49 protein-coding genes, 1 tRNA gene and 1 pseudogene (2 of these 51 only partly in view) are annotated in these 57,671 nt (G+C 63.6%); 29 read left to right on the top strand and 22 right to left on the bottom strand.

The window, feature by feature from the left end; translation table 11 throughout:
* Positions 1-1,257 carry the 3' portion of a polyribonucleotide nucleotidyltransferase gene (gene pnp, locus JQ575_RS04490; protein WP_192736266.1) on the top strand. Its footprint begins 903 nt before the window's first position, so the window shows 1,257 of its 2,160 coding nt (coding positions 904-2,160); the start codon falls outside the window, past its left edge; it ends in the stop codon at positions 1,255-1,257.
* 200 nt (positions 1,258-1,457) lie between these two features.
* The gene (locus tag JQ575_RS04485) at positions 1,458-2,210 is read left to right on the top strand and encodes a superoxide dismutase (RefSeq protein WP_212032048.1); all 753 of its coding nucleotides are present in this window, start codon (positions 1,458-1,460) and stop codon (positions 2,208-2,210) included.
* An 85-nt stretch (positions 2,211-2,295) separates the two neighbouring features.
* Here the strand turns inward: JQ575_RS04485 and katG are convergent, their stop codons facing one another.
* The gene (katG, locus tag JQ575_RS04480; RefSeq protein WP_212032047.1) at positions 2,296-4,434 is read right to left on the bottom strand and encodes a catalase/peroxidase HPI; all 2,139 of its coding nucleotides are present in this window, start codon (positions 4,432-4,434) and stop codon (positions 2,296-2,298) included.
* A gap of 102 nt (positions 4,435-4,536) precedes the next feature.
* Here katG and JQ575_RS04475 point away from each other — a divergent pair, with 102 nt between their 5' ends.
* On the top strand, positions 4,537-5,475 hold the full coding sequence (locus tag JQ575_RS04475; protein ID WP_212032046.1) for a LysR substrate-binding domain-containing protein: 939 nt from the start codon (positions 4,537-4,539) through the stop codon (positions 5,473-5,475).
* Between the two features lie 267 nt (positions 5,476-5,742).
* The gene (locus JQ575_RS04470; protein ID WP_212032045.1) at positions 5,743-6,339 is read left to right on the top strand and encodes a glutathione S-transferase family protein; all 597 of its coding nucleotides are present in this window, start codon (positions 5,743-5,745) and stop codon (positions 6,337-6,339) included.
* Positions 6,340-6,451: 112 nt separating this feature from the next.
* On the opposite strand, the gene fabB is transcribed toward JQ575_RS04470, so the two are convergent.
* Together fabB and fabA are read right to left on the bottom strand one after the other, a co-directional pair.
* Positions 6,452-7,675, bottom strand: coding sequence for a beta-ketoacyl-ACP synthase I (gene fabB / locus JQ575_RS04465; protein WP_212032044.1), 1,224 nt, complete (start codon positions 7,673-7,675; stop codon positions 6,452-6,454).
* Positions 7,676-7,754: 79 nt separating this feature from the next.
* Positions 7,755-8,282, bottom strand: coding sequence for a 3-hydroxyacyl-[acyl-carrier-protein] dehydratase FabA (gene fabA, locus JQ575_RS04460; protein ID WP_192736260.1), 528 nt, complete (start codon positions 8,280-8,282; stop codon positions 7,755-7,757).
* A gap of 333 nt (positions 8,283-8,615) precedes the next feature.
* Between fabA and irrA the strand changes: the two genes are divergently transcribed.
* Positions 8,616-9,122: an iron response transcriptional regulator IrrA gene (gene irrA / locus JQ575_RS04455; RefSeq protein ID WP_283842581.1), complete on the top strand. Its 507-nt coding sequence runs from the start codon at positions 8,616-8,618 to the stop codon at positions 9,120-9,122.
* 160 nt (positions 9,123-9,282) lie between these two features.
* Here irrA and JQ575_RS04450 read toward each other — a convergent pair whose 3' ends face one another.
* Positions 9,283-9,810, bottom strand: a complete 528-nt coding sequence (locus JQ575_RS04450; protein ID WP_192736259.1) for an SH3 domain-containing protein — start codon at positions 9,808-9,810, stop codon at positions 9,283-9,285.
* 445 nt (positions 9,811-10,255) lie between these two features.
* Between JQ575_RS04450 and JQ575_RS04445 the strand changes: the two genes are divergently transcribed.
* The 3 genes from JQ575_RS04445 to JQ575_RS04435 all read left to right on the top strand — a co-directional run bounded on the left by JQ575_RS04445 (position 10,256) and on the right by JQ575_RS04435 (position 12,232).
* Positions 10,256-11,257, top strand: a complete 1,002-nt coding sequence (locus tag JQ575_RS04445; protein ID WP_212032043.1) for a D-glycerate dehydrogenase — start codon at positions 10,256-10,258, stop codon at positions 11,255-11,257.
* A 19-nt stretch (positions 11,258-11,276) separates the two neighbouring features.
* The gene (locus JQ575_RS04440; RefSeq protein WP_212032042.1) at positions 11,277-11,948 is read left to right on the top strand and encodes a uridine kinase; all 672 of its coding nucleotides are present in this window, start codon (positions 11,277-11,279) and stop codon (positions 11,946-11,948) included.
* Positions 11,949-12,085: 137 nt separating this feature from the next.
* Positions 12,086-12,232 (top strand): bacteriocin, encoded by a 147-nt coding sequence (locus tag JQ575_RS04435; protein WP_212032041.1) that lies wholly within the window; start codon positions 12,086-12,088, stop codon positions 12,230-12,232.
* Positions 12,233-12,354: 122 nt separating this feature from the next.
* Here JQ575_RS04435 and JQ575_RS04430 read toward each other — a convergent pair whose 3' ends face one another.
* A complete protein-coding gene (locus JQ575_RS04430; protein WP_212032040.1) occupies positions 12,355-13,275 on the bottom strand; it encodes a LysR family transcriptional regulator in 921 nt (306 codons plus the stop codon).
* Between the two features lie 119 nt (positions 13,276-13,394).
* On the opposite strand from JQ575_RS04430, the pseudogene JQ575_RS04425 reads away from it, so the two are divergent.
* The 3 genes and pseudogenes from JQ575_RS04425 (at position 13,395) to JQ575_RS04415 (ending at position 15,307) form a co-directional block, all read left to right on the top strand.
* Positions 13,395-14,395: pseudogene (locus JQ575_RS04425) on the top strand (aldo/keto reductase).
* Positions 14,396-14,542: 147 nt separating this feature from the next.
* Positions 14,543-14,755 (top strand): hypothetical protein, encoded by a 213-nt coding sequence (locus tag JQ575_RS04420; RefSeq protein WP_212032039.1) that lies wholly within the window; start codon positions 14,543-14,545, stop codon positions 14,753-14,755.
* 117 nt (positions 14,756-14,872) lie between these two features.
* Entirely contained in the window at positions 14,873-15,307 is a 435-nt protein-coding gene (locus JQ575_RS04415) for a hypothetical protein (RefSeq protein ID WP_212032038.1), read from the top strand.
* A gap of 120 nt (positions 15,308-15,427) precedes the next feature.
* On the opposite strand, the gene JQ575_RS04410 is transcribed toward JQ575_RS04415, so the two are convergent.
* Positions 15,428-16,228, bottom strand: a complete 801-nt coding sequence (locus JQ575_RS04410; RefSeq protein WP_212032037.1) for a molybdopterin-synthase adenylyltransferase MoeB — start codon at positions 16,226-16,228, stop codon at positions 15,428-15,430.
* A 136-nt stretch (positions 16,229-16,364) separates the two neighbouring features.
* On the opposite strand from JQ575_RS04410, the gene JQ575_RS04405 reads away from it, so the two are divergent.
* On the top strand, positions 16,365-17,738 hold the full coding sequence (locus JQ575_RS04405; RefSeq protein WP_212032036.1) for a serine protease: 1,374 nt from the start codon (positions 16,365-16,367) through the stop codon (positions 17,736-17,738).
* Between the two features lie 187 nt (positions 17,739-17,925).
* Here the strand turns inward: JQ575_RS04405 and JQ575_RS44390 are convergent, their stop codons facing one another.
* The 4 genes from JQ575_RS44390 to mutM all read right to left on the bottom strand — a co-directional run bounded on the left by JQ575_RS44390 (position 17,926) and on the right by mutM (position 22,857).
* Positions 17,926-18,495 carry a methyl-accepting chemotaxis protein gene (locus JQ575_RS44390; RefSeq protein WP_312015880.1) on the bottom strand — a complete coding sequence of 190 codons (570 nt, stop codon included), beginning with the start codon at positions 18,493-18,495 and terminating at the stop codon, positions 17,926-17,928.
* Entirely contained in the window at positions 18,414-20,027 is a 1,614-nt protein-coding gene (locus JQ575_RS44385; protein WP_312015879.1) for a methyl-accepting chemotaxis protein, read from the bottom strand. The genes JQ575_RS44390 and JQ575_RS44385 overlap by 82 nt, the downstream gene beginning before the upstream one ends.
* Before the next feature lie 206 nt (positions 20,028-20,233).
* Entirely contained in the window at positions 20,234-21,913 is a 1,680-nt protein-coding gene (ggt, locus tag JQ575_RS04390; RefSeq protein WP_212032121.1) for a gamma-glutamyltransferase, read from the bottom strand.
* A 50-nt stretch (positions 21,914-21,963) separates the two neighbouring features.
* Complete coding sequence (gene mutM / locus JQ575_RS04385; protein WP_212032035.1) at positions 21,964-22,857, bottom strand: bifunctional DNA-formamidopyrimidine glycosylase/DNA-(apurinic or apyrimidinic site) lyase; 894 nt, start codon at positions 22,855-22,857, stop codon at positions 21,964-21,966.
* Between the two features lie 79 nt (positions 22,858-22,936).
* Here mutM and ubiE point away from each other — a divergent pair, with 79 nt between their 5' ends.
* The 12 genes from ubiE (at position 22,937) to trxA (ending at position 41,927) form a co-directional block, all read left to right on the top strand.
* The gene (gene ubiE, locus JQ575_RS04380) at positions 22,937-23,698 is read left to right on the top strand and encodes a bifunctional demethylmenaquinone methyltransferase/2-methoxy-6-polyprenyl-1,4-benzoquinol methylase UbiE (protein WP_212032034.1); all 762 of its coding nucleotides are present in this window, start codon (positions 22,937-22,939) and stop codon (positions 23,696-23,698) included.
* Positions 23,695-25,269, top strand: a complete 1,575-nt coding sequence (gene ubiB / locus JQ575_RS04375) for a 2-polyprenylphenol 6-hydroxylase (RefSeq protein ID WP_212032120.1) — start codon at positions 23,695-23,697, stop codon at positions 25,267-25,269. Before ubiE ends, ubiB begins: the two co-directional genes overlap by 4 nt.
* A gap of 55 nt (positions 25,270-25,324) precedes the next feature.
* On the top strand, positions 25,325-26,773 hold the full coding sequence (gene coaBC / locus JQ575_RS04370; protein WP_212032033.1) for a bifunctional phosphopantothenoylcysteine decarboxylase/phosphopantothenate--cysteine ligase CoaBC: 1,449 nt from the start codon (positions 25,325-25,327) through the stop codon (positions 26,771-26,773).
* Positions 26,770-27,228 carry a dUTP diphosphatase gene (gene dut, locus JQ575_RS04365; RefSeq protein ID WP_212032032.1) on the top strand — a complete coding sequence of 153 codons (459 nt, stop codon included), beginning with the start codon at positions 26,770-26,772 and terminating at the stop codon, positions 27,226-27,228. Before coaBC ends, dut begins: the two co-directional genes overlap by 4 nt.
* A 123-nt stretch (positions 27,229-27,351) precedes the next feature.
* A complete protein-coding gene (locus JQ575_RS04360; protein ID WP_212032031.1) occupies positions 27,352-29,151 on the top strand; it encodes an alkaline phosphatase family protein in 1,800 nt (599 codons plus the stop codon).
* A 194-nt stretch (positions 29,152-29,345) separates the two neighbouring features.
* Positions 29,346-31,865, top strand: coding sequence for a PAS domain-containing sensor histidine kinase (locus JQ575_RS04355; RefSeq protein WP_212032030.1), 2,520 nt, complete (start codon positions 29,346-29,348; stop codon positions 31,863-31,865).
* On the top strand, positions 31,862-33,379 hold the full coding sequence (tsaE, locus tag JQ575_RS04350; protein WP_212032029.1) for a tRNA (adenosine(37)-N6)-threonylcarbamoyltransferase complex ATPase subunit type 1 TsaE: 1,518 nt from the start codon (positions 31,862-31,864) through the stop codon (positions 33,377-33,379). The genes JQ575_RS04355 and tsaE overlap by 4 nt, the downstream gene beginning before the upstream one ends.
* Positions 33,380-33,468: 89 nt before the next feature.
* Positions 33,469-33,795, top strand: coding sequence for a PilZ domain-containing protein (locus JQ575_RS04345; RefSeq protein ID WP_212032028.1), 327 nt, complete (start codon positions 33,469-33,471; stop codon positions 33,793-33,795).
* Between the two features lie 138 nt (positions 33,796-33,933).
* Positions 33,934-34,656: a nucleotidyltransferase family protein gene (locus JQ575_RS04340; protein ID WP_212032027.1), complete on the top strand. Its 723-nt coding sequence runs from the start codon at positions 33,934-33,936 to the stop codon at positions 34,654-34,656.
* A gap of 215 nt (positions 34,657-34,871) precedes the next feature.
* Positions 34,872-38,018, top strand: a complete 3,147-nt coding sequence (addB, locus tag JQ575_RS04335) for a double-strand break repair protein AddB (RefSeq protein WP_212032026.1) — start codon at positions 34,872-34,874, stop codon at positions 38,016-38,018.
* Positions 38,012-41,539 carry a double-strand break repair helicase AddA gene (gene addA / locus JQ575_RS04330; protein ID WP_212032025.1) on the top strand — a complete coding sequence of 1,176 codons (3,528 nt, stop codon included), beginning with the start codon at positions 38,012-38,014 and terminating at the stop codon, positions 41,537-41,539. The genes addB and addA overlap by 7 nt, the downstream gene beginning before the upstream one ends.
* Before the next feature lie 67 nt (positions 41,540-41,606).
* On the top strand, positions 41,607-41,927 hold the full coding sequence (gene trxA / locus JQ575_RS04325) for a thioredoxin (RefSeq protein ID WP_192736238.1): 321 nt from the start codon (positions 41,607-41,609) through the stop codon (positions 41,925-41,927).
* 57 nt (positions 41,928-41,984) lie between these two features.
* On the opposite strand, the gene JQ575_RS04320 is transcribed toward trxA, so the two are convergent.
* From JQ575_RS04320 to rpsA, 10 genes are all read right to left on the bottom strand, one after another.
* Complete coding sequence (locus JQ575_RS04320; RefSeq protein ID WP_212032024.1) at positions 41,985-42,725, bottom strand: metallophosphoesterase; 741 nt, start codon at positions 42,723-42,725, stop codon at positions 41,985-41,987.
* Positions 42,726-42,787: 62 nt separating this feature from the next.
* Entirely contained in the window at positions 42,788-44,155 is a 1,368-nt protein-coding gene (locus JQ575_RS04315; RefSeq protein WP_212032023.1) for a folylpolyglutamate synthase/dihydrofolate synthase family protein, read from the bottom strand.
* Positions 44,152-45,093: an acetyl-CoA carboxylase, carboxyltransferase subunit beta gene (accD, locus tag JQ575_RS04310; protein WP_192736235.1), complete on the bottom strand. Its 942-nt coding sequence runs from the start codon at positions 45,091-45,093 to the stop codon at positions 44,152-44,154. The genes JQ575_RS04315 and accD overlap by 4 nt, the downstream gene beginning before the upstream one ends.
* A gap of 102 nt (positions 45,094-45,195) precedes the next feature.
* Entirely contained in the window at positions 45,196-46,032 is an 837-nt protein-coding gene (gene trpA / locus JQ575_RS04305) for a tryptophan synthase subunit alpha (RefSeq protein WP_212032022.1), read from the bottom strand.
* Positions 46,029-47,258, bottom strand: coding sequence for a tryptophan synthase subunit beta (gene trpB / locus JQ575_RS04300; protein ID WP_212032021.1), 1,230 nt, complete (start codon positions 47,256-47,258; stop codon positions 46,029-46,031). The genes trpA and trpB overlap by 4 nt, the downstream gene beginning before the upstream one ends.
* Positions 47,255-47,914, bottom strand: coding sequence for a phosphoribosylanthranilate isomerase (locus JQ575_RS04295; RefSeq protein ID WP_212032020.1), 660 nt, complete (start codon positions 47,912-47,914; stop codon positions 47,255-47,257). Before JQ575_RS04295 ends, trpB begins: the two co-directional genes overlap by 4 nt.
* A 63-nt stretch (positions 47,915-47,977) precedes the next feature.
* The gene (locus JQ575_RS04290; protein ID WP_212032019.1) at positions 47,978-48,370 is read right to left on the bottom strand and encodes a lipopolysaccharide assembly protein LapA domain-containing protein; all 393 of its coding nucleotides are present in this window, start codon (positions 48,368-48,370) and stop codon (positions 47,978-47,980) included.
* A gap of 154 nt (positions 48,371-48,524) precedes the next feature.
* On the bottom strand, positions 48,525-48,830 hold the full coding sequence (locus JQ575_RS04285; RefSeq protein ID WP_192736230.1) for an integration host factor subunit beta: 306 nt from the start codon (positions 48,828-48,830) through the stop codon (positions 48,525-48,527).
* Between the two features lie 172 nt (positions 48,831-49,002).
* Entirely contained in the window at positions 49,003-49,983 is a 981-nt protein-coding gene (gene sppA, locus JQ575_RS04280; protein ID WP_212032018.1) for a signal peptide peptidase SppA, read from the bottom strand.
* A gap of 323 nt (positions 49,984-50,306) precedes the next feature.
* Positions 50,307-52,007, bottom strand: a complete 1,701-nt coding sequence (gene rpsA / locus JQ575_RS04275) for a 30S ribosomal protein S1 (RefSeq protein ID WP_192736228.1) — start codon at positions 52,005-52,007, stop codon at positions 50,307-50,309.
* Positions 52,008-52,490: 483 nt separating this feature from the next.
* Here rpsA and JQ575_RS04270 point away from each other — a divergent pair, with 483 nt between their 5' ends.
* Positions 52,491-52,661 (top strand): hypothetical protein, encoded by a 171-nt coding sequence (locus tag JQ575_RS04270; RefSeq protein WP_212032017.1) that lies wholly within the window; start codon positions 52,491-52,493, stop codon positions 52,659-52,661.
* A 10-nt stretch (positions 52,662-52,671) separates the two neighbouring features.
* On the opposite strand, the gene cmk is transcribed toward JQ575_RS04270, so the two are convergent.
* Positions 52,672-53,301 (bottom strand): (d)CMP kinase, encoded by a 630-nt coding sequence (gene cmk, locus JQ575_RS04265; RefSeq protein WP_212032119.1) that lies wholly within the window; start codon positions 53,299-53,301, stop codon positions 52,672-52,674.
* Between the two features lie 252 nt (positions 53,302-53,553).
* On the opposite strand from cmk, the gene JQ575_RS04260 reads away from it, so the two are divergent.
* Positions 53,554-54,543 carry a tripartite tricarboxylate transporter substrate binding protein gene (locus JQ575_RS04260; RefSeq protein ID WP_212032016.1) on the top strand — a complete coding sequence of 330 codons (990 nt, stop codon included), beginning with the start codon at positions 53,554-53,556 and terminating at the stop codon, positions 54,541-54,543.
* Positions 54,544-54,561: 18 nt separating this feature from the next.
* Here JQ575_RS04260 and aroA read toward each other — a convergent pair whose 3' ends face one another.
* A complete protein-coding gene (aroA, locus tag JQ575_RS04255; protein WP_212032015.1) occupies positions 54,562-55,911 on the bottom strand; it encodes a 3-phosphoshikimate 1-carboxyvinyltransferase in 1,350 nt (449 codons plus the stop codon).
* Between the two features lie 147 nt (positions 55,912-56,058).
* Here aroA and JQ575_RS04250 point away from each other — a divergent pair, with 147 nt between their 5' ends.
* The 3 genes from JQ575_RS04250 to JQ575_RS04240 form a co-directional block, all read left to right on the top strand.
* On the top strand, positions 56,059-56,478 hold the full coding sequence (locus JQ575_RS04250) for a TIGR02300 family protein (RefSeq protein WP_192736224.1): 420 nt from the start codon (positions 56,059-56,061) through the stop codon (positions 56,476-56,478).
* Between the two features lie 65 nt (positions 56,479-56,543).
* A tRNA-Ala gene (locus JQ575_RS04245) sits at positions 56,544-56,619 on the top strand.
* 101 nt (positions 56,620-56,720) lie between these two features.
* Positions 56,721-57,671 carry the 5' portion of a site-specific integrase gene (locus JQ575_RS04240; RefSeq protein WP_212032014.1) on the top strand. Its footprint extends 801 nt past the window's final position, so only the first 951 of its 1,752 coding nucleotides appear in the window; its start codon is at positions 56,721-56,723; the stop codon falls past the right edge of the window.

Genomic DNA, 57,671 nt, shown 5'->3' with positions numbered 1-57,671 from the left:
GAATCCAAGATCGTCCGCTGGAACATCCTCGACACCGGCAAGCGCATCGACGGCCGCGATTCCAAGACCGTCCGCAGCATCATCGCCGAAGTCGGCGTGCTGCCGCGCGCCCACGGTTCGGCGCTGTTCACCCGCGGTGAAACCCAGGCGATGGTCGTGACCACGCTCGGCACCGGCGAGGACGAGCAGTACATCGACTCGCTGTCAGGGACCTACAAGGAGCAGTTCCTGCTGCACTACAACTTCCCTCCCTACTCGGTTGGTGAAACCGGACGCCTCGGCGGCACCAAGCGCCGCGAGATCGGCCACGGCAAGCTCGCCTGGCGCGCGATCCATCCGGTCCTGCCGCCGCACCACGAATTCCCCTACACGGTGCGCGTGGTTTCCGAGATCACCGAATCCAACGGATCGTCGTCGATGGCGTCGGTCTGCGGCGCTTCGCTGGCGCTGATGGATGCGGGCGTTCCCCTCAAGCGGCCGACCGCGGGTATCGCGATGGGCCTGATCCTGGAAGGTTCGCGCTTTGCGGTCCTGTCCGACATTCTCGGTGACGAGGATCATCTCGGCGACATGGACTTCAAGGTGGCCGGCACCGACCAGGGCATCACCTCGCTGCAGATGGACATCAAGATCGAGGGCATCACCGAGGAGATCATGAAGGTCGCACTCGGCCAGGCCAAGGATGGGCGTATCCACATCCTCGGCGAAATGTCGAAGGCGCTCACCAATGCCCGCGCCGAGCTCGGCGAATACGCGCCGCGCATCGAGACCTTCAAGATCCCGACCGACAAGATCCGTGAAGTGATCGGCACCGGCGGCAAGGTGATCCGCGAGATCGTCGAGAAGACCGGCGCCAAGGTCAACATCGAGGACGACGGCACCGTGAAGGTCGCCTCCAACGACGGCGAGGCGATGAAGGCCGCGATCAAGTGGATCAAGTCGATCGCCTCCGATCCGGAGATCGGCCAGATCTACGAAGGCACCGTGGTCAAGGTGATGGAGTTCGGCGCGTTCGTGAACTTCTTCGGCGCCAAGGACGGTCTCGTCCACATCAGCCAGCTCGCCGGGGCCCGGGTGCAGAAGACCTCCGACGTCGTCAAGGAAGGCGACAAGGTCAAGGTCAAGCTGCTCGGCTTCGACGATCGCGGCAAGACGCGGCTATCGATGAAGGTGGTCGATCAGGCGACCGGCGAGGATCTCGAAGCCAAGCAGAAGGCGGCGGAAGCCTCGGCGCCCCGCGAAGCGGCCGGCGAGTAAGCGCCTCGACATCGAAAATCAGAAAGGGGCGGCTGCAAAGCCGCCCTTTTTATTTGCCGCAGATGTGATCATGCGCTCTTACGCCGCAGCGCCTAACCCATTTAAAATGAAACCGGAATGGGGCTGACTTCGCAGCTGGAAGCTGGACCCGTTACGATCGTCCGAATCGAGCCGCAGGCTCGTCACGCAGGGAGAGACTTATGTCCGCACTTTCGCGCCGTCATTTTTTCAGCGCCGCCGCCGGCCTCGCTGCCGTCGCGGCGGCACCGCGTGTCGTCTTTGCCCAGGCCGCCGCACCGGCACCTGCGGCTGCCCCGGCCGCGGCCGGTCCGTTCACGCTGCCGCCGCTCCCTTACGCCTTCAACGCGCTTGAGCCGCATATCGATGCCAAGACCATGGAAATCCACCATGGCCGGCACCATGCCGCTTATGTCAACAATCTGAACACCCTCGCCAAGACCAATGCGCAGCTCGGCACCAGCAAGGTGACGGATATTCTCGGCAATCTGAACGCCCTGAACGACGACATCAAATTCGGCGTGCGTAACAATCTCGGCGGCCATGCCAACCACACCATGTTCTGGGAAATCATGGCCCCGGGTGGCGGCAAGCCGGAGGGCGAGGTGCTGGCCGCGATCGACAAGGATCTCGGCGGCCTGGAAAAATTCCAGAACGACTTTAACGCCGCCGGCGGACGCCAGTTCGGCTCCGGCTGGGTGTTCGTGACCGTTGCCAAGGACGGCAAGCTTGCGATTGAAACCCGCCCGAACCAGGACAGTCCGATCATGGACGGCAAGCGCGCGCTGCTCGGCAACGACGTCTGGGAGCACGCCTATTATCTCAACTACCAGAACCGCCGCGCCGATTATCTCAAGGCGTGGTGGAATACGGTGAACTGGGCCAAGATCGCCGAGCGCTATGCGGCAGCGAAGGCCGGTACGCTCGGCGTTTGATCGCGCTGTTCATTCCAAAAGTAAAAGGGCGGCTCAGTGAGCCGCCCTTTTTTGTTAGTGTTGCGTTCATCCAGTGCTCAGGTGATCAGAAACGATCGGCGTTCATCACCTTGGTCCAGGCCGCCGCAAAATCCTTGGCGAACTTCTCTTTGGAGTCCGCGCACGCGTAAACCTCAGCGAAGGCGCGAAGCTGCGAGTGCGAGCCGAAGATCAGGTCGACGCCGGTCGCGGTCCACTTCACCGCCTTTGTCTTCCGATCGCGGCCCTCATATGCATCGCCCGACGGCTGCCACTCCGTGCCCATGCTGAGCAGATTGACGAAGAAATCATTCGTCAATGTCCCCACCTTGCTGGTGAAGACGCCGTGCTTTGATCCGCCGGCATTGGCGCCGAGCACGCGCAGGCCGCCGACCAGCGCCGTCAGTTCGGGTCCCGTCAACCGCAGCAATTGCGCGCGGTCGATCAACGCTTCCACCGGCCCCAGGAACTGGTGCTTCTTGCCGTTGACATAGTTGCGGAAGCCATCGGCACGCGGTTCGAGCGGAGCAAAGGAAGCGACGTCGGTCTGATCCTGCGACGCATCCATGCGCCCCGGCGTGAACGGCACCTTGACGTCGACGCCGGCGTCCTTGGCGGCCTTTTCAACCGCCGCGGAGCCGCCGAGAACGATCAGGTCGGCAAGCGAAACCTTCTTGCCGAACTCCTTCTGGATCGCCTCCAGCTTCTGCAGCACCGTGTTCAGCTCAGCGGGCTGGTTGACCTCCCAGTCCTTCTGCGGGCTGAGACGAATACGCGCGCCATTGGCGCCGCCGCGCTTGTCGGAGCCGCGGAACGTCGATGCCGACGCCCATGCGGTCGAAACCAGCTGCGACACCGACAGGCCCGAGCCGAGAATCTTCGTCTTCAGCGCGGCGATATCAGCATCGCCGATCAGCGGATGATCCACCGCCGGAATCGGGTCCTGCCAGATCAGCGTTTCCTTCGGCACCAGCGGGCCGAGATAACGCACGATCGGACCCATGTCGCGGTGCGTGAGCTTGAACCAGGCACGCGCGAACGCATCGGCGAACTGGTCCGGGTTTTCGTGGAAGCGCCGCGAAATCTTCTCGTAAGCGGGATCGAAGCGCAGCGACAGGTCGGTGGTCAGCATCATCGGCACGTGCTTCTTCGACTTGTCGAAGGCGTCCGGGATGGTCGCTTCCGCGCCCTTTGCCTTCCACTGCTTGGCACCGGCCGGGCTCTTGGTCAGTTCCCATTCATTCTCGAACAGGTTCTTGAAGAACAGATTGCTCCACTGCGTCGGCTGCTGCGTCCAGGTGACTTCCGGACCGCCGGTGATGGCATCGGCGCCGATGCCGGTGCCGTGCTTGCTCTTCCAGCCGAGGCCCTGATCCTCGAGCGCGCCGCTTTCCGGGTCCGAGCCGACCAGCGACGGATCGCCGGCACCATGGGCCTTGCCGAAGGTGTGGCCGCCGGCAATCAGCGCAACGGTCTCTTCGTCGTTCATGGCCATGCGGAAGAAGGTTTCGCGGATGTCTTTCGCCGCCGCGAGCGGGTCCGGGTTGCCGTTGGGGCCTTCCGGATTGACGTAGATGAGACCCATCTGCACGGCGCCGAGCGGCTCGGAGAGTTCGCGTTCGCCGCTGTAACGTTCGTCGCCCAGCCAGGTGCCCTCAGGGCCCCAGAACAGCTCTTCGGGCTCCCAGACATCGGCGCGGCCGCCCGCAAAACCAAACGTCTTGAAGCCCATCGATTCGAGCGCGACGTTGCCGGCGAGAATCATCAGGTCGGCCCACGAGATCTTGCGGCCGTATTTCTGCTTGATCGGCCATAGCAGCCGGCGCGCCTTGTCGAGGTTGGCGTTGTCAGGCCAGCTGTTCAGCGGCGCGAAGCGTTGCTGACCGGCTCCGGCGCCGCCGCGGCCGTCCGTGATGCGGTAGGTGCCGGCGCTGTGCCACGCCAAGCGGATCATCAGTCCGCCATAGTGACCGAAATCGGCCGGCCACCACTCCTGCGATTCCGTCATCAAAGCGGTCAGGTCCTTGACCACGGCATTGAGGTCGAGGGTCTTGAATTCCTTGGCGTAATCGAACGCCTCGCCCATCGGATCGGACAGATTCGAATTGCGGTGCAGCAGCGAAACGTCCAGCGCGTCCGGCCACCAATCGCGGTTCGAGTGTCCGCGTTTTCCGCCCGAGAACGGGCATTTTGTTTTGTCGTCCATGATTGCCTCCTAAGGGCCGCTTCCTGAAGATTGGAAGCACTCTAAGAGCCGCTTTCCATCAGGGGAAGTTGATTTTAATGATCGAACCGATAAGATATTTTGATGATCCAGATGACGCTGAGACAGCTTCGTTATTTTGATGCGCTGGGCCGTCACGGCCATTTCGGGCGCGCGGCGGAAGCCTGCTCGATCTCGCAGCCGGCCCTGTCGATGCAAATCAAGGAAATGGAGCAAGCGCTCGGTGGCGCGCTGCTGGAACGAAGCGCGCGACAGATCACGCTGACGAAGTTCGGCGAAGAGATCGTCCAGCGTGTCCGCGACATCTTGCGCTCGGTCGATGAACTCGGCGACTTCGCGCGCGCGGCGCAGGACCGGCTTGCCGGTCGGCTACGCATCGGCATGATCCCGACGATCGCGCCCTATCTGTTGCCGAAAGTGATCGAGAACCTCGCGCGCATGCATCCGGAACTCGACATCCATGTGCGCGAGACGCTGACGCCGAAGCTTATCAAGGAAGTGACCGAAGGCCGGCTCGATACGGCGATCGTGGCATTGCCGGTATCGGAGCCGTCGCTGACCGAGGTCGCGTGCTTTTCCGAGAACTTCCTGCTGGTGCGGCCGGGCGAGGACGAGGGCACGCCGGTGCCGAGCCACGAGACGCTGCGCGAGATGCGGCTATTGCTGCTCGAAGAGGGACATTGTTTCCGCGACCAGGCGCTGTCGTTCTGCAACATGCAATCGCCGCCGCGCGAGGTGCTGGACGCAAGCTCGCTGTCGACGCTCGTTCAGATGGTCGGCGCCGGCATCGGCGTCACCCTGATTCCGGAAATGGCGGTCACGGTGGAAACCCGCTCGGCGCAGGTCTCGGTGGCGCGGTTCTCTAATCCGCAACCGTCGCGGACCATCGGCATGGTCTGGCGCAAGACCAGCCCGCTGGCCGCACAGCTGCAGCAAATCTCGGAAGTGGTCTGCCTCGCCGCCGACGCCCTGCGCGAACAGCGCAACGCGAGGCCCTCGCCGCGAACATCGCGGGCGCGATAAGCGGCGGCCTCCCGGCCGCGCTTTATTTTCTTGTTGGCCATATATCTTGCTAGCCATGCCTCCTGCTGCCCAACTACCTCAAAGACAATTGAGCAGTGGCTCTCCGCGATTCGCCCGAAATCGCCGGCCAGTCGACCGCACGAAATAAAGTTGACCAACATATCGCTCGACGTTGAACCGTTCGTCCTAGGCGTAGTGCGTTGCCAATTCGCGTCAGACGCGCAATGAAGATGGCATTGTCCGCCCCCGCCGATGAAAGGTTCCGCTATGATGCAGCTCTATTGGTCGCCCCGCTCGCGTTCGTTTTCCTCGCTGTGGCTGTTCGAAGAGACCGGGCAACCCTATGAACGCGTGCTGACGGACATCTCGACCGGCGCACAGCGCAAGCTCGAATATCTGGCGATCAATCCGATGGGCAAGGTGCCGGCGCTCCGGGATGGCGAGGCGACGCTTGCCGAGGCCGCCGCGATCGCGGCCTATGTCGCCGAGCGCTATCCGGAAGCGAAGCTGGCGCCGCCGCTCGGAGATTCGCTGCGCGCAAAGTATCTCTACTGGCTGTTCTTCAGCCCCGGTTGTATCGAGCCTGCGATCGTGCAGCTCGCGACCAAGATCGAAATGAATCCGGTCGCGGCCGGCTGGGGCGATTCGCAACGCGTGATCGACGTGCTCGACAACGCGCTGGAGAAAGGCCCATGGATTCTCGGCGACAATTTTTCCGCAGCCGACATCATCATTGGCTCCGGGCTGAATTTCGCCGTGCGGCTGTTCAAGATGGTGCCGTCGCGGCCGTCGTTCGACGCCTATATCGATCGATGCGCGGCACGGCCGGCGTTCCAGCGTGCCGAAAAGATCGCGGCGGGATAGACCGAACTGTCGTCACCCGCGAAAGCGGGTGACCCAGTATTCCAGAGACATCAGTAATTGAATCGAGAAGCCGCGGCGTACTGGATGCCCCGCTTTCGCGGGGCACGACAAATCACGCATCCATGCGCTTGAACACCAGCGTGGCGTTGGTGCCGCCGAAACCGAACGAGTTCGACAGCACGGTGCCGAGCTTGGCGTTGTCGATGCGCTTGCGCACGATCGGCATGTCGGCGAACACCGGATCGAGTTCGGTGATGTTGGCGCTCTCGCAGACAAAACCGTTGTTCATCATCAGCAGCGAATAGATCGCTTCCTGGACGCCGGTGGCGCCGAGCGAATGGCCGGTCAGCGCCTTGGTCGCCGAGATCGGCGGGCATTTTTCGCCGGTGCCGAACACCTTGCGGATCGCCTCGATCTCGGGCGGATCGCCGGCGGGCGTCGAGGTGGCGTGCGGATTGATGTAGTCGATCGGCGTCTTCACGGTCTCCATCGCCATGCGCATGCAGCGCTCGGCGCCTTCGCCCGACGGCGCCACCATGTCGTAGCCATCAGACGTCGCGCCATAGCCGACCACTTCGGCATAGATGCGCGCGCCGCGCGCCTTGGCGTGTTCGAGTTCTTCCAGCACCACCACGCCGGCGCCGCCCGCAATGACGAAGCCGTCGCGGCTGACGTCATAGGGACGCGACGCGGTGGCGGGCGTGGCGTTGTATTTCGAGGACATCGCGCCCATGGCGTCGAACAGCACCGACAGCGACCAGTCGAGTTCCTCGCAGCCGCCCGCGAAGATCACATCCTGCTTGCCGATCTGGATCGTCTCATAGGCATTGCCGATGCAATGGTTGGAGGTCGCGCAGGCCGACGAGATCGAATAGTTCACGCCCTTGATCTTGAACCAGGTCGCCAGCGTGGCTGAGGCGGTCGACGACATCGCCTTCGGCACCGCGAACGGCCCCACGCGCTTGGGACCCTTGGTCCTGGTGATATCGGCGGCTTCGACGATGGTGCGCGCGGACGGTCCGCCGGAGCCCATGATGATGCCGGTGCGGACGTCGGAAACTTCGGTCGGGCTGAGACCGGAATCCTGGATCGCCTGCTCCATCGCGATGTGATTCCACGCCGCGCCCTCGCCGAGGAAGCGCATCGCGCGCCGGTCGATGACGTCGGCGGGATTGATGGTCGGCGCGCCCTGCACCTGCGAGCGGAAGCCGAGCTCGGCGTATTTTTCCGCGCGCGTGATCCCGGATTTCGCCTCGTGAAGGCTCGCAAGCACTTCATGGGTGTTATTTCCGATGGATGAGACGATGCCCATCCCCGTGATGACAACCCGCCTCATGATCGCCTCGTCCTGTCGTTTGCGTTTTGTGTGATGGCCGCCGTCAAACCGAATGCCGCCTCATTGGAGATCCGGTAACTTACGCTCCCGGCAATGCGGCACCCTGCTTTAGCAGCCCCACCCTCAGATCCTTCGCGCGATAGATAATCTCGCCGTCGGCCGAAAGCCAGCCGTCGGCGATACCCAGCCAGAGCTTTAGACGCATCACGCGCTTGATATCGACGTTGTACACAATCTTGCGGACGTTCGGCATCACCTGACCGGAGAACTTCAGTTCGCCGAGGCCCAACGCCCGGCCGCGGCCCTCGCCGCCGGTCCAGCCGAGATAAAAGCCGACCATCTGCCACAGCGCGTCGAGGCCGAGACAGCCCGGCATCACCGGATCGCCTTTGAAATGGCAGCCGAAGAACCAGAGATCCGGGTTCACGTCGAGTTCGGCGCGAACGATGCCCTTGCCGTATTCCCCGCCGGTTTCCGAAATTTCGGTGATGCGATCGAACATCAGCATCGGCGGCAGCGGCAGTTGCGCATTTCCCGGGCCGAATAGCTCGCCACGGCCGCACGCCAGCAAATCCTCGTATTCGTAACCGCCGCGGCGATCCAGCATCGTTTCAGCCTCTCTAAGATGTCCCGATGAGCGCTTTCGAGCGAACCGGACCGGTTTCCCGCGGAAGAATGTCTGTTTCCCGCAAATTGGCGCTACTTACGGTACCACCGGCAAATGTCCCTGCCGAATATGCATATGTGGTCCGCGCGCTCTGTAACATAGGCCTTGGCGGGCGGCAAAGCACTGGATACGGGCTAAAAACACCATATCCCATCGTGGGTTCCGCCTTAACCTTGGGATCGTTCTAGTTGCGAAAAACTTGCATCTAAAGGATTTCCTTTTATATTGGGCAAGAATATTGCCCAAGTTTGTCAGCGTGGTACTGAAGTGGAAATGAACGACCAGGTCTCGACTGTGAACGACGACGCCGCTGACTCAGCCACCCTGGATTCGGCCGCCCACGCTGCCGGCCATCAACCGGCGTTGACCGGCTGTCCCTGGCACGACGTCAACGAAATGCTGCAAGCTGCCGGCCTGCGGCCGACCCGCCAGCGCATGGCGCTCGGCTGGCTGCTGTTCGGCAAGGGCGCGCGGCATCTGACCGCTGAAATGCTGTACGAGGAAGCGACCCTGGCCAAGGTGCCTGTCTCGCTCGCCACCGTCTACAACACGCTCAACCAGCTCACCGATGCCGGCCTGCTGCGCCAGGTCAGCGTTGACGGCACGAAGACCTATTTCGACACCAACGTGACGGCGCATCACCACTTTTATCTCGAGAACAACCACGAGCTGGTCGACATTCCCGATCCGCATCTGGTGCTGTCGCGGATGCCCGACGTGCCCGAAGGTTACGAGATCGCCCGCGTCGACATGGTCGTGCGGCTGCGCAAGAAGCGCTGAGCTTTATCAGCTCGTCGTCCCGGCGAAGGCCGGGACCCATAACCACAAATATTTATTGTTGAGGGAAGGCGTCTAGCTGCCTGCCTTACCGATCGGCTGCGGCGTATGGGTCCCGGCGTTCGCCGGGACGACGCAAGAGTTGATGCTTGTCGCGCCTAACTCAATCCACCTTCTCGTCGGCGTAGACGCCCCACAGCCGCTGCTGTTCGATCCAGCCGTCAAACCCGTTGCCGATGACGCGGCACCAGCCGGCGGCGCATTTCTTGACCTGGGCGACGACGCCGGCCTGCAGGCGCGCGGCCACCGCGCTGGACGGATCGGCGCGATCGTAGAGCGGCGCGAGTTCGTCCTTGGTCTTCATGGTGACGACGGCGGTGCGGCGGCCCGACAACAGGGAGTGATAGACCCAGCCTTCGGCGCCTTCGGAATCGCGCACCCGGCGCCAGTTCTCGAATTCAGCTGTTATTTCGACCGGCAGGCCGGAGCGGGTGTAGACCCAGGCGACGTCATTGTCCTTGGTCGGACCGGCCCTGACGTTCACATGATCGGATTTGAGGCTGACATAACGCGGCACCGGGAGGCCGCTGGTGGTGGAGCCTGCTTCCTTGGCTGAAAAACCTGTGCTGACCGACGCACCCAGCATGCACCCTGCCAACACCGCCATCGAACAGAAACGCCCCAACGCCATCAACTCGTCTCCTGCCGAAAACCTTTCAACTCGAATTCTTCGAGTTGAAACAATCCACTCAACGCCTGAAACCCAGGACCCTTAAACCTAAGACCCCTAAACCCAAGACCCTTAAACTCAGGTCCCCCTGTGCCCGCCCTGGTCGCAACTCGGATTGTCGTTCCCGAGGGGTTCTTGTCTTGGCCCGGCCTTCTGCTAGAGAGGACGGAACGCTTGAGAACCAGAACGCCCGAATTTCCCTGATTACCTTGACCCTTCCTTTGGCAGCCCCGAGGTAAGGATCGAGGAACCCGAGGAACCGCTAAGGAAACCCAAGGAAACGACCAGGTAGCCGTTCGAACCGCGCAGCGAATGCAGTGTCGAACAACCAGGTTAATGAGGCCTCAACGGCGAAGCTTCTGACTCGCCAAAGGTTGGGCAAGTCATTGCCTCATGAGAGCAGGACATGTCGGTTAAGAAAAAACCTCTCGTCGTCGTCACCCGCAAGCTCCCGGACTCGATCGAGACCCGGATGCGCGAACTGTTCGATGCGCGGTTAAATCTCGACGACACGCCGATGACGCCGGAACAGATCGCCGAGGCGGTCCGTACCGCCGACGTGCTGGTGCCGACCGTGACCGACCTGGTCAACGAGGAAATCCTCAAGCAGCCCGACTGCAAGCTGCGGATGATCGCCAATTTCGGCAATGGCGTCGACAATATCGACGTCACGGCGGCACAGGCGCGCGGCATCACCGTGACCAACACGCCGAAAGTTTTGACCGAAGACACCGCCGACATGACCATGGCGCTGATTCTCGCGGTGCCGCGGCGACTGATCGAGGGCGCCTCGATTCTCACCGACGGCAAGAACTGGCCGGGCTGGTCGCCGACCTGGATGCTCGGTCATCGCATCGGCGGCAAACGCCTCGGCATCATCGGCATGGGCCGCATCGGCCAGGCGGTGGCGCGCCGGGCGCGCGCCTTCGGCCTGCAGATCCACTATCACAACCGCCGTCCCGTCGCGCCCGTGATCGCCGACGAATTGGGCGCGACCTATTGGGAAAGCCTCGACCAGATGCTGGCGCGGATGGACATCATCTCGGTGAACTGTCCGCACACCCCCGCGACGTTCCATCTGCTGTCGGCACGGCGCTTAAAGCTGATCCGGAAAGAGGCCTATATCGTCAACACCGCGCGCGGCGAGGTGATCGACGAGGACACGCTGATCAAGCTGATCGAAGGTGGCGAGATCGGCGGCGCCGGGCTCGACGTCTACGAGCATGAGCCCGCCGTCAATCCAAAACTGGTTCGGCTGGCCAAGGCCGGCAAGGTCACGCTGCTGCCGCATATGGGCTCGGCCACGATCGAAGGCCGCGTCGAGATGGGCGAGAAGGTGATCATCAATATCCGGACCTTCCTCGACAACCACAAGCCGCCGGACCGCGTGCTGCCCAGCATGCTGTGAGGCGTCCACCGAGGATGATGTGAGCGAAGCCCACGCATCGCTGCTGAACCGTCTCGCCGCCACCATCGTCGCACTGCATCCCACGCGGATCATTCGCGTCGCGATCGACGGTGTCGATGGCGCGGGCAAGACCACGCTGGCGGATGCGCTGGCGCCGCTCGTGGCAGCACAAGGCCGCCCGACGATCCGCGCCTCGGTCGATGATTTCCATCATCCACGCTCGGTACGATACGCGCGCGGCCGGTATTCACCTGATGGCTTTTTTCTCGACTCGTACGACTACGATTCATTTCGGACGCTGTTGCTCGATCCCTTGAGTCCCGGTGGCTCCGCTCGATACGTCGCAAGGCGTTTTGATCTCGACAACGACCGGCCGTTCGAACCGCTCACGCAGCAGGCGCCGCCAACCGCCGCGCTGATCGTTGACGGCATCTTCCTGCACCGCCCCGAGCTTCGAGCCTATTGGGATCTCTCGATATTTCTGAAGGTCGACTTCGATGTCTCCGTGCCGCGCGGCGCGCAGCGAGGTGCGGATTTTGGCGCGTCCGATCCGGCTTCGCCGTCCAACCAGCGCTATGTCGGCGGCCAGCAACGGTATCTGAGCGAGTGCAACCCGGAACAACGCGCGGCTATCGTGATCGGCTACAACGACCTGCGCGAGCCGCAGATATTGAAGTGGCCACGGGCATAGCCGGCGCTCTGCTCGCCCGGACACGCCGGTTTCAGGCTGTCACCTCGGGAACAGCGCTTCGGTTCGGTCTCAGGCATTCTCCAGATCACAGGAAACGAACGCGGTGGTCGCGTTCACCTGCCAGATGGAGAACTGCCATGAATACCCAGAATGCTCAGATCGATGCGCTTTCCGACGAAGAACTCAACGCCGTCTCGGGTGGCAAAGACCGGGTTCAGGTGACCAAGGAGCAGTATGAACAGATCCTCGAGGTCAAGTTTATGTTCGCCAGCCTCAAGAAGTAAGCCCGAATGCCCTGAGCGGATTAGCACGCAGTCCTCCGCCTTGGAAAATACCAGTACGGCGGATCAGGCCTCATGGCCGGTCCGCCGGACTTGTAAGGAATGCAACTTCCCTCCAGCGGAAGCTACGCCGTCTTTTCTTTCCGTCTCTCGCGCTTGCGCCATTCCCCGACAAACGAGACGAATGCGCCCAGCGCCGGCGGCGGCTGGCGGCGGCTCGGGTAGTACAGAAACGGTCCGGGAAACGGCGCGCACCAGTCGTCGAGCACGCTGACCAACGCACCAGATTTGATGCCAAAGCGTACATAACCTTCAAACGTCAACCAGAAGCCGATCCCATCATGGACGGCGCGCAGCGCGAGGCCGAGATAGGTCGCGACCAGTTTTGCCGGCGGCGAAACCACCACGACACGTCCCGCCTTCTCGAATTCCCAATCCAGCATGGCACCGCTGCCGAACCGGGTGCGGATGCAGGCGTGATCGAGCAGATCCTTCGGCTGCATCGGCTTGCCGTGTCGCGCCACATATTCCTTCGATGCCACCACCGCGTAGCGCTGCGGCGCCCCGAGTGAAACCGCAATCATGTCCTGTGCCAGATGCTCGCCGTAGCGCACGCCGGCGTCAAAACCGCCGGCGACGATATCGACGAATGCACTCTCGCCGACGATCTCCAGTTCGATCTGCGGATACTTTGCAAGAAACGGCGCGACCATCGGCGCCAGCACCAGATCGATCGCCGGCGGCGGCGCATTGATGCGCAGGCGGCCCGACGGCACGCCGCGCAGGCCGCGCACCTGATCCAGCGCGTCGCCGACATCCGACATCGCCGGGCCGACCCGGGCCAACAGCAGCTCGCCGGCTTCGGTTAGCGCAACACTGCGGGTGGTGCGGTTCATCAGGCGGACGCCAAGCCGCTCCTCCATGTCACGCAGCCGCTGGCTGAGGCTGGAGACGGAGACGCGCTGCTCGATCGCGGCGCGCCGGAAATTCCGGGTGCGCGCCACGGCGACGAAGGCATCGAGATCGCGGAGGTCAAAATCCTGCATTGTTCGGTATACTGAACAAACTATTTAGCATTGTCCAGCTTATCGCTGTAATCGCGATCGGCGATACCAGCCTCGTCAACCCGGCGCGGGAATCCCACGCCAATACGAGGAGAGCCACCATGGAACACCGCAAACTCGGCAAAACCGGCCCCGACGTCGCCGCCATCGGTCTCGGCTGCATGGGCATGTCGGACTTTTATGGTCCGGCCGACCGCGGCGAGAGCATCGCGACCATCCACGCCGCGCTCGACGCCGGCATCACCCTGCTCGACACCGGTGATTTCTATGGCCCCGGCCACAATGAACTGCTGATCCGCGAGGCGCTCGCCGGCTGCAGCCGCGACAATCTGCAGATCAGCGTCAAATTCGGCGCGCTGCGCGATCCTGCCCGCGCTTTCATAGGCATGGATTGCCGGCCCGAAGCGGTGAGGAATTTCCTGAGCTATTCGCTGCAGCGGCTCGGCGTCGATCACATCGACATCTACCGGCCGGCGCGGCTCGATCCGGCGGTGCCGATCGAAGATACGGTCGGCGCCATCGCCGACATGATCAAGGCCGGCTATGTCAAGCATATCGGCCTGTCCGAAGTCGGCTCCGACACCATCCGCCGCGCCCATGCCGTGCATCCGATCGCCGATCTGCAGATCGAATATCGCTGATCTCGCGCGGCATCGAGGACGATATCCTGCCGACCTGCCGCGAACTCGGTATCGGCGTCACCGCCTATGGCGTGCTGTCGCGCGGCCTGATCAGCGGACACTGGTCGAAAGATAAGTCCGGCGCGCAGGACTTCCGGCAGATGGGCCCGCGCTTCCAGGGCGCCAATCTCGACGCCAATCTGGCGCTGGTCGAGCCGCTGCGCGCGGTCGCCGCCGAACTCGGCGTATCGGTGGCGCAGGTCGCGATTGCCTGGGTCGCCGCGCAGGGCACCGACATCGTGCCGCTGGTCGGCGCCCGCCGCCGCGACCGTCTGACCGAAGCGCTCGGCGCGCTCGACGTGAAGCTGACGGCAGCGCATCTGGCCAAGCTCGCCGCCGCGTTCCCGCCGGGTGCTGCTGCCGGCACACGCTATGCCGCTGAGCAAATGACGCATCTCGACAGCGAGAAAAAGCAGGCCTGAAAGCAATCGAACCGGTTCCCCGCGCGCCCGCTCGCAGGGCGCGCGAGGGCTGCGTGAGGAAAATCACGGTAACTCATCCAGTCTGTCCCTAGCCTCCTGTAGCAGCCGAAGCGGATGGCCCCTTCGTCTCGCAACAGGAGAAGACAGATGAAGAAGTCCGACATTAACGCAGTCGAGCCTGCGAAGCCCGCGCTCGAAGCACCGGTCCAGCTCACCCCGGAGCAGCTTGAAATCGTCGCAGCCGGTTTCAGGGCTGCGATCAACCGCGGAACGCTGGGCGATATCATCAAGGATATCACCATCTTCGGCAGATTTCCGACGCCGACGATGCCGGTACCCACAAAGACGGTTCTATTCTGAGTCGATCAAGAGACGAGATGGCGTTCGGCGCGTCGTGCGTCGGACGCCATCCCGGACGCCTTTTCATTTCAGGATAGACGCAGCTCACCCGGCACGCGCAGCGAGATAGAGGGATTCATGTCCAAGGATTTAAAGAAGCAGATCGACTGCCCGAGTTCGCAGGCGACCGACGAGGGCGCCCGAATCTTTGGCGTAATCACCGGTACGCCGGAGCAGCACCGGGTCGGATATCTCACCGAGACCGTGCCAATCTCCGAACAGGTCCTTGCCCTTGCGGGAGATGCCAAGCCCACGGAACTGTTCCGCATCGCGGCACCCTGCGCGGGCGCCAGCGGCGGCTGCAAGCATTTCAAGGGTAACAGCTGTAGCCTGGCCAAAAGGATCGTTGAAGGCGTCCCAGCTGTCGTGAACGCGCTTCCCGCCTGCGAAATTCGCCCCACCTGCCGCTGGTTCCGTCAGGAAGGCAAAGAGGCCTGCTTCCGTTGCCCGCAGGTCATGACGGATAAGTCAAACGCGTCTGACTACGAGAAGCAGATTGCCGACATCGACTAGAGCCTTTTCCGTTCCGATTAGGTCGGAACGGGGCTCCATATTTTGTTTTGACGCGTTTTCTTAGCGCGGACCGGGATCCACTTCGCTGGAAAACGCTTTAGGACGGATGCCCGCCAGTCCTCACCGGTGCGCACTTAGATCGGTGATCGTGGGCGCATCGCCATTGAGCGGATTGGCCGGATCGCGCCGGTAGCGCAGGGTTTCGAACCGCATCGCGCGGGCATCCACCATGACCAGCCGTCCGACCAGGCTGTCGCCGAAGCCGACGATTTCGCGAATCGCTTCCAGCGCCATCATCGATCCCAGCATGCCCGCGAGAGCGCCCATCACGCCGGCCTCGGCGCAGGCCGGCACCGTGCCCGGCGGCGGCGCCTCGGGAAACAGACAGCGATAGGTCGGATTGAACTCGCCGTCGGCGCCCCGTTCGTGGGCGCGGATCGTGGTCAGCGATCCGTCGAACTGGCCGAGCGCCGCCGTGATCAGCGGCTTGGCCGCGAGGAAGCAGGCGTCGGAAACCAGATAGCGGGTTTCGAAATTGTCTGACCCGTCGAGCACCAGATCATAGCCGCCGATCAGCGACATGGCGTTATCAGCGTTGAGGCGCACGGCGTGCGCTTCGAAGTTGACATGCGGGTTGAGCGCGTCGATCTGCTGGGCGGCACTGTCGACCTTGCGCTTGCCGATATCGGGCGTGGTGTGGATGATCTGACGCTGCAAATTGGACAGCGAGACGATATCGTCGTCGACCACGCCGAGCGTGCCGATCCCAGCGGCGGCGAGATACATCAGGACCGGGGCGCCGAGACCGCCGGCGCCGATCACCAGCACGGATGCCTCCTTCAGGGCGGTCTGGCCGGGGCCACCGACCTCGCGCAGCACGATGTGGCGGGCATAGCGTTCGAGTTCGTCGGCGGTCAGCATCGTCGGTCTATTCCCATGCGCCGTTCCGTGAACCGGGGCGCTGTTGTTGCTGACCAAGCAGATGTGCTTAATTGACCCGAGGTCAATGATCGCTCCAATATTCCCTCCCGATTCCGAGTATTCCCTGGGATTTGTCATGAGATCGGTGTTTTCAGCAACATTGATGGTCTCGGCCGCCATTTTCGCGAGCCTGGGATCATCAGCTCAGGCCCAGTTGACGCCGCCCTCCACGGCCGGCGCCAAGCCGAAGCCGGTCACGACGGTGCCGATCCGGCCCGCGCTGCAAAAGCCCGAGGAGACCGCCAACGCGATGTCGCAGGCCGAACGGCTGGCGCTGCAATCGGACCTTGCCTGGGTTGGCCAGTACAATGGCGCGATCACCGGCGATGTCAGCGAGCGCATGGTCAAGGCGATCAAGGAATTCCAGAAGAGCCGCGGGGCCAAGGAGACCGGCGTGCTCAATCCGCAGGAGCGCGGCGTCCTCGCCGACACCGCCCGGAAGCGGCAGGAAAATGTCGGCTGGAAGATCGTCACCGATCCCCTCACCGGCGTGCGGCTCGGCATTCCCTCCAAGCTGGTGCCACAGCAGGCCAGCGACGCCAACGGCACCAAATGGACGTCGCCGACCGGAACCATCCAGATTCAACTGACGCGGCGCAAGGAAGCCACGCCCTCCACGGCGAAGCTCGCCGAGCTGGAAAAGAAGGAAGCCCAGCGCAAGATCGATTACACGGTGGTGAAGCCGGATTTCTTCGTGCTGTCCGGCCTGCAGGGCCTGAAGAAGTTCTATGTGCGCGGCACCTTCAAGGGCGATGAAGTCCGCATCCTCACCATCCTCTACGATCAGGCCACGGAAAACACCGTGGAGCCGGTGGTGATTGCGATGTCGAGCGCATTCAACGCGTTTCCAACCGGCCCGCAGGTCGCGGGCCCCCCGCCGCGCAAGACCGTGGAATATGGCACCGGAATCGTGGTCAGCGACGACGGCGCGATCATCACCGACCGCCAGATCACCGACGGCTGCGTCGCGGTCGCGATCGCGGGGTTCGGCAATGCCGACCGTGTGGCCGAGGACAAGGAGCACGATCTCGCTTTGCTGCGCATCTATGGCGCGCGCGGACTGAAGCCGCTCAACCTCGCGAGCCCGACCTCGAAGACGGCGCTCGACCTGACCGGCATTGCCGATCCGCAGAACCAGGGCGGCGGCGGTGCCGTCAGCAGTCTCAAGGCCTCGGTCGCGCAACTTGGCGGCAGCAGCGACGTCGCGTTGTCGCCGCCACCCGCGCTCGGCTTTTCCGGCGCGGCCGCGCTCGACAGCGACGGCAAATTCGCCGGCATCGCGCTGCTGAAGCCGGTGGTCGTTGCAGGACCGGCGAACGGCGCCGCACAGGCGGTGCTGGTGACATCAGATGCCGTGCGCTATTTCCTCAAGGCCAATGGCGTAAATGGCGCAAGCGGATCACCGGACGCAAAAGCATCCGTGGTGCGCGTGATCTGCGTGCGGAAGTAAACAGACGATGTCATTGCGGGACCGAAGCGATTCCGTTCCGATTGAATCGGAACGGAGCTCTGGATTCTCGTTCTGACGCGTTTTCTTGACGCGAACCGGTATCCATCCCGCATCAAGTGGGGGACAGGCTTTCACTGGAAAACGCTCTAACCTCCCCGGTTGCGCGGAGAGGCCGATCGGTTGCGGATCAGGCAGCCTTGATGTTGCTGAGGAAGGTCTCGACATGGCTTCGCATTGTCTCGGACTGCCGAGACAATTCGCTGGAGGCCTGCAGCACCTGGTGCGCGGCAGCACCGGTGTCGCCGGCGGCCTGCTGAACGCCACTCACGTTCGACGAGATTTCGCCGGTGCCGAGCGCCGCCTGCTGCACGTTGCGGGCGATCTCCTGAGTCGCCGAGCCCTGTTCTTCCACGGCACCCGCAATCGCGGAGGCGATCTCGCTCATTTCGTTGATGGTCGCGGAGATCCCCTTGATGGCAGCGACGGCTTCGCTCGATGAAGCCTGGATTGACGAGACCTGCGTGCTGATTTGGTCCGTTGCTTTCGCGGTCTGTTCGGCGAGGCTCTTGACCTCGGCCGCCACCACCGCGAAGCCGCGGCCGGCCTCACCGGCGCGCGCCGCCTCGATCGTCGCATTGAGCGCCAGCAGATTGGTCTGGCTGGCGATCTCGCTGATCAGCTTGACGACATCGCCGATGCCGGCGGCGTCCTTGAACAGGCCCTGCACCGTCGCGTTGGTGCGATCGGCTTCGCCCACGGCCTTCTGCGCGATCGAGGCCGACTGCGCGACCTGACGGCTGATCTCGGTAACGGAACTGGCCAGTTCCTCCGACGCAGCCGCGACGGTTTGTACGTTCGTCGAAGCCTCCTCGTCGCAGCCGCCACCGCGGTCGCCTGGTTGCTGGTCTCCTCCGCCGTCGCCGTCATTGACGACGCGGTTGCCTGCAGTTCGGTCGATGCCGACGCCACCGACCTCAGCACCGTCGATATGTTGGCATCGAACGTCTGGGTCAGATCATTGACCCGCGCCGCCCGCGCCACGCGCGCGCTGATGGCTTCGGCTTCCTTTTCGGCGAGCTCCTTGGCCTTGATCATGTTGTCCTTGAAGATCAGGACCGCCCGCGCCATCAGGCCGATTTCGTCCTTCTTGGCGGTCGCCGGGATCGCGACCGAATGATCGCCGCCGGCAAGCTGGCCCATGGCGCCGACCATCTTCAGAATCGGCGGCACGATCGAACGGTTGGTCAGATACACGACAGTTGCCGCAACGCCGATGCCGACACCGAGCAGCACCCAGAGCAGCGTCATCAGGAAACTGGTTTCAGCGAGAACCGCCGCGCCGTCGCGTTTCAGATTGTCTTGCTGGCGCGCGACCATCCCGCCGGAACGCGATCCGGTGGCGTCCTTTGTTCCCGCGAAGATATCGAGCAGTTTGTTGGCGCGGGGAGCCGCCTCGTTGGTCAGGAACCACTGCGCCATGTTCCAGCGGTCCGAGGCCCGGATCTCGAACATCTTCTGCGGCATCGGCGCGAACTTGGCGCGGGCATCGACCAGCGCGTCAAACGCCTTCTGCTGCTCGCTTGTCATTTCCGCGCGTCGCTTCGAGAGCGCCTCGAACTTTGTCTGGTTGAGCGCCCAAAGATCCTCAAACTCCTTCTTGAAGGCCATGTCCGCGGTCAGCAGATAGGCGCGGATCGCGCCGATTGCCATCGCCATACTGCCGCGCATATCTGCAAAACCGATCAACAGGCTCTTGCGCGCATCCGTCGAAGCAATGCCGCCCTCCTCGTCGATGATCGACGTCGCCTTTTGCAGCATGAGTTTCGCCAGCGGCGCGGCCTCGGTGGCGAGAATCTTTGCTGCGGGCTGCTCGTCGATGGTGTGGGCAATTGCTTCGGCCTTGTCCTGCGCGCTGCGCAGTTCGTCGAGCAGTGGCTTGGCCTGCTTCCAGTCCGCCTTGTTCTGTTCGGAGGACCAACGCGTTGAGAGGCCATCCATCTCGGCGCCATGGCGCTGAATGTCTTTCCAGACCAACACGCGCTCGGCCTTGAATGTGTCGTTGCCGGTGATCAGCCAGCCGCGCAGTGAAGCGAGCGAGGCATAGACACCGGCCACCACATCATTCGCGGCCATCGCGGTCGGCACGCGAAGATTGACGGTCCGCTCGGTGGATTCGTTGACGTTGCCAACTTTGACGATGGTGATGACGACCACGCATGCAAGCAATGCGCAGATCACGCTGAAGCCCAAGATCAGACGCCCACGAATATTCAACTTCAGAATTGTCATGGCGAACCTCTCCAGGATGCAGGCGGACAACAACCGTCGGCGCATCAGGATGGGGATTAACCATGAAGAATGGAGAAACAGGCGGCCCGTACTAGTACGCAATTTCCTACCGCGACGACGGAATCGCACGCGGATATCGCGCCGTTTTTCAACCACAACGAAGCTGCGGCAATCTTCGCTGCCGATAAATTGCGTCCACCGATTTGCTACGCCAGCCCGAACCTCACGCCAGCACGCGCGAGGCCGCCGGCGATGCCGATCGGGGTGCCGTCGGCGCGCCAGCAGGCTGCGCCCGACATCCGGCCGTCATCGTGGAATTGAATGGCATTCATGCCGCCGGCCACCGTCGGCACCACCTGCACTCTGTGACCCATGACGGCGAGTTTGGCGCGAACGCTTTCCGGCACCGCCGATTCCACTTCCAGCGCATTGCCCTCGGTCCAGACCCGCGGCGCCTCGACGGCTTCCTGCAGACTCATGCCATGGTCGATCAGATTGATCAGCGCCTGCATCGCGCTCGGAAAGATCCGCTTTCCACCGGGCAAGCCGAGCGCATAGACCAGCTTGCCGTCGCGCAGCGCCATCATTGGCGACATCGAGGTGGTGACGCGCTTGCCCGGCGCCAGTGACAACGCGTGACCGGGCCGGGGATCATAGAGGTTCATGTAGTTGTTCGGCACGGTGCCGAGACCGGGGATCATGACCTTGGCGCCGAAAAGATTGTTGATGGTCTGCGTGGTCGCGACCACGTTGCCAAACGCATCCGCCGCCGTCATATGCGTGGTGTTGATACCTTCGAGCTGCGCGACGCCGGCGCCCCATTGCTGGGCGCGGCCGGGATCGATCGCGCGGCGGCGTTCCCCGGCATAGGCCTTCGACGTCAGCCGCTCCACCGGCACGTTGATGAAATCAGGATCGCCGCTGGCGGCCGCGCGATCGGCAAAAGCGATCTTCAACACTTCGGCGAGATAGTGGATCGTTTCCGCCGAGCCGAATCCAAGTCCCGCGATATCGTAGCCTTCGAGAATGTTGAGCATCTGGGCGATGTGCACGCCGGAGGCCGCGGGCGGCGGTGGTCCCATGATTTGCCAGCCGCGATAGTCGGCGCGAATCGGCTGGCGCTCGACGGTCCTGTAGGTGGTGAGGTCTTCACGGCTGATGAAGCCGCCATGCGCTTTCATGTGGTCGACCAGGATATCGCCGAGCGGCCCCTGGTACAGCGCCGCTGCGCCATGCTGCGAAATGTGAGTCAGCGTCTCCGCATATTCCGTTTGCACCACGCGCTCGCCGGCCTTCAGCGGTGTCCCGTTGGGCAGAAAGACCGCCGAGATCGCCTTGTCCTTCAGCATCTCTGTTGCGCTGTCGCTGATGCATTCGTGCAGATAGGGCGTCGCCGCGTAACCGCGCGCGGCGTGCTTGATCGCCGGCTGCATCACGTCGGCAAGGCTCATGGTGCCGAACCTTTGCAGCGTTTCGCACCAGGCTTTCAGCGATCCCGGCGTCGCCACCGCTTTCGGGCCATTGAGATTTTCATCGCCGACGGTGTCGAACACGTCATGGGCCGAACCCGGCTTCGATCTGAAGGTGTCGGGGCGGACCGACAGCGGCACGGTGCTCTGGCCGTCGATGAAGCGATGGCTGCCGTCGGCGAGGCGAATATGCGCCATGCCGCCGCCGATGATGCCGACCATCATCGGCTCGACCACCGTCAGCGTGAACAGCGTCGCGATCGCCGCATAGATGGCGTTGCCGCCGGCCGCCAGCATCTCGGCGCCCGCGCTCGAAGCCAGCGGATGATTGCTCACCACCATGCCGCGACTGGAAGTCGCCGGCTGCTTCTGACACTGAAAATTGGTGGCCGCGCGATCCCGCCAGTTGCTGGTCATGTTGTTTCCCGTTTCCTTGCTGTTCTGCGGCAGGGGCACGTTGTGCGTGATTACTTCTGGCATTTCGGGCACCAGAAGGTCGAGCGGCCGTTCTGGACGAAGCGCCGCACGATGCCGCCACAGCGCGCGGTCTGGCAGTTCTCGTCCTCGCGGTCATAGACCTGGAACGAGTGCTGGAAATAACCGAGTTCGCCCGAGGTCTGGCGGTGGTCGCTGATCGAGGAACCGCCGGCCTTGATCGCCTGGTTCAAGACATCGTGGATCGAACCCACCAGACGCTTTGCATGATCCGTCGGTTCGGCCTTCTTCGTCGCCAGGGTCGCAGCGAGCCGGCGTGGCGACAGATGGGCGCGATAGAGCGCTTCGCAGACATAGATGTTGCCAAGTCCCGCCACCACGCGCTGGTCGAGCAAGGCGGCCTTCAGGCTGGTTTTCTTGTTGTGGCAGGATTGCGCCAGCATCAGCGCGTCAAATTCATTGCCGAGCGGTTCGGGACCGAGCCCTTTCAGCAGCGGCTCCTCGTCCAGGGCGTTGCGGGCGATGATCTTCATGTAACCAAAACGGCGCGGATCGTTGAACACGACAGAGGCGCCCGATGACATGTGGAACACGACATGATCATGGGCGCGGTCTTCGCTGCGCGGGAGATGGAATTGGCCAGGTGTGTTCTTGCTTGTGCTGTTGGCGCCGTTTTCCAGCACCCGAAACGAGCCCGACATGCCCAGATGCATCAGCAGCACGTCGCCCGAGGTCAGGTCCGCCATCAGATATTTGGCGCGGCGGCCAAGGCCGGTCACGGTCTGGCCCTCCAGCCGCGCGATAAAGTCTTTTTGAAAGGGAAACCGCAGATCTTTCCGCCGGGCTTCCGCCTTGACTATTTTTGACCCCTCCATGGCGGGTTGCAGGCCGCGGCGGACGGTCTCAACTTCGGGTAATTCAGGCATGCAGCTATTCACCTTATGAAGGTGACGTGATAGCGCCATTGCGGCGGGCGCGCTATGGTCAGGCCATGGAGATAAGTTGATGGATCGGCCGGACCAAACGACGCATTTTGGCTTCAGGGACGTCCCCCTTGGGGACAAGCAGACGCTGGTGAACGACGTGTTTCACAGCGTGGCGTCGCGCTATGATTTGATGAACGATCTGATGTCGGCGGGCCTGCACCGGGCCTGGAAAGACATCATGATCAACAAGCTCAATCCGCCGAGGGGCGATGCGCCGTTCGCGCTGCTGGATGTTGCCGGCGGCACCGGCGATATCGCGTTCCGCGCCGCCAAGGCGGCAGGCACCGGCTTCCACGCCACGGTCTGCGACATCAATACCGAGATGCTTGGCGTCGGCCGCAACCGCGCGGTTGCGCGGCATCTCGACCAGCAGGTTTCGTTCGTCGAGGGCAATGCCGAGGCGCTGGAATTTCCGGATCGCGCCTTCGACGCCTATACGATCGCGTTCGGCATCCGCAACGTGCCGCGGATCGATGCCGCGCTGAAGGAAGCCTATCGCGTGCTGAAGCCCGGAAGCAGATTCCTGTGCCTGGAATTCTCCACCGTCGATGTACCCGGGCTCGACCGACTCTATGACTTCTTCTCGTTCAAGGTGATCCCGCCGCTCGGCCGCGCCGTAACGGGCGACGCGGAATCCTACCAATACCTCGTCGAATCGATCCGGAAATTTCCGAGGCCCAACGCCTTTGCCGAAATGATCAGCGCCGCCGGCTTCTCGCGGGTGAAGTGGGAAAGCCTCTCCGGCGGTATCGTGGCGCTGCATTCGGGCTGGCGTTTGTGATTTCTGCGGCGACCCACATCGCGCGGCTCGTCCGCGCTGGTTTCGTGTTCGCACGCGAGGGCGTGTTCGGCGTTGTCGATCCGAGCCTGGTGCCGCCACCGGGCCAACTTGCGCTCAAGCTGGCGCGGATCATCGAGCGGCCCGGCGCCAAATCCGGCCCGCGGCTGTCGCGGGCGCTGACCCGGCTTGGTCCCGCCTATCTCAAGCTCGGACAATTCCTGGCGACACGGCCCGACGTGGTCGGCGTTGCGATGGCGCGCGATCTGGAAGCCTTGCAGGACCGGCTGCCACCGTTTTCGCAGAGCGAGGCCGAGGCTGTCATTGCGACATCGCTGGAACGCCCTGTGGCGCAGTCGTTTGTGAGCCTCGGGCCGTCGGTTGCCGCAGCTTCCATCGCGCAGGTGCATCGCGGTGAAGTCGAGCGCGACGGCGCGCGCAAGGCCGTTGCCGTCAAGGTGCTGCGCCCCAACGTCGCCGCGCGCTTCCGCCGCGACCTCGGCGATTTCTTCTTCGTCGCGAACAACGCCGAGGCGCATTCGGCTGAAGCGCGCCGGCTGCGGCTCATCGAGGTCATCAACACGATGTCGCGCTCGGTCGCGATGGAGATGGATCTGCGGCTGGAAGCGGCCGCGATGTCCGAAATGGCGGAGAACACGCGCGACGATCCGGATTTCCGCGTGCCTGTCGTGGATTGGGACCGCACCACCCACAACGTGCTGACGATGGAGTGGATCGACGGCATCGCGCTCAACGACCACGCGCGCCTCGCACAATCGCAGATCGATCTGCCCGATCTCGGGCGCAAGGTGATCCAGAGTTTCCTGCGCCACGCGCTGCGTGACGGCTTCTTCCATGCCGACATGCATCCCGGCAATCTATTCCTCGACGACGCCGGCCGGCTGGTCGCCGTCGACTTCGGCATCATGGGCCGGCTTGGGCCGAAGGAGCGGCGCTTCCTCGCCGAAATCCTGCTGGGCTTCATCACACGCGACTATCGCCGCGTCGCCGAGGTGCATTTCGAGGCCGGCTATGTGCCAGGCCATCACTCGGTCGAGAATTTCGCGCAAGCGATCCGCGCCATCGGCGAGCCGATCCACAACCGCATCGCTGAAGACATCTCGATGGCGAAGCTGTTGACCTTGCTGCTTGAGGTCACCGGGCTGTTCGACATGCAGACCCGCCCCGAACTGATCCTGCTGCAAAAGACCATGGTGGTGGTCGAGGGCGTGGCACGCGGTTTCGACCCCAAGCTCGATATCTGGAAGGTCGCCAATCCCGTGGTGCGCGAATGGATCGAACGCAATCTCGGACCCATAGGTCGCATCCAGGGCGCGATGTCCGGCGCCGGCGACCTCGGCCGCGTGCTGACGGGCCTCCCGGCCATCGCCACGCGCTCGGTCGCGGTGCTGGAGCAGCTGGAGAAGATGACCCGGGAGGGCGTCACACTGTCGCCGGAGACGATTGCGGCGCTGGGCCGGGCCGAAGGGCGCAAGAGCCGCTGGCGCACCGTGGCGCTCTGGATCATCGCGGCAACGTTTATCGGGATACTGGTGGCCGTCCGGCAAATGTGATTGCAATGCATGCATTGTGTGCTAGCATTGACATCATGCCTGCCTGGAGCCAACCATGGCCAGCCTCACCATCCGAAAGCTCGACGACGCCGTAAAGGCCTATCTGCGGCTGCGATCCGCCGGCAACGGCCGTTCCGTGGAAGAAGAAGTCCGGGTCATCCTGGGCGAACTCATCCTGGGCCGCCCCGAATTTCCTGCCTCGCCGTCTGCCGCCGCGGCGCCGTCCGCGGAAGCCTCCACCCGCGCGCCGGCGATCGCCCATGCGGCCCATCAGGCCAGCGTCACGCTGATCATCGGCGGCGGCATCGCCGCCTTCAAATCGCTCGAACTGATCCGGCGGCTGAAGGAGCGGCACATCGAGGTCCGCTGTGTACTGACCAAGGCCGCGCAGCAATTCGTCACGCCGCTGTCCGCGAGCGCGCTGTCGCATGAGCGCGTCTATACGGACCTGTTCGACCCCGGCAGCGAATTCGACGCCGGTCACATCCGTCTGGCGCGTGAATGCGATCTGATCGTGGTCGCACCGGCGACGGCCGACCTGATGGCGAAGATGGCGCATGGCCACGCCGACGATCTTGCCAGCGCCATCCTGCTGGCTGCCAACAAGCCGATCCTGCTGGCGCCGGCGATGAACCCCTTGATGTGGAACAACGCCGCCACCCGCCGTAACGTGCTGCAGCTTCGCCGCGACGGGGTCACCATGATCGGCCCCAATGCCGGCGAGATGGCCGAAACCAACGAGGCCGGCGTCGGACGGATGTCTGAGGCCGTGGAAATTGCCGCCGCCGCAGTCGACATCCTGCGCCCGCCGCGTCCGCGTCCGCTGTTGGGAAAACGCGTGCTGATAACAGCGGGCCCGACCCATGAGCCGATCGATCCGGTGCGCTATATCGCCAACCGCTCGTCGGGCAAGCAGGGGTTTGCGATCGCCGCCGCAGCGCAGGCTGCGGGCGCCGACGTGACGCTGGTGTCCGGCCCGGTGGACTTGCGCGATCCCGCAGGGGTGACGGTGATCCGGGTGGAATCGGCGCGCGACATGCTGCATCGGGTCGAGGCGTCATTGCCGGCGGATATCGCGATCTTCGCCGCAGCCGTCGCCGACTGGCGCGTCGCCAACGAAGGCGAGCAGAAACTAAAGAAGACATCGGCCGGCATACCGCCGCTGCAACTGGTCGAAAATCCCGACATTCTCGCGACCATTTCAAAGCTGAAAGACAAGCGCCCGCCGCTGGTGATCGGCTTCGCCGCCGAGACCGAACATCTGATCGAAAATGCCAAAGCCAAAATAGCGCGCAAGGGCTGCGACTGGATCGTCGCCAACGACGTGTCGCCGGCAACCGGCGTGATGGGCGGCGACCGCAACACCGTGCACCTGCTGACGCGGGACGGGACAGAAGTCGGCGTCGACAATATTGAAGTGGACTCCTGGCCGGTCATGACGAAAGAACAGGTCGCGACCGAACTGGTGGCGCGGATCGCAAAATCACTGGAGAAGAATTCGTGAGCGCAACGGTCAAGGTCGACATCATGCAATTGCCGCACGCCGAGGGCCTGGCGCTGCCGGCCTATCAGAGCGCAGACGCCGCGGGGCTGGATTTGCTGGCGGCGGTGCCGGCGGAAACGCCGTTGATCCTCACCCCGGGCAAATATGCGATGGTCCCCACCGGCCTTGCCATCGCATTGCCAAGGGGATTTGAGGCGCAGGTGCGGCCGCGCTCGGGGCTGGCGGCAAAGCACGGCGTCACCGTCCTCAATACGCCCGGCACGGTGGACGCGGATTATCGCGGCGAGATCAACGTGATCCTGATCAACCATGGCGAGGCGCCCTTCCCCATCCGGCGCGGCGAACGCATCGCGCAGATGGTGATCGCGCCGGTCACGCAGGCGCAACTGGTCCAGGTCGACACGCTATCGACCACCGACCGCGGCAGCGGCGGTTTTGGCTCGACCGGGCGGTAAGCCACTTCAACTCCGGCTGAATTGGCACGTTGCGCGGCAGCTTGCCTTGCCGTGAGGACGCTTGGCGCAAACGGCGCTTTCCCTCATACTGCCCTCCAATAATTCGCAATGCCGGGGGGCACCATGGGGAAATTAATCGTCTGCGCGGTGTTCGCCGTCTTGGCAAGCACGCTTAGCGCCCATGCTCAACAGAACGTCATCCTGTTCGTCGCTGACGGTCTTCGAGCCGCTGCTGTCACGCCCGAGCGAGCCCCGACATTCGCCCGGATACGGGACACAGGCGTCAACTTCTCGAACAGTCATTCGGTCTATCCGACGATTACGACGTCGAACGCCTCGGTGATCGCGACCGGTCATCTGATCGGCGACACCGGAGATTTCGGCAACGTGTTCTACACCGGCTTTCCGGTTGCCAGCGCAGCCGGAACCATAACGCCTTTCATCCAGAACAACGCGGTGTTGAGTGAGCTGAACCAGCATCACGGCGGAAATTTCATTGCCGAGCGCTCGATCATGGCGGCAGCACGTGACAAGGGCTACTTCACGGCCGCCCTCGGCAAGGTCGGGCCGGTGGCGATCCACGACCTCACCCAACTCGACGGCAAGACCACGATTTTCTTCGACGACGATACCGGCAAGAAGGATGGCATCGTGTTGCGGCCGGATCTCGTCGAGATGCTCAAGAAGGCCGGATTGGCGCTGGAAACGCCGGGGCGCGCGCAACGCGAAAATCCCGGCAAGGCTACCAATATCGTGCAGCAGAAATATTATCGCGACATCGTCACCAAGGTGCTGTTGCCGCATTTCAAGGAGAACAAGAAGCCGTTCATGCTGCTGTATTGGTCATCCGATCCGGACGGCACTCAGCACTCCCAGCGCGACAGCGTCAATGAACTTGTTCCCGGCATCAACGGTCCGACCTCGCTTGCCGCAATCAAGGTGGCCGACGACGATCTTGCGGCGATCGTCGCTGCGCTCAAAGAACTTGGGCTCGAGGCCGACACCAACATCTTCGTCACTGCCGACCATGGTTTCAGCACCGTGTCGAAGCAAAGCAAGACCAGTCCGGCTGCAAAACTGAAATACGAAAACGTGCCCGAAGGGCAGTTGCCACCCGGCTTTCTTGCCATCGATCTTGCGCACGCTTTGGGCTTGCCGCTGCACGAGCCCTCCGCTCAAGGACCTGGCATCGACTACAGGAGCGGGAAATACCCGCGCCGCGCCAGCGCTTCGATCGGCAACGATCCGGCCAAGCCCGATGTCGTAATCGGCGTCAACGGAGGCAACGATCTCGTCTATCTGCCGCAGGGCAACGCCAAGACCCTGGCGAGGCAGGTGGTCAAGGCGCTCCTGGCGCAAGACTACACCAGCGGCGTCTTCGTTCGTGATGACCTTGGACCTATTCCGGGAACCCTGCCGCTGAGCAGAATAGGCCTCAAAGGGGGAGCGCGAACGCCAACGCCGGCCATCGTCGTCAATTTCCGCTCCGAAACGACGGGGTGTGATCAGCCGCTATTTTGCAGCGTGACCGTATCCGATACCACCCTCTTGCAGGGGCAAGGCCATCACGGCAGCTTTAGCCGCGCCGACACCGGAAACTTCATGGCGGCCATTGGGCCTGCGTTCAAGACCGGCTTCAACAATACGGCCCCGGTCAGCAACGCCGATATCGCTCCGACGCTGGAGAAGATCCTGGGTGTCACCCTTCCGCCGGTCGGCAAGCTGCGCGGCCGCGCGCTTACCGAAGCACTTCCCGGCGGGAAGCCCGCCAGGCCGTGGCGACAGGATCTTGTCTCCAAGCGAGGCGACAACGGCCTGCGCACCATCGTCAACATGCAGTTTGTCGGCCTGACGCGCTACTTTGACGCCGCTGGCTTTCCAGGACGCACCGTCGGATTGAAGGTGCCGGCCAGCGCGAGGTGAAGGGGTGCTGTAGCAAGCGATGAGACGGGACGTCGGCTTTGGGCGCGAGCGTTATCCGCCCATTTTTGCACAGCCAGATTCACGTTCACGGTCTGGACTCTTACCCACGGAGTCGCGTTGGGGATACTCTCACTCGATTCGTGCACGGCTGATGTAAAGCGCCGGGCCTGAAGTCGTGCGTTCTGGGGCAAATCATGTCGGGCGTAGTCGCGGCGATGCGTCGAAACCTGCTGTCGTGCACCTCACTGGCACGTCACGGCATGATTGCGCTCGCCTCTGCTTTATCCATCGTATCGGAACCGGCCTTGGCCGGCGATTTGCCGCTCTCCGAGGTGATTTCGGCCTGGCTCGACCTCAATCACCAGGAATTCGCCGTGCTGACCACGGCATTGTCATTGCTCGGCTTTACCGTCGTGGCGGCGATCCTGTTGATGCGCACCCGCATCAAGGCGACCCGCACCGAGGTCAACCTGCGCCAGGACATCGCCGATCTGCAGGTTCAGGCCGATCGGTTGCGGGCGCTGCTGTTCGCCGAGCCGCAAATTCTGATCTCCTGGGCCGCAGGCGACAGCCGGCCCCAGATCAGCGGTGACACCGCGCTCTTGATCTCGCAGGAAGCGTTGCAAAACTCACCGCAGCGGATCCTCGCCTTTGGAACCTGGCTGCCGCCGGAACCGGCGCTGCAGATGGACCATGCCGTCGATGCGCTGCGCGAGGCCGGCGAGGGCTTTCTGCTCAACCTCTCGACCTCGAACGGCCGCGCGATCGAGGCGATGGGCCGCGCCATCGGCGGCCAAGCCGTTGTTCGGATTCGCGAACTCGGCGGGTTGCGCCGCGACCTCGCCGAGTCCAACCTGCGCTACAAGACGCTGCAGGAGGAGACCGAGCTGCTGCGTGACTTCGCCGCCGCCGCGCCCTGGCCGATCTGGGCCAAGAGCCCCGAGGGTAATCTGCGCTACGCCAATGCGGCCTATGTGCGGGCGACCGAAGGAACCAGCGTCGCCGATGTTGTCCGTCGCAACCTCGAACTTTTGGAAACCGACCAGCGCACCGACATGAGCCGGACCTTGAGCGACAGTTCCAGCTTCAGCGCGCGGCTGCCGATCGTCGTCAGCGGCGAACGACGGATCTATGACGTGCAGGCCTTGAAGCTTGGCGGCGGCAGCGCCGGCATCGCCATCGACGCCAGCGAGGCGACCCAGCTGCGCGCCGCGCTGCAGCGGATGGTGGAGGCGCATCGCCGCACCCTCGACCAATTGTCGTCGGGGGTTGCGGTATTCGACGCCCAGCGCCGGCTTGCCTTCTACAATGAATCCTACCGCCGGCTGTGGGGCCTCGATCAGGCCTTCCTAGACGGCCAGCCCGACGATTCCAGCGTGCTCGACCGGCTGCGCGCCACGCGCAAACTCCCGGAGCAGCCGGACTTCCGGGCCTGGAAAGCCAAGCTGCACGAGGCCTATCGCGCGGTCGAGCCGGAGACCTACACCTGGTTCCTGCCCGACGGCCGTGCGGTCAGCGTCGTCACCACGCCGAACCTCGAAGGCGGCGTCACCTATCTGTTCGACAATGTTACCGAAAGCCTCGATCTGGCGCGGCGGTTCGACGGGCTGACGAGGGTACAGCACGAGACGCTCAGCAATCTCGCCGAGGCGGTCGCGGTGTTCGGCAGCAATGGCCGGGTCGAACTGTTCAATCCCGCCTTCGCCAAGATCTGGAAGCTGTCGGAAGAGCAGCTGCGCGAACAGCCCCACATCGAGACCGTGGAAACCTGGTGCAAGCCGCTGTTCGACGACGCCCTGACGTGGCGGGCGCTGCGCGAGGCGATTACCGCGATCGGCAACCGGGCGCAGGTGGCGCTGAAGCTCGAGCGCAAGGACGGCAGCGTGCTGACCTGCATGACCATGCCGCTGCCCGACGGCGCCACCATGCTGACCTTCCAGGACATCACCGACACCGAGAATGTCGAACGCGCGCTGCGCGAACGCAACGAGGCGCTGGAGACCGCCGACCAGATGAAGGTCGATTTCGTCCACCACGTGTCGTACGAGCTGCGCGCCCCCCTCACCACCATCATCGGCTTCGCGCATTTCCTGAGCGATCCCTCGACCGGTCCTCTAACGCCAAAGCAGGCCGAGTATCTCGACTACGTCACCAAATCCACCAACGCGCTGCTGGCGCTGACCAACAACATCCTCGACCTCGCCACCATCGACGCCGGTGCCATGAAGCTCGAGCTCGGCCCGGTCAACATCGCCAAAGCCATCGAGCAGGCCAGGGAAGGCATTCAGGACCGGCTCGCCACCGACCGCATCGAACTCAAGGTCGACATCGATCCCGGCATCGGCGACTTCACCGGCGACGAACGCCGCGTGGTGCAGGTGCTCTATAATCTGCTCGCCAATGCCGTCGGCTTCTCGCCGCATGATGCAACCGTCAGCATCAGCGCGCGGCGCAACGAGCATCGCGTCATCTTCACCGTCACCGATTCCGGTCCGGGCATCCCGCCCGACGTCAAGGACAAGGTGTTCGACTGGTTCGAGAGCCATTCCAACGGCTCGCGACACCGCGGCGCGGGGCTTGGTCTGTCGCTGGTGCGCTCCTTTGTCGAGCTGCACGGCGGCAAGGTGCGGGTCGATTCGGAACTCGGCAAGGGCACGACGGTCACGTGCGACTTTCCGATCGACCAGAACGCCCATCGCAACGCCGCCGAATGAGCGTATCAGCGACATTCTCGGTGGCGCTCGCGAACGAGACCGCGACCGCGCAACTGATGGCCGACCTGGCGCTGCTGGTTGGCCCCGGCGATGTAATCACGCTGTCCGGCGATCTCGGCGCCGGCAAGACATCAGCGGCGCGCGCGATGATCCGCTACCTCGCCAGCGACGAGACGCTGGAGGTGCCGAGCCCGACATTCACGCTGGCGCAAAGCTATGACCAGCCGTTTCCGATCGTTCATGCCGATCTCTATCGCATCAACGATTCGAGCGAGCTGGAGGAAATCGGGCTGTCGCCGCTGCCCGAGGGCGCGCTGGCGTTGATCGAATGGCCGGAGCGCGCAGCGGACGCGCTGCCGGACGACCGCATCGACATTGCCTTCAGCCATCGTCCCGCGTTCGGGTCCAGCGCACGCGCCGCCGAGTTTACCGGTCACGGCAAGGCGGCGGTGCAGGTCGAGAGGCTTAAAGCGCTGCGCCAGTTTCTCGAAACATCAGGCTTTTTGGAAGCGCAGCGCGAGCGTATGCCCGGCGATGCCTCGACGCGTTCCTATGCGCGGCTGCATCTGGACGGCACAGCCATCCTGATGAATTCGCCGAAGCGGCCGGACGGCCCGGCGATCTATGACGGAAAGTCCTACAGCGCCGCCGTGCATCTGGCCGAAGACGTCAAGCCGTTCGTCGCCATCGCCAACGGCTTGCGCGAACGCGGCTTTTCGGCGCCGGCGATACGCCACCAGGATCTCGATGCCGGTTTCCTGATCACCGAGGATTTCGGCCACGCCGGTATCGTCCAAGGCGATCCGCCGCGACCGATCGTCGAACGCTACGAGGCCGCGACCGACATGCTGGCGGCGCTGCATCGCGAGCCGCTGCCGGACATCCTGCTGCTCACCTTGCAATCGACCCACGCCATCCCCGTGTTCGACACCGAAGCGTTGCTGGTCGAGATGGGGCTGATGCTTGAGTGGTACATGCCAGATCGCGGCGTCGAACCAAGCCAGGAGCTGCGCGACGAATTCGTTGCGATGTGGCGAGACCTCTTGAAGAAGCCGGCCTCCGCGCCGCGAACCTGGGTGATCCGCGACTTCCATTCCCCCAACATCATCTGGCTCGATGATCGTTCCGGAATCCTGCGGGTCGGCATCATCGATTTCCAGGACGCGGTGCTCGGACCTGCCGCCTATGACTTGGTGTCGCTGCTGCAGGACGCGCGGATCGACGTGCCCGAGGCGCTCGAACTGACGCTGCTGACCCGATACATCAAGGCGCGGCGCGCAGCCGACAGCAATTTCGATCCGGCCGGTTTCGCCGAGCTCTACGCCATCATGTCGGCGCAGCGGAATACTCGCCTGCTCGGCACGTTCGCGCGGCTCAACCGGCGCGATGGCAAGCCGCAATATCTGCGTCATCAGCCGCGAATCTGGACCTATCTTACTCGTTCATTGGCCCACCCGGCCCTGGCGGGTTTTCGCGAATGGTACGCCGCCAACGTGCCGCCGCCGGGCTCCTGATTTACCACTTGTTAGCCAACCCGGTTCTAATCTGGCGAAGGCTATGCTCCGCGCGTGCGAGCGGCTGCTTCAAATCCGGGAATACGGCGATGGCGACATCAGAACGGCGCAAGGGAGATCGCGTTACATTCGAGCGCGGTTATCCGGCGCATATGATGGGCATCGACGGCACCTGGCGCCGTGAGTGCGTGATGGAAGACGTCTCCGAGACCGGCGCCAAGCTGACGGTGGAAGGTTCCGTCGAGGGTCTGCACCTGAAGGAATTCTTCCTGCTGCTGTCGTCCACGGGACTGGCCTACCGCCGCTGCGAACTGGCCTGGGTCAATGGCGACCAGATCGGCGTCAATTTCCTGAAGCAGGGCGACAAGAAGAAAAAGGCGGCCGGCAAGCGCGGCGCGGAGACCGCCGAAGCATGAGCCCCGCCGCGCCCAAATCCTCTTACAGCCGTCGTCTTACAGCCGTCATCTGCAATGACTATGGCCTCACAGTCGCTGGATCAACCGAATCACCGTGATATGATCCGAAGCGCTGATCCGTTTCGAGAACTCCAGGAAATGTCCGTCACGCCCAAGAAAGCCATGGTCCTCGCCGCCGGTCTCGGCCTGCGGATGCGCCCTTTGACCGACCACATGCCAAAGCCGCTGGTGCGCGTGATGGGCCAGCCGTTGCTCGATCACGTGCTGGACAAGCTCGCCAGCGCCGGTGTCAGCGAAGCCGTGGTCAATGTGCATTATCTGCCCGACCAGATCATCGAGCATACCGCCTCCCGGACCCGCCCCCGCATCACCATTTCCGACGAGCGCGATCAGGTGCTCGGCACCGGCGGCGCCGTCGTGAAGGCCCTGCCCTTGCTCGGCACAGAGCCGTTCTTCCATCTCAACGCCGACACCATGTGGATCGACGGCGTGCGGCCCAATCTGACGCGGCTGGCCGAGACCTTCAATCCCGCGCGCATGGATATCCTGCTGTTGATGGCGCCGACCACCAGCAGCATCGGTTATGCCGGTCGCGGCGATTACTCGATGCTGCCGGACGGCGCGCTGCGCAAGCGGCGCGAACATCAGGTCGTGCCGTTCGTCTATGCCGGCGCCGCGATCATGTCGCCGTCCCTGTTTACCGATGCGCCTGCGGGCGAGTTCTCGCTGACGAAATTGTTCGACCAGGCCAATGAGCAAGAGCGGCTGTTCGGCCTGCGGCTCGACGGCGTCTGGATGCATGTCGGAACCCCCGAGGCGGTGCAGGCCGCCGAAGAGGCGTATCTGGAGAGCGTGGCGTAGCCCTCTCCATTGTCGTCCCGGCGAACGCCGGGACCCATACCGCGTGATCTATCGATAAGGGCTCGGTAGCAAACACCTTTCGCAAAACCTGTCCCTGTGGTTATGGGTCCCGGCTCGCGCTTCGCTTGGCCGGGACGACGTGGGAGAGTTACATCCCACCCATGACCATTGAGCCATCACTCCCTATATTGCCCTGACCTCGAATCAGGCAGCCCATGCGCGTTTTCAGCGTTCCCGTATCCGTGCCGCTTCTGCGCACCGTCATTGCGGCGCTGGTCGATGGCCGGCTGGTCGATGGATTCGAGGCGCGCAACAATCCTCTGAACCTGGCGCAGGCGACGCTCTATCTGCCGACCCGGCGTGCCGGCCGGATGGCGCGGGAGATCTTTCTCGACGAGATGAAGACGGATGCTGCGATCCTGCCGCGCATCGTGGCGCTCGGCGATATCGACGAGGACGAACTGGCGTTCGCCGAAAGCTCCGAACAATTCGGTGGCGTGGCGCCGCTCGACATTCCGCCGCGGCTCGGCGAGCTCGAGCGGCGGCTGACGCTGGCCCATCTGGTGGCGGCGTGGGCCAAAACGCCGGTCTCCGCGCCGCTGGTGGTCGGCGGCCCTGCCTCGACGCTGGCGCTGGCCGGCGATCTGGCGCGATTGATGGACGACATGGTCACCCGCGGCGTCGACTGGAATGCGCTCGACAAACTGGTGCCGGACCAGCTCGATCGATATTGGCAGCATTCTCTGGAATTCCTGCGCATCGCGCGCAAGGCGTGGCCGCAGCATTTGCACGAAATCGGACGGATCGAACCGGCGGCGCGGCGCGACCTTCTGATCGACGCCGAGGCCGCGCGCCTGACTGCTCACCACAAGGGCCCGGTGATCGCGGCGGGTTCGACCGGCTCGATGCCCGCGACCGCCAAATTCCTGCACGTCGTCGCCAGGCTCAAACAGGGCGCGGTGGTGCTGCCGGGCTTGGATACCGATCTCGATGACGCGGCCTGGCAGACCATCGGCGGCATCAGAGACGCGCAGGGCAAATTCACCACGCCGCTGGCCTCGAACCATCCGCAATTCGCCATGCAAGGGCTCTTGGACCGGTTCGGTATCAAGCGCAGCGACGTCGAGATTCTGGGCACGCCTGCGCCTGATGGACGAGACGTGCTGGTCTCCGAAACGATGCGGCCGTCGACGGCGACCGAACAATGGCATGACCGGCTGGAGCAGCCTGACATTGCCGCGAAGATTTCGGGCGGCATGAAAAACCTCGCGGTGGTCGCGGCGCCCAATCCGGAGATGGAGGCGCTGGCGATCGCCGTCGCCATGCGCGAGGCGCGGCATCTCGGCAAATCGGCGGCATTGGTGACGCCGGACCGTGCGCTGGCGCGGCGGGTGATGGCAGCACTCGGCCGCTGGAACCTCGAATTCGACGATTCCGGCGGTGACGCGCTGATGGATACCTCCGCCGGAATCTTTGCGCGGCTGGTGGCGCAAGCCGCAGCGAAAGGGCTGGAGCCCCCGACCTTGCTGGCGCTGATGAAGCACCCGCTATTCCGGCTGGGTGGCGCGCATGGTGCGCTGAAACACGCCATCGAGGTGCTGGAACTGGCCCTGCTGCGCGGTACGCGGCCGCAAGCCGGAAGTGACGGCCTCGCGCGCGACTTCGATCGTTTTCGCGCTGAACTCAGGAAACTGAGGGATGGAGAGACCTCCTCGCTCCACGCGTCCGAGCAGCGCGCCAGATTGCGGGATGACGAACTCGATCAGGCGCAAGCGTTGATCTCGGCACTGCAGCAGGCGCTATTGCCGCTGGAAAGCATGGCGTCGTCGCAGCCCTATGACTTCGCTGAACTGGCGCACCGCCACCGCGAGGTGTTGATGGCCCTGTCATCCGATCCAACCGAAATCACCGTCGTGTTCGAGGGCGCCCAGGGATCGGCGCTGGCCTCGGCGTTTGCCGATCTGTTGGGCGAACAGAAACCGAGCGGGCTGATGGTGCAACTCGCTGATTATCCCGAATTGTTCCAGACCGCCTTCGCCGACCGCATGGTGCGGCGGCCGGAATCGGCGAGCGCGCATCTGCACATCTATGGCCAGCTCGAAGCACGCTTGACCGAATCCGATCGCGTGATTCTGGGCGGGCTGGTCGAAGGCGTGTGGCCACCGTCACCGCGGATCGATCCGTGGTTGAGCCGGCCGATGCGGCATGAACTCGGCCTCGATCTGCCGGAGCGGCGCATCGGGCTGTCAGCGCATGACTTCGCGCAACTGCTCGGCCACACCGACGTCATCCTGACCCATTCGGCGAAAGTCGGCGGCGCGCCGGCGGTGGCCTCGCGCTTCCTGCACCGGCTCGAGGCCGTCGCCGGCGAAGAGCACTGGAAGCAAGCCACGCAGGCCGGCGAGGACTATATCCGCTTCGCCGCCGAACTCGACCGGCCGGCAAAGATCGAGCCGATCCCGCAGCCCGCGCCAAGGCCGCCGCGCGCGACGCGCCCATTGAAATTGTCGGTGACGGCGATCGAGGACTGGCTGCGCGATCCCTACACGATCTACGCGAAATACATTCTGCGGCTCGACCCGCTCGATCCCGTCGATATGCCACTGTCAGCCGCTGATCGCGGCTCGGCGATCCATGAAGCGCTCGGCGAATTTACAAAGACCTTCGCCGACACATTGCCCGCCCAGCCTGCGCTCGCGCTGCGCGGCATCGGCGAGAAGTTTTTTGCGCCGTTGATGGAGCGCCCCGAGGCGCGGGCGCTGTGGTGGCCGCGGTTCCAGCGCATCGCCTCATGGTTCGCCGACTGGGAACTGGCGCGCCGCGATCACATCCACCGGATCGACGCCGAGATCAGGGGCGAGATCGGCATTCCGCTCGACAACGAACGAACCTTCATCCTTTCAGCCCGCGCCGATCGCATCGAGCAGCGCGCTGACGGCCGCTTCGCGATCCTCGACTACAAGACGGGCCAGCCGCCGACCGGCAAGCAGGTGCGGATGGGACTGTCGCCGCAACTCACGCTCGAAGCCGCGATCCTGCGCGAAGGCGGCTTCAAGGATATCGGCGCGGATTCGTCGGTCGCCGAACTCGCCTATGTCAGGCTGAGCGGCAACAACCCGCCGGGCGAGCATCGTTCGCTGGAACTGAAGATCAGGAATAACGACACGCCGCAGCCGCCGGACGAGGCGGCGGATTACGCGCGGCTGGAGCTGGAAAAACTGATCCGCAAATTCGAGGACGAGAACCAGGCCTACACTTCGTTGAACCTGTCGATGTGGTCGAACCGCTACGGCGCCTATGACGATCTCGCCCGGATCAAGGAATGGTCCGCGGCCGGCGGGTTGGGGATCGAGGAATGGTGAAGGCTCCCCGCATCATTCCGCCCAATGTGCGCGACACCCAGGCGCGCGCGTCCGATCCGGCGGCGTCCTCGTTCGTGTCGGCCAATGCCGGCTCGGGCAAGACCCATGTGCTGGTGCAACGCGTGATCCGGCTGCTGCTGGGTGGCGTGGCGCCGGAAAAGATCCTCTGTATCACCTTCACCAAGGCCGCCGCCGCCAATATGGCGGAACGCGTGTTCTCGACGCTCGGCCATTGGGTCACGCTCGACGATGCTTCGCTGGATGCCGCGATCAAGGAAGCGGGAATTGCGAATCCCAATGCAAAATTGCGAAAGTCGGCGCGGCAGCTCTTTGCTTGCGCGCTGGAGACGCCGGGCGGGCTGAAAGTGCAGACCATCCACGCGCTGTGCACGCGCCTGCTGCAGCAATTCCCGTTCGAGGCCAATGTGCCCGCGCGCTTCGCCGTGCTCGACGACCGCGACCAGAACGAGATGATGGAGCGCGCCAATCTCGCGGTGTTTCTGGAGGCATCGCGCCACCCCGACAGCGCGACCGGCCGGGCGCTCCGGATGGCGATGGCCAGTGCCGCCGACGTCACCTTCAAGGAGGTTGTGCGCGAGGCTTGCCTGAGCCGCGATCATTTCATGGCATGGACGGACACCGCCGGCAGCGCCCACGCCGCGGCGAGGCAGACCTCCGCAGCTCTGGGTGTCGATCCCGAGGACCGCATCGAAGATGTCGAGCGCGACATCGTCGATGGACCGAACCTGCCGCAATCTGAATGGGAGGCGATCGCGCGCGTTCTCGACACCGGAAGCAAGACCGACCAGGATCAGGCCGCCCGGCTTCGTTCAGGACTGATGTTCACCGGCGCTGCGCAGGTCGAAGAATATCTCGGCGTGTTTCTAACCGAGGCCGACCGCACGCGCCGCAAATCGGTGGTGACGAAAAAATTCGTCGACAACAATCCGGCCATTGGTCGCCTGTTCGAATCCGAGGCCGATCGCATCGCGCCGCTGATCGAACGCCGCCGCGCCGTGACGGCCCGCGACCGCACCGAGGCGCTGCTGCATATCGCAACCGCTTCTGCCGCGAATTACCGGCGCGAGAAGCTGGAACGTGGACTGCTCGATTATGACGATCTGATCGACAAGACGCTTCAGATGCTGGACCGCGTCTCCTCCGGCTGGGTCCATTACAAGCTCGACCGCGGCGTCGATCATGTGCTGATCGACGAGGCGCAGGACACCAGTCCGCGGCAATGGGACATTGTCGCGCACATCATTTCCGAATTCACCTCCGGCGCCGGCGCACGCGACGGCGTGATGCGCACCGTGTTCGCGGTCGGCGACGAGAAACAGTCGATCTTTTCGTTTCAGGGCGCGGCCCCCCGTGAGTTCGACCTGCGTCGGCGGGCGCTGAAGAAGAAATTCGAGGATGCCGGCCTGAAATTCGATCCGGTATCTTTCAACTATTCGTTTCGTTCCGGGCCGGCGATCCTGCATTCGGTCGATCATGTTTTCCGCGAGCAGGAGATATTCCGCAGTATCCACGCGGTCGAGAACGGATACCCGATCCATCATGCGCTGGAAGACGCCGGTCCCAGCCTGATCGATCTCTGGGAATTGGCCGTAGCCGACGACAGGCCTGATATGGAAGGCTGGCGCGCGCCGTTCGACGGCGTCGCAGTGACCAGTCCCGAGGTAAAGCTCGCCCGGCGGATTCAAGCCGAGATCAAAGCGCTGGTCGAAAGCGGCACCATGACCGGCAGCGCAGCTAGCCGCCGTCCACTGCGATATGGCGACATGCTGGTGCTGGTGCGCCGGCGTGGCAATGCGTTCGATGCGGTGATCCAGGCGTTGAAGCACGCAAATGTCCCGGTTGCCGGCGCCGACCGACTCAAACTGACTGAGCACATCGCGGCCATCGACCTGATGAATCTGGCGGACGCGCTGCTGCTGCCGCAGGACGATCTGGCGCTGGCGGTCGCCCTGAAGAGCCCGCTGTTCGGCCTCACCGACGACGATCTGTTCAAGCTGGCGTGGCAGCGCAAGGGATCGTTGCGCGCGGCACTGAGCGCGCGGGCCGCGACCGATGCAGGGCTGAGGGACGCGCTCTGGCGACTGGAGCAATGCGAGCGACGCGTCGCCAACGCGACGCCGTTTGCCTTCTATTCCTGGCTGCTTGGCGGCGACGGCGGCCGTGCGCGGATCCTGAACCGGCTCGGGCATGAAGCCAATGATGCGCTCGATGAATTTCTGGAACTTGCGCTGAGCTACGAGCGCAAGGCGCCGGCCTCGCTGCAGGGCTTCATGGCGTGGCTGCGTGCGGCCGACACCGAGGTCAAGCGCGACATGGAAATCTCGCGCGACGAAGTTCGCGTCATGACCGTGCATGGCGCCAAGGGCCTGGAGGCGTCCGTGGTGTTCCTGGTCGACACCACGACATCTCCCTCGGATACGCAGCGGCTGCGACTCATCAACCTGCCGCAGGGCAATGCTGGTCCGCACACCCCCGGGATCGTGGTTTGGGCCGGCCGCAAGGCAGAGGATCCCCCTGCCCTCGTCACCGCACGGGCGGCGATGCTAGGCGATACCGAGGATGAATACCGCCGCCTGCTTTACGTGGCGATGACGCGCGCGGCCGATCGCCTGATCGTCGGTGGCTGCATGCCCGGCAACAGGAAGGACGTTCGCCCCTCCTCCTGGTATGATCTTATCGGCAAGGGCCTCGACCGTTCCGAATTGCAGCTCGAGGAGATCAAGACATCGAGCGGCGTCGTGAAACGCTATTCTCGTTCCGAGAAAGTCGCGCCTGCCACGGGATCGGTTGCGCCGGCAAAGACGCCATCGATCGATTTTCCATCGTGGTTGCTGACCCCGGCGCAGCCGGAGCGTCCGGCGGAGGGTTTGCTGCGCCCGTCCGATCCTGCTGACGACGACAGCCATCCGGTCCGGTCAGGCGAATCGATCCTCGTCCGCGCCAAGGCGCTCAAGCGCGGCACGCTGGTGCACCGGTTGCTGCAGTCGCTGCCCGATATCGCCGCCGAACGCCGCCGGGAGGCCGCGCTGTCGTATCTCGCCCGCAACGCCGATGGTTGGACCGAGGACGAACGGCTCACGCTGGCAGAAAAAGCGCTGGCGCTGATTGCGGATGCCCGCTTTGCGCACGCCTTTGCGCCGGGCAGCCAGGCTGAGGTCTCGATCGTGGGGCGGCTGGACCGGCCCGGGCAGCCGCCGGCGCTGGTTTCCGGCCAGATCGACCGGCTGGTGGTAACCGAGCGGGAGGTTTTGATCGTCGATTACAAGACCAACCACGCCCCGCCCAAAACCGCGGACGAGGCTCCCCGGGGCTATGTCCGCCAGCTCGCGCTCTACCGGGCGGTACTTGCCAAACTTTATCCCCAGCTGCCGGTCCGGGCCGCACTGCTTTGGACTGAAGCGACTGATTTGATGGAGATTTCCGCCCCCGCGCTGGACGCGGCGCTGGCATCCTATCATCTCGACGTGACCGCGCTTGACCCGGCAAGGTCGCGTTCATAGGTTCGTCAATATGATCCGAGGCGCGATTCTCATCCGCGCGCCGTTTTCAACCGAACGAGGTATTCCCATGGCCGTTGGCAAGGTTTCTGACGCCGATTTCGAAGCCGAAGTGCTCAACGCGACCGGGCCGGTGGTCGTGGATTTCTGGGCCGAATGGTGCGGCCCCTGCCGCATGATCGCCCCGGCGCTCGACGAGATTTCCGGCGCGATGGGCGACAAGGTCAAGATCGTGAAGCTGAACGTCGACGAGAGCCCGAAGACGGCCTCGAAATACGGCGTGATGTCGATCCCGACCCTGATGATCTTCAAGGGCGGCGAGATGGCCTCCCGCCAGGTCGGCGCCGCGCCGAAGGCGAAGCTGCAGCAATGGATCACTGCCGCGGTCTGATCGGCTTCGACCGATTGTTATTGGAAACGGCCGGCTTACCGCCGGCCGTTTTGTTTTTCAGGTAATCCATCCCGTCGCCAGTGCGGAGGCCAACTCAAGCTGGCCGTTCTGCCGCGCCAGGGCCGCCATCGCCTCATGGTCGTAGGGCACATGGCGGAACGTCACGCGCCAAGCTCCATCGGCCAGTTCGAGGATCGCGTAGCGCGCGTCCGGCGTGCCGGCTTCGATCACATGCGGAAACGGATGGGTGTCGCGATAGCCGGGCGAGCCGACGCTGCCGGGATTGACGATTAGGCGGCCGTCACGAAGCCGCACCGTGCGCGCGACATGGGTGTGGGCGCACAGGATCAGCGGCTGCGTGATCCCTTCGGCCTGCTTCTCAATCGCATCGAGCGAGGCCATGCAAACGGTGCCGTCTGATATCACCGTGTCCAGCCAATAGACTTCGTCATGCGCGGGTGTCGCGTGGCAGAGAAACACAAGGTCGCGATAGACGCGCGTTGGCGGCAGCGCGCGCAGCCAGTCGAGATGGGTCTTGTCGAGTTGCGCATGCGCCGGCCGGTCCCAGGAACCCATCTTCTCCGGCGGCCGGTCGATCAGATAGCGGTCGTGGTTGCCGAGCACGTGTACGGCATCGAGCGCCATCAGGGCGTCCATGGTACGCCGCGCATCGAGCGGTCCGCTCGCCATGTCGCCGAGATTGACGATCTCTTTGATGCCCTGCGCGCGGATGTCGGCGATGACAGCTTCCAGCGCGAGATAATTTCCGTGCACATCGGCAATCGCGGCAAAGCGCATTATTCATTCCAATTACTATCGCAGCGTGAAGGACGCTGCACCGCGTCCGGGACACGAGGACCTCATGCAGGCGGCGTGCCATTGCGGGCCAGCACGTGGCCTGCGAGGTAGAGCGATCCTGTGATCAGAATGCGCGGCGGCACTTCGTAAGCCAGTTTCGACAGTGTTTGAAGCGCGGCTTCGACGCTGGCGGCGTTCTCCACGCGCATGCCCAGCGCGCGGGCGGCATCCGCCAGCCGGTCCGGCGGCATCGACGCCGCCATGGCCATCGAGCTTGCATTGTCGCGACCGGGGATCGGCACCGCCATGATATGGCGCGTCAGCCCGGCGAAATTGGCGAGGAACGCGCCCGCATCCTTGTTCGCCATCATGCCTGTTATGACGACCAGCGGCCGCGATACCCGCTCCTCGAGATCGCCCAGCGCCGCTGCGGCAACGCGCCCGCCTTCGGCATTGTGGCCGCCATCGAGCCAGATCTCGCAGCCCTGCGGTCCCTGCTCGACAAGCGCGCCCGCGACCAGGCGCTGCATCCGCGCCGGCCATTCGGCGTTGACAATGCCGGCCTCGAAATGGGGCATGCCGATCTTGAAGGCGTCGAGCGCACGCAAGGTCGCGATCGCGAGCCCGGCATTGTCGAACTGATGCCGGCCGAACAGTTTTGGCGCCACCAGATCCATCAGGCCGCGATCGTCCTGATAGACCAGCCGGCCGTGTTCGACGCTGACATGCCATTGCTGGCCGGCCGCATGCAGCGGCGCGCGCATGCGGCGCGCCTGCGCCTCGATCACATCAATCGCTTCCGGCGCCTGCTCGGCACAAACCACCGGCACATTGCGCTTGATGATGGCAGCTTTCTCACCGGCGATCGCAGTCAGCGAATTACCGAGGAATTCCGTATGATCCATGCTGACCGGCGCAATCACGCACGCGAGCGGCGCGTCGATCACATTGGTGGCGTCCAGCCGTCCGCCGAGGCCGACTTCCAGCAGCACGACATCGGCCGGATGCCGTGCAAACAAACAAAACGCCGCCGCGGTTTCGATCTCGAAAATCGTGATTGGATCGCCCGCGTTGGCGCGCTCGCAATCCTCCAGCACGGCGCACAATTCATCGTCATCGACCAGCACGCCACCACCGCTGCGGCCAAGACGAAAACATTCGTTGATCCGCACCAGATAGGGCGAGGTATAGACGTGGACGCGCAGGCCCGCGGCCTCCAGGATCGCGCGCAGATAGGCAATGGTGGAACCCTTGCCATTGGTACCGGCGACGTGAATCACCGGCGGCAGCTTGCTTTCAGGATGGTCGAGCCGCGCCAGCAGGGCCTGCATGCGATCGAGACCGAGATCGATGCGGCTGGGATGGAGCGCCGACAGCCGCGCGATCAATTCGTCGAGCGAAGGCTGCGGTCTGGCGGCGGGTGCGTTCACGCGTGGGGTGCGGCCGGCACCGCTTCCGGCGCCGAGACGATCTGGGCCGGGTCGGTGACCTGCGGCACGGCTTTCGACGCAACATCAGGCGCCGGCGACTTCGTCAGCAGCCGGCACAGCCGCGCCAGGGTGGGACGCATTTCGTGGCGGTGCACCACCATGTCGACCATGCCGTGGTCACGCAGATATTCGGCGCGCTGAAAACCTTCCGGCAGCTTCTCGCGAATGGTCTGTTCGATGACGCGCGCGCCGGCGAATCCGATCAGCGCGCCGGGTTCGGCGATCTGCACGTCGCCCAGCATGGCGTAGGACGCGGTGACGCCGCCGGTGGTCGGGTTGGTCAGCACGACGATGTAGGGCAGCTTTGCTTCGCGCAGCATCTGCACACCGACCGTGGTGCGCGGCATCTGCATCAGCGACAAAATGCCTTCCTGCATCCGCGCGCCGCCCGAGGCTGCGAACACGATGAACGGCGATTTCTTCTCGACCGCGAGCTCGAGCCCGCGCACGATCGCCTCACCCGCGGCCATGCCGAGCGAACCGCCCATGAAATCGAAATCCTGCACGGCCACGACGACGCCGGCGCCTTCGAGCTTGCCGTAGCCGACCTTGATGGCGTCGTTCAATCCGGTCTTGGCGCGCGCATCCTTGATGCGGTCGGCATATTTGCGCTCGTCGCGAAACTTCAGCGGATCGGCGGTCACGTCAGGCAGCGCGATATCGTACCAGGTCTCGTTGTCGAAGATCGACTTCAGCCGCGCCACCGCGCCCATGCGCATGTGATAGTTCGAGCCGGGAATCACGAACTGGTTGGCCTCGACGTCCTTGTAGAACACCAGCTGCCCGGAATCCGGGCACTTGATCCACAGATTCTCCGGCGTCTCGCGGCGCAGGATGCTGCGGATCTTCGGCCGGACGACGTTGGTGAGCCAATTCATGTTTCGCTCCGAAATGCGGTTGGACGCATCAGCTGCAATATATGGCGGCCCGGATCGGACCCGGCAAGCCGCTGGTAGCGCCTCATTCCACGCAATTATGGCTTATTCTGCGGCCTGTTTGGCGCCCCGGACGCCTTGGGCCAGGGCGGTAACGAGATCGGCAACGGCGGCGACCGATTTTCCGGTTGCCCGCCCCTCGGCGTCGAGAGTGCCGCGCAAAGCATCGACCAGCGCAGTGCCGACCACAGCACCGTTGGCCCGCTCGGCGATTGCACGCGCGGCATCCGGGGTACGAATGCCGAAGCCGACGCAAACCGGCAGCCTGGTGTGCCGCTTGATCCGGGCCACCGCCTCGCCCACCACGTTGGAATCCGCACTTGCACTGCCGGTGATGCCGGTAATCGAGACGTAATAGACAAAGCCGGACGTGTTCGCGAGCACCGCCGGCAGTCGCTTGTCGTCTGTGGTTGGTGTCGCCAGACGGATGAAATTCAAGCCGGCCTTCATCGCCGGCAGGCACAACTCGTCATCTTCTTCCGGCGGCAGGTCGACAATGATCAGGCCATCGACACCGGCCGTTTTTGCATCGGCGAGAAACTTGTCGACGCCGTAAATGTAGATCGGATTGTAATAGCCCATCAGCACAATCGGCGTGACTTCATCGTCCTTGCGGAAGTCGCGCACCATCTCCAGCGTCTTCTTCAAGGTCATCCCGGCCTTCAGCGCGCGCAGCCCTGCTGCCTGGATCGACGGCCCGTCGGCCATTGGATCGGTAAAGGGCACGCCGAGCTCAATGATGTCGGCGCCCGCGTTCGGCAGCGCCTTGATGATGTCGAGCGAGGTCTTCGGATCGGGATCACCCGCCATCATGTAAGTGACGAAGGCCGAGCGGCCCTGCTTGGCGAGTTCGGCGAAGCGCGCGTCGATACGGGTACTCACTTCTTCTCACCCTTCAAGATTTCAGCGACCTGCGGGATGTCCTTGTCACCGCGGCCCGAGAGATTGACGACCATCAAATGATCCCTGGGCCGCTTCGGCGCGAGCTCCACAACCTTGGCGATGGCGTGGGCCGATTCCAGCGCGGGTATGATGCCCTCCAGCCGCGACAGCAATTGGAACGCGGCGAGCGCCTCGTCGTCGGTGGCGCTGAGATAGGTGACCCGGCCGTTCTCATAGAGCCAGGAATGCTCCGGCCCGATGCCGGGGTAATCCAGTCCCGCCGAGATCGAATGCGCGTCCTGGATCTGGCCGTCATCGTCCATCAACAAATAGGTACGGTTGCCATGCAGCACGCCGGCCCTGCCGCCCGCGATCGAGGCCGCATGCAGCTGGGTCAGGCCGTGGCCCGCCGCCTCGACGCCGAAGATTTCGACCGAGGGCTCGTCGAGGAAGGGATGAAACAGGCCCATCGCATTGGAGCCGCCACCGATGCAGGCGACCAGCGAATCCGGCAGCCGGCCCTCGGCTTCCTGCATCTGCTCGCGGGTTTCGTCACCGATTACGCACTGGAAATCGCGCACCATCATCGGATAGGGATGCGGCCCGGCGATCGTACCGATGCAGTAGAAGGTGTTGTGCACGTTGGTGACCCAATCGCGCAGCGCCTCGTTCATCGCGTCCTTCAGTGTGCGCGTCCCTGATTGAACCGGGATCACCTTGGCACCGAGCATTTCCATGCGGAACACGTTGGGCGCCTGACGCGCGACGTCGACCGCGCCCATATAGACGATGCATTCCAATCCGAACCGCGCGCACAAAGTCGCAGTGGCGACGCCGTGCTGGCCGGCGCCAGTCTCGGCGATGATGCGCTTCTTGCCCATCCGGCGCGCGACCATGATCTGGCCGAGCACATTATTGACCTTGTGCGAGCCGGTGTGGTTGAGCTCCTCGCGCTTGAAATAGACCTTTGCGCCGCCGAGATGCTCGGTCAGGCGCTCGGCGAAGTACAGCGGCGACGGCCGGCCGACATAGTGCTTGAGAAAGCCCTTCATTTCCGCAGCGAACGACGGATCGGCCTTGGCCTTGGCGTAGGCCTTCTCCAGATCCAGGATCAGCGGCATCAGCGTTTCGGCAACGAAGCGGCCACCGAAATTGCCGAAATGCCCGCGCTCGTCGGGGCCGGTGCGGAAGGAGTTTGGCAAGGGATTTGACTGACCTGGATTCATCGGACCATCAATTCTTCGGTGGCGCGCGCAGCGCGGATAAAATCGCGGATCATGTCGGGATCCTTGACGCCGGGCGAACGCTCGACGCCCGAGGACACATCGACGCCGCCCGTACGCGTGACGCGAACGGCCTCGGCGATGTTGGAGGCGTTGAGCCCGCCCGAAACCATGAACGGCAGTTCGAGGTCGAGCTTTTCAAGCAGGTGCCAGTCGAACACGGCCCCCAACCCGCCCGGGCGGGTAGCCTCTTTTGGCGCACGGGCGTCGAACAGGATGCGGTCGGCGACCGCAGCATAGCCTGCGAGCGGCGCGAGATCGGCCGCGGTCTCGACCGGAAGCGCTTTCATCAGCGGCAGGCCGAACTTTTGTTTGATGTCGCGCAGCCGCGCGGTGGTTTCCTTGCCGTGCAGTTGCAACATGTCCGGCCGCAGGGTCTCGACGATATTCTCGAGCGTCGCGTCGTCGGCATCGACCGTGAGCGCCACCTTGACGGAGCGGCCCTTGGCCTGCTTGCCGAGCTCGCGCGCGGTCTCGAGGCTGACATGCCGCGGCGACGGGGGGAAGAACACGAACCCGACCATGTCAGCGCCAGCCCCGAGTGCGACGTCGAGCGTCTCGCGCGTGGACAGGCCGCAAATTTTGACGAGCAGGGACATGGTCTCTCAGGCGCGGCTTTCAAGCCGCCAGAACGGGGTGGAACGGAGCTGATTGGGCGGGTTCTACAACGTCGCGCCCTGCTTGTCTCGCCCGGCGGCCCCGTAAATGCCGCGCGGCGCCGGTGCCGCAAGCTGCGGCACCCCGCCCCGGGAGACCGCCTCCGCGGCGCGCAGATCGGCTATTTCCGACCGCGCCCGCCGGGCCTCGGCCTCGTGCCGGCGTGCGGCGCGGCGCCAGCGGCGCTGGCGGAACCAGGTCGCCATGCCGCCTGCCGCGACCCCCAAAATCGCGACTGCAATAATCACGACGAACAGCGGCATCGACACCGCGACCGACGGATTGACGGAATCGAACGGATCGAACGACACCGTCACCGAATGACGGTTGGCGACCGCAAAGACGATGAAGATGACGCCTAGGGGAATGACGACCAGCGCCGAGAAGAATTTTCGCATGACCATCTCTCGCAGTGCGGACTCTCGAAGCAGCTGACGTCGGCGGGCACGTGTCCCGCAACGCGGCACCCGATCGTCAGAACCCGGTGGGGTCTTTTACCTGACGCGTTTTCTTCACGCGAACCGGGGTCCACTTCGCTTGAAAACGCTATGGTTACGCGCCGGCCTCGGGCGAACCGCCTTCGCGGTTCAGCCGCTCACGCATTTCCTTGCCCGTCTTGAAAAACGGGACGCTCTTCTGATCGACCGGCACATGCGCGCCGGTGCGTGGATTGCGCCCTGCGCGGGCTGGACGATGCTTGACCGAGAAAGCGCCGAAACCGCGGAGCTCGACACGGTCGCCGCGCGCCAGGGCAGCGACGATCTCATCGAGAATCGCGTTTACAATGTTCTCCACATCCCGCTGATAAAGATGCGGGTTGTGCTCGGCGATGCGCTGAACAAGTTCGGATTTGATCATCGAGACTGGGGTCCACTGTCGTGCGGACTTCCATTTCCGTGAAAATGCCTTGAACTGTCAAGACGCTAAATCAATTTTGGGCCACGCGAAATGACGTGACAAATGGCCCGGAAAGGGGTTGTCGCAACACCCGCAATGCGGGAGGACCGCGCCAAACCTCGCCTGCGCAGCTTCAATTGGAGGCCGCGGGCCGCCACAGTGCCAGCATACCGTCCAGCGCCAGCTGGTCGACGGCTCCTGTGACGCCGGCCTGCTCGATCTGACGCGCGATCGCGCTCAGGCCGAGCGCATCGAAGCTGACGGACGCGACTGCGCGCAGGAAAGTCATGTCGCCGAAGCGCGGGGTCAGCTTGAAATCGCGCACCGGCAGATCGCTCTTGATCTTCTTCTCGGCGACCAGCCATGCCACCGCGGTTTTCTCGTCGCCGAGCTGATCGACCAGCTTCAGCTCGACCGCCTGGCGGCCGGTGAACACGCGTCCGTCCGCGACTTTTTCGAGCAACGCCTCGTCCATGCCGCGCCGCGTCTTCACGAGGCCGCGGAACCAGGCGTAAGAGTCCTTGACCAGCGCGTCGAGTGCCGCCCGCGCCTCCGGGCTGGTTGGCTCAAAGCCGTTCGGCGCCGCCTTGAGCGGCGAGGATTTCACTTCCTCGACCTTGACGCCGACGGTCTTCATCAACTCGGTGAAATTCGGAAACTGAAACAGCACGCCGATCGAGCCGACCAGTGAGCTCTGCTGCGCAATGATGTGATCGGCCGCAAGCGCCCCGATGTAACCGCCCGAGGCGGCCAGCCCCTCGACCACCACGACCAGCGGCTTCTTGGCCTTCAGCCGCGTCAGCGCATCATAGAGCTGCTCGGAGCCGGCGGTGGTGCCACCCGGCGAATTGATATGCACGATGACGGCGGCGGCCGATGATTTCTCCAGCCGCTCCAGCGCCTCGACGCGTTGCTGATCGCTGCGAATGAGGCCTTCGATATTGACCCGGGCGATCGAGCCGGACACCGACAGCGACGAGCGGCCGGCGGGTGTCGCCAGCACACCGACGACAACGACCGCGGCAAGCACGACCACGGCCGCCACCAGGCGCCAGAAAGTCAGCTTGCGGCGTATCCTGCGGCGATCGACGATCACGTCCGAATCGAGCGACATCGAAATTCTCCTGAGGTCAGCAGCGCGTTTTGCCTTCGCAGCGTCACCAGCGCGTTATCCAATTACAACAATTGCGACGCAATATGAAGAAAACAAGGCCCGTTAGCTTGCGTTTGTAGCCCGGATGGAGTGCAGCGCAATCCGGGACAGGTCGACCCGCGGCAAGACAGCCCCGGATTTCGTGGAGCCTGTCATCGGGCGCGCATTCGCGCGACCCGGTGGCTCCATCCGGGCTACGCCCTCCCGAAAAGGGGAGAAGGGAAACAACAAAAAAGGCCCCGGTCGAAACCGGGGCCTGGTCTTTGCGAACAGGGAAGCTGCGCTTACTTGTCGCGGTTCTTGAGCGCGGTGCCGAGAATGTCGCCCAGCGTCGCTCCCGAATCGGAGGAACCGTACTGTGCGATGGCTTCCTTCTCTTCGGCAACTTCCAGCGCCTTGATCGAGACCTGCACCTTGCGGGCCTTCTTGTCGAACTGGATCACGCGGGCATCGACCTTCTCGCCGACGGCGAAACGCTCGGCGCGCTGATCGTTGCGGTCGCGGGCGAGTTCCGACCGCTTGATGAAGGTGGAGAAATCGGTTCCCGAGATCTTCACCTCGATGCCGGCTTCCTTCACTTCGAGCACTTCGCAGGTCACGACCGCGCCCTTCTTGACGTCGCCCGGCTCTGCGAAGGGGTCGCCTTCGAGCTGCTTGACGCCGAGCGAGATGCGCTCCTTTTCGACATCGACGTCGAGCACCACGGCCTTGACCATGTCGCCCTTCTTGAAGTTGTCGATCACCTGCTCGCCCGGAAGCTTCCAGTCGAGGTCGGAGAGATGGACCATGCCGTCGACGTCGCCGTCGAGACCGAGGAACAGACCGAACTCGGTCTTGTTCTTGACCTCGCCTTCGACGGTCGCACCGACCGGGAACTTCTCGACGAAGACCTCCCAGGGATTGCGCATGGTCTGCTTGAGGCCGAGCGAGATGCGGCGCTTGACCGAATCCACTTCGAGAACCTGCACTTCGACTTCCTGCGAGGTCGAAACGATCTTGCCGGGGTGCATGTTCTTCTTGGTCCACGACATTTCCGAGACGTGGATCAGGCCTTCGATGCCCGGCTCCAGTTCGACGAACGCGCCGTAGTCGGTGATGTTGGTGACGCGGCCGGTGAAGCGCGCGTTCAGCGGATACTTCGCCTCGATGCCCTGCCACGGATCGTCCAGCAGCTGCTTCATGCCGAGCGAGATACGGTGGGTCTCGTGGTTGATCTTGATGATCTTGACCTTGACGGTCTGGCCGATGGTGAGCACCTCGGTCGGGTGATTGACCCGGCGCCAGGCGATATCGGTGACGTGCAAGAGGCCGTCGATGCCGCCGAGATCAACGAACGCACCGTAATCGGTGATGTTCTTGACCACGCCGTCGATCACCTGACCCTCTTCGAGGTTCTGCACCAGTTCCTGGCGCTGCTCGGCGCGCGTTTCTTCGAGAACCGTGCGGCGCGACACCACGATGTTGCCGCGGCGGCGATCCATCTTGAGGATCTGGAACGGCTGCGAATTGTTCATCAGCGGCGCGACGTCGCGGATCGGGCGGATATCGACCTGCGAACGCGGCAGGAAGGCCACCGCGCCGTCGAGATCGACGGTGAAGCCGCCCTTGACCTGGTTGAAGATGACGCCGTGAACCTTCTCGTTGTTGTTGAAGGCCTTCTCGAGCTTGCCCCAGCTTTCCTCGCGGCGCGCCTTGTCGCGCGACAGCACGGCTTCGCCGAGCGCATTCTCGATCCGGTCGAGGAACACCTCGACTTCGTCGCCAACCTTGAGTTCGCTGTCGCGGCCGGGTCCTGCGAATTCACGCAGCGCCACGCGGCCTTCGGTCTTCAGGCCGACGTCGATGACGGCCATGTCCTTTTCAATTGCAACTACCTTGCCCTTGATGACGGAGCTTTCCTGCAAATTGCCGCCGGCGAAGGATTCGTCCAGCATCGCAGCGAAATCGTCGCGGGTAGGATTATAAGAAGCAGCAGTCGAAGCCATTTGTTCTCCAGATGCGGGTATCGCCGGCCATTCGGGTTAAGGGGCGTATCGCGCGTGAAGTGTCAGGGGTCCGCAAACCCTAACGACCGCTCTTGCGGGAGGCGCAAAAGCGGGCCGGCAGCATGCCTGCACGTTCGATACGTTGAAATATCCGGGGCCTGAAATATCGACTTCAAGAACCTGGAGCGGGCGTTCCTCCAATGACGGCAGGGGCTAAAACCGCCTGCCGGCCCGCTCGGACAGCCCTGATCTCATCGATGGCGGCCCGGATGGCCGGTGATATAGCCCCAAGGGGTCTTTTCGGCAAGCGGAAATGCCCGATTTACGGGGCTTTAACGCTGACGGATGCTCGCCATGGGCCCATGTTTTCAACGCCTTGTTCACCGCATGACGCAAAAGGCCCGCGGTGTCAGGCGCGATGGAACCCGACCTTAAGGGCCGCCCCCGACGATGACACGGTTCAAAAACAGGGGGAGTGCCACCATGAAGAGCCTGATCGCTCTGACCGCAATCGCGGTATTTACCGTCGCTACGGCCGTTGCCGGCAAGTCGGCCTATTTTGCGACCGATAAGGCGGTTGCCGCGGCCAAATCGAAGCCCGTGCTGATGGCCGAACAGCGGTTGCCGTTCGACCGCGACCGCTCGAAGAATTAGACCAAAAACTTCAGCGCCCGGCGCGGACGGCCTCGACGATCGCGATCGCGGCGCGAACGCCGCCTTCGATATCGAGATTGGAATTGTCCAGGACATGTGCGTCGGGGGCCGCCTTCAGCGGCGCCGCGGCCCGATTGCGGTCCCGCTCGTCGCGCTTGAGAATATCGGCCAGCACCAGCGCTTCGTCGGCCGCTTCACCCCGCGCGAGCGCTTCCAGCGTGCGGCGGTGGGCCCGCACCTTTGGGTCGGCGACGACGAAGATCTTCACGTCCGCATTCGGGCAAATCACGGTGCCGATGTCGCGCCCGTCGAGTACCGCGCCGGGCGGATCGGCCGCGAACTGGCGCTGAAAACTGACCAGCGCTTCCCGCACTGTGGGAATGGCCGACACCACCGAAGCGGCATCGCCGATCCGCTGCGATTTCAGTTCGGGATGGCCGAAATTTTCCGGATCGAGCGCCATCGCGGCAGCGACCGCTCGGGCTTCATCGGTAAGATCAAACCCACTGTCCAGCAGCATTTTGGCCACGGCGCGATAAATCACGCCGGTATCGAGGTGACGATAGCCGTAGTGCTGCGCGAGCCGCTTGCCCAGCGTGCCCTTGCCCGAGGCGGCGGGTCCGTCGATGGCGATGATCATGAGCGCCATGTGCGACAGACCGGCCGTGGCGGTCAAGGCCATGCGTCAGAGGTGATGGGGCCACCGCTCGGGGAGACGGCCGCCTCACCGCCGGGAAACCTGAATTCCGTGATGCGGACATAGGCGCGCCGGATGCGTCCAAATGTGCCTCGCCCCCGCCGCTGTGCGTCTCTATCCTGAGACCAGCCGGGGCATTCCATCGCATCAGTGAATCGCCCGATTCAAAAAAATGATAACGGCCGGAGGGATACGATGAGCACCATTTCACGACGTCAATTTATTGGCAGCGCCGCAGCAGCCTCGGCGATCCCGTTGTTCGGGAGTTCGGCCCAGGCGCAGACCGACTGGCCGACCAAGCCCATCAAGATCATCGCCGGCTATCCCGCCGGAGGTCAGACTGATCTATTTGCGCGGACCTATGGCGAATATATCCGGGCCACCACGGGCCAGAACGTGGTGGTAGAAAACAAGGCGGGTGCCTCGGGATCGGTCGCGGCGGTTGAAGCCAAGCGCGCCGCGCCCGACGGCTACACGCTGATGTTCACGATCTCGACGACGATGATCATGAACCGCGTTCTGATCAAGGACATCGCTTACGACGCCGACAAGGATTTCACCCTCGTCTCGATCATGCCGGCGGGCAGCCTGCCATTCGTGGCCGGCGAGAAGACAGGCGCCAAGACTCTCGCCGAATTTGTCGCGTACGCAAAGAAGGCCGAGAAGATCAACATCGGCACCTATGGCGCAGGGTCATACGCGCACATGGCGGTCGCCGAAATGAACAAGCAATACGGTCTCAAGATGGAAGCGGTGCACTATCGCGGCGAAGCGCCAATGTGGACCGATCTGGCCGGCGGATTTATCGATGGCGCCCACGGCAGCTACTCCGCGGCGTTGTCCGTGCTGCAGAGCGGCCGCGGCCGCGCGGTCGCCGTCTCACGCAAGCGCATGTCGACATTGCCGGACGTCCCTTCCTTTGCAGAGCAGGGCACCACATCGCCGATCTTCAAGCTGACCGGCTTCCAGTCCTGCGCCGTGCCGACAGGTACGCCGCCGGAAATCGTTCAGAAGCTGTCAAAACTCCTCGTCGAGGGCGGCAAGACTGAAAAAGTACTGCAGCTGATGAAATCATTCGGCGTCGACGACACCGCGATGACCTTCGAGGAGACGCAGAAACTGTACAAGGAAGAAGCGCCCATCTGGCTCGAGGCGGTGACCAGCCTCGGGCTTGCGCCGTCCTGAACCACGCAAGCCTCCGCCTTATGAAAACTCGGCTCCGAGCCCGCGCATCATCGGAATGAAATCCGGAAAGCTGGTGGCGATGAAGCTGGTGTCATCGACCTTGACCGGCTTGTCGGCGGCGAGCCCCATCACCAGCGCCGACATCGCGATGCGATGATCCATGTGGGTGGCGACGAGGCCGCCGCCGGGCACGTGGCCCCTGCCCTCGACGATCAGATCGTCGCCCGCGACCTCGACCTTGACGCCGTTGACGCGCAGCATGTCGGCGGTCGCCTCCAGCCGGTCGGATTCCTTGACGCGCAACTCCTGCAGGCCGCGCATGATGGTGGTGCCTTCGGCAAACGCGGCCGCCACCGCGAGCACCAGATATTCGTCGATCATCGACGGCGCGCGCTCCGGCGGCACTTCGACGCCGCGCAGTTTTGAGGCGCGCACGCGCAGGGTGGCCATCGGCTCGCCGGCGTCGCCGCGCACGTCGCTCTCCTCGATCGAGGCTCCCATCTCGCGCAAGGTCGTGAACAGGCCGGTGCGCAGCGGATTGGTCATGACGTCGGAGAAGACGACGTCGGAGCCCTCGACGATCAGCGCCGCGACGATCGGGAACGCCGCGGACGAGGGATCGGCGGGCACCACGACATCGGCGCCATGCAGTTCGGGCTGGCCGGTGAGCGCGATCTTGCGGCCATGGCTGCCTTCGCTGGTCGAGACGATCTGCGCGCCAAAATGCTTCAGCATCAGTTCGGTATGGTCGCGACTCGCCTCCTGCTCGATCACGGTCGTGACGCCCGGCGCAGCAAGGCCCGCCAGCAGCACCGCCGATTTGATCTGGGCGGAGGCCACTGGTGTCCGGTACAGCATCGGCACGGGATCGCGGGCGCCATGCAGCGTCAGCGGCAGGCGGCCGCCTTCCCTGGCCTCGCCGGTCCTGGCGCCCATCAATTCCAGGGGATCGAGGATCCGCCGCATCGGCCGCGAACGCAGCGAGGCGTCCCCGTCGAAAACCGCCGAAATTGGGCAGCCGGCCACCGCCCCCATCACCAGCCGGCAACCGGTGCCGGAATTGCCGAAATCGAGCGGGTTTGCGGGTTGGGCGAAGCCCGCCACCCCGACGCCCCTCACCTGCCAGGCAAACGAGCCTGTTCGTTCGACCTTGGCGCCCAGCGCCTGCATCGATTTCGCCGTATTGAGCACGTCTTCGCCCTCAAGCAGGCCGGAAATCGTGGTCTGGCCGACCGAAAGCGCCCCCAGAATCAGGGCCCGGTGCGATATCGACTTGTCGCCGGGAACCCGTACTTTACCGGTCAGGGAACCGCTCGAGCGGGATTCCAGCGGGGTCGGGTGGGCTGCAAGCCGGTCTGAATGGGTCAAGATTGTGTCCTCTCGCGCAGGGCGGCAGGTATCACATAGGCAAGCCAGCGTCACGCGGCCGTCTCATACGCGCAAACCGCTATTGACAGCGGGCTAGCAACTAGCCAAGTGAAGCACCGTTTTTCAGAAATTCCCAGGACTCCACACGTGGCCAAATCCGATCTCGGAACCAAACGCATTTGCCCGACGACGGGTAAGAAGTTCTATGACTTGAACAAGTCGCCGGTGATCTCGCCCTATACCGGTGAGGTCGTGCCGATTGCGCCGATTGCGCCGCCCCGGGCCGCCCGCGGTGATGCTGCACGCGCTGCCGCCGCAGCGAGCGCCGCCGCCGATGCGCCGGAACCGGCCGAGGCCGAGGAATTGGTCTCGCTCGAGGAGGCCGATGCCGAGGAGAACACCGGCAAGGTCAAGGCCGTCGTTCCCGAATCAGAAGACGATATCGAAATCGACGAGACCATCGAGGGTGACGAAGACGACGATTCGACCTTCATTCCCGACGAGGAAGAAGGCGATGAGGACGTCACCGACATCATTGGTGACGTCGGCGGCGACGAAGAGACTTGAGATCGGCCCTGAACTGTGGTTCAGGGTCATGCCTGCGCGTCGCCCAAGGCGCGCGGATCGGTTAAGGGGCCATAGCTCAGCTGGGAGAGCGCTTGCATGGCATGCAAGAGGTCGGCGGTTCGATCCCGCCTGGCTCCACCAAATTTCTCGCAACTGCCTGGGAAATTTAAGTTCATTGTAGATCAACGCCTTAGCATCTCCCCTGTGTCGCACATCGATGTTACACAAAAGGAATGAAGGCGATGTCGTCCACCTATCATCTGTTCAAGCGAGAAGGCGTTTGGAATTACCGACGTCGTGTCCCGACCGCGCTGATCCCGTTGATCGGCAAAAAAACCATACAGTTTTCGTTGGGAACCACTGATCTCAAGGAAGCCAAGAAGCGGCGTGCGCTCGAAGACCTCAAAACAGCCGCGCAGTTCGAGGCCGCCGAGGAAAAGCATAAGGTCGCGGCAAAGGGGACCGGGGGGTTGGTCATCCCTGCGGCGGGGACCCCTCTTACGGAGCGGGAGGCCGTCCAGCATGTGCAGGAATATGTCCGACAGATGGATGCACGGTCACGGCGTCAACTCACTGAGGACCCTCCTGGGAGCGGCAGTGACCAACAAAAGATCGAGGCGGACGTTGGGTACGGCTTAAGCATCCTCAAGAACCGCGACGACCCAAGGGCTGACGAATGGGTCTACGCGGCCATGACGCGCATACTGGCGGATGCTGGGCGTCCGGTGGACGAGGCCTCGTTGCCCCATGCTGCCTTAGCCGAGCTTGCTCGTCGTGGCTTGCTAGAGCTTCAGCAGCGTAGGTTGGCGCGGATTAGCGACGATCATGGACGCCTCTTCTTCGACCACCTGTTTGATCCTAACCTCCCTCCGCCAATTTCATTCGGCGAACTGGCCGACCAGTTCCTTGCTGTCATAGAAGAAGACGCGGGGGCTAACCAGACCAGCGAAAAATGGGTCGATAAACAGCGCGCCAACGTCACCCTGCTGCGTGAGATCATCGGCAACGCCGTGCCCATTCAAAATGTTGATTACGACGTCTGCCTGAAGGTGCGAACAGTCTTATCGCGCCTTCCCGCCAACCGTTCCAAACTTTACAAAGGTTCGACCATCAGTGAGGCCATCGACAAGGGCGAAAAGGCTGGAAAGCCCAAGCTGTCGTCCGGGACGCAGGAAATCTACCTCACTACCCTC

Source organism: Bradyrhizobium sp. JYMT SZCCT0428 (genome assembly GCF_018131075.1).
In the GTDB taxonomy this organism is placed as follows: Bacteria; Pseudomonadota; Alphaproteobacteria; order Rhizobiales; family Xanthobacteraceae; genus Bradyrhizobium.
This window is presented reverse-complemented; position numbering and strand designations above follow the sequence as displayed.

Bases quoted from the DNA above. Each gene is read 5' to 3' on its own strand.
- JQ575_RS04470 (WP_212032045.1), top strand. From the start codon at position 5,743: ATGATGCAGCTCTATTGGTCGCCCCGCTCGCGTTCGTTTTCCTCGCTG.
- cmk (WP_212032119.1), bottom strand. From the start codon at position 53,301: ATGATCATCGCCATCGACGGACCCGCCGCCTCGGGCAAGGGCACGCTG.
- mutM (WP_212032035.1), bottom strand. From the start codon at position 22,857: ATGCCTGAATTACCCGAAGTTGAGACCGTCCGCCGCGGCCTGCAACCC.
- katG (WP_212032047.1), bottom strand. From the start codon at position 4,434: ATGGACGACAAAACAAAATGCCCGTTCTCGGGCGGAAAACGCGGACAC.
- ggt (WP_212032121.1), bottom strand. From the start codon at position 21,913: ATGACCAGCAACTGGCGGGATCGCGCGGCCACCAATTTTCAGTGTCAG.
- addA (WP_212032025.1), top strand. From the start codon at position 38,012: ATGGTGAAGGCTCCCCGCATCATTCCGCCCAATGTGCGCGACACCCAG.
- JQ575_RS04475 (WP_212032046.1), top strand. From the start codon at position 4,537: ATGATCCAGATGACGCTGAGACAGCTTCGTTATTTTGATGCGCTGGGC.
- fabB (WP_212032044.1), bottom strand. From the start codon at position 7,675: ATGAGGCGGGTTGTCATCACGGGGATGGGCATCGTCTCATCCATCGGA.
- JQ575_RS04360 (WP_212032031.1), top strand. From the start codon at position 27,352: ATGGGGAAATTAATCGTCTGCGCGGTGTTCGCCGTCTTGGCAAGCACG.
- ubiE (WP_212032034.1), top strand. From the start codon at position 22,937: ATGGATCGGCCGGACCAAACGACGCATTTTGGCTTCAGGGACGTCCCC.
- addB (WP_212032026.1), top strand. From the start codon at position 34,872: ATGCGCGTTTTCAGCGTTCCCGTATCCGTGCCGCTTCTGCGCACCGTC.
- JQ575_RS04450 (WP_192736259.1), bottom strand. From the start codon at position 9,810: ATGGCGTTGGGGCGTTTCTGTTCGATGGCGGTGTTGGCAGGGTGCATG.
- trxA (WP_192736238.1), top strand. From the start codon at position 41,607: ATGGCCGTTGGCAAGGTTTCTGACGCCGATTTCGAAGCCGAAGTGCTC.
- JQ575_RS04260 (WP_212032016.1), top strand. From the start codon at position 53,554: ATGAGCACCATTTCACGACGTCAATTTATTGGCAGCGCCGCAGCAGCC.
- sppA (WP_212032018.1), bottom strand. From the start codon at position 49,983: ATGTCGCTCGATTCGGACGTGATCGTCGATCGCCGCAGGATACGCCGC.
- JQ575_RS44385 (WP_312015879.1), bottom strand. From the start codon at position 20,027: ATGACAATTCTGAAGTTGAATATTCGTGGGCGTCTGATCTTGGGCTTC.
- accD (WP_192736235.1), bottom strand. From the start codon at position 45,093: ATGAATTGGCTCACCAACGTCGTCCGGCCGAAGATCCGCAGCATCCTG.
- JQ575_RS04485 (WP_212032048.1), top strand. From the start codon at position 1,458: ATGTCCGCACTTTCGCGCCGTCATTTTTTCAGCGCCGCCGCCGGCCTC.
- JQ575_RS04430 (WP_212032040.1), bottom strand. From the start codon at position 13,275: ATGCAGGATTTTGACCTCCGCGATCTCGATGCCTTCGTCGCCGTGGCG.
- JQ575_RS04420 (WP_212032039.1), top strand. From the start codon at position 14,543: ATGAAGAAGTCCGACATTAACGCAGTCGAGCCTGCGAAGCCCGCGCTC.
- tsaE (WP_212032029.1), top strand. From the start codon at position 31,862: ATGAGCGTATCAGCGACATTCTCGGTGGCGCTCGCGAACGAGACCGCG.
- JQ575_RS04355 (WP_212032030.1), top strand. From the start codon at position 29,346: ATGTCGGGCGTAGTCGCGGCGATGCGTCGAAACCTGCTGTCGTGCACC.
- JQ575_RS04415 (WP_212032038.1), top strand. From the start codon at position 14,873: ATGTCCAAGGATTTAAAGAAGCAGATCGACTGCCCGAGTTCGCAGGCG.
- JQ575_RS04340 (WP_212032027.1), top strand. From the start codon at position 33,934: ATGTCCGTCACGCCCAAGAAAGCCATGGTCCTCGCCGCCGGTCTCGGC.
- fabA (WP_192736260.1), bottom strand. From the start codon at position 8,282: ATGCTGGATCGCCGCGGCGGTTACGAATACGAGGATTTGCTGGCGTGC.
- JQ575_RS04410 (WP_212032037.1), bottom strand. From the start codon at position 16,228: ATGCTGACCGCCGACGAACTCGAACGCTATGCCCGCCACATCGTGCTG.
- JQ575_RS04270 (WP_212032017.1), top strand. From the start codon at position 52,491: ATGAAGAGCCTGATCGCTCTGACCGCAATCGCGGTATTTACCGTCGCT.
- JQ575_RS04345 (WP_212032028.1), top strand. From the start codon at position 33,469: ATGGCGACATCAGAACGGCGCAAGGGAGATCGCGTTACATTCGAGCGC.
- JQ575_RS04435 (WP_212032041.1), top strand. From the start codon at position 12,086: ATGAATACCCAGAATGCTCAGATCGATGCGCTTTCCGACGAAGAACTC.
- irrA (WP_283842581.1), top strand. From the start codon at position 8,616: ATGAACGACCAGGTCTCGACTGTGAACGACGACGCCGCTGACTCAGCC.
- JQ575_RS04290 (WP_212032019.1), bottom strand. From the start codon at position 48,370: ATGCGAAAATTCTTCTCGGCGCTGGTCGTCATTCCCCTAGGCGTCATC.
- JQ575_RS04285 (WP_192736230.1), bottom strand. From the start codon at position 48,830: ATGATCAAATCCGAACTTGTTCAGCGCATCGCCGAGCACAACCCGCAT.
- JQ575_RS04320 (WP_212032024.1), bottom strand. From the start codon at position 42,725: ATGCGCTTTGCCGCGATTGCCGATGTGCACGGAAATTATCTCGCGCTG.
- JQ575_RS04405 (WP_212032036.1), top strand. From the start codon at position 16,365: ATGAGATCGGTGTTTTCAGCAACATTGATGGTCTCGGCCGCCATTTTC.
- JQ575_RS04445 (WP_212032043.1), top strand. From the start codon at position 10,256: ATGTCGGTTAAGAAAAAACCTCTCGTCGTCGTCACCCGCAAGCTCCCG.
- JQ575_RS04295 (WP_212032020.1), bottom strand. From the start codon at position 47,914: ATGTCCCTGCTCGTCAAAATTTGCGGCCTGTCCACGCGCGAGACGCTC.
- coaBC (WP_212032033.1), top strand. From the start codon at position 25,325: ATGGCCAGCCTCACCATCCGAAAGCTCGACGACGCCGTAAAGGCCTAT.
- rpsA (WP_192736228.1), bottom strand. From the start codon at position 52,007: ATGGCTTCGACTGCTGCTTCTTATAATCCTACCCGCGACGATTTCGCT.
- trpB (WP_212032021.1), bottom strand. From the start codon at position 47,258: ATGAATCCAGGTCAGTCAAATCCCTTGCCAAACTCCTTCCGCACCGGC.